This window comes from Methylobacter sp. Wu8 (genome assembly GCF_036440755.1).
Taxonomy (GTDB): Bacteria; Pseudomonadota; Gammaproteobacteria; order Methylococcales; family Methylomonadaceae; genus Methylobacter_A; species Methylobacter_A tundripaludum_A.
Map to the genome: position 1 here is coordinate 1 of NZ_JAZGVT010000049.1, position 57671 is coordinate 57671.

Sequence of the window (57671 nt, forward strand, 5' to 3'; positions counted from 1 at the left end):
TATATTAAATTGCTGTATAAAAATGCTACAATTTAACCCAAAGACAGGTTTTATCGCAGCTGAGTAGCGGTATCTATAGCTTGTACACAGAGTTATCCACAGAAATTGTGGAAAAGAACGCAGGTGTTTGATTGGTAAATTTTCTCGCTGAAGTGAGCAGAAAAAAATCAAAAGGTAGCTTTTCAACTCCGCTGATGGGGATGGCACTGTTGAAAACACAACTGAATAGCCAACGCTGATTCTATACCGATGACGGTGTTGGATTTTGACCGTAACTCCTAAAAGGCATTGAGTGTTTACGCATGAAAATTAATGATTTCAATCCGGTTAAAACCGGGTTACTAAAAGGCGTAAACCTGATCGAAGCCAGCGCCGGAACGGGGAAAACCTATGCCATAGCGATGCTGGTGTTGCGGTTTGTGGTCGAGCAGGATATTGCAATTGATAAATTGCTTGTGGTCACCTTTACCAAGGCGGCCACCGAAGAACTTAAAGACCGAGTGCGTTCCCGATTGGCCGAAGCCAGACGGGCTTTGGACGGTTCCGTTCGACAAGCCCATTCGACAGGCTTAGGACAGGCTCAGGACGGGAAGATTGAAAATATCGACCGCAATATTACCGAATGGCTGGATAGTCTGGATATAGCGCCGGAACTGATTAAGCTGCGCCTGACTACGGCCTTGTTGGATATAGATCAGGCCGGAATATTCACCATCCACGGTTTTTGTCAGCGCGTCTTACGGGAGCATGCGCTGGAGAGCGGGCAATTATTCGATGCCGAATTAACCGGCGATTTGGCGGAGATAAAACAGGCTTGTGCGGACGATTTCTGGCGTAAGCAGGTTTACCAGCGTTCGGCCTGGGAAGTTGCGGTACTAACAGCGGACTTTAATACTCCTGATGCGCTGCTTGTCAGTGTCGCCGCATTTCCCGGCAACGGCTTGGCAACCCATGCCCAACTTAGCGTTTATCCTGATTGCGAGAGCCTGGATGCCGCGTTAAAAGAGTTACAACGGCAGGCGGACTTGGCGAAAGATCAGCTGGATAAATGTGCAACCGTTTTGCGCAATAGTTTCGCCGATGACAAGTTCAAGGTCGGCTATACCGATACATTCGACTATTACTATGATTCGCTAAGTGCATGGCTGCACGGCGCTACCACACAGATTCCCGATGCCGAGGCCTTTGCGTTATTGACCGGAAACGGCTTGACCGATGCGCTGAACGGCAACAAATTCAGGACCAATAAGACCCAGTCCGGCGATCAGCGCAAAGCCGACTATCTGGCCGAATTAGCCGTAGATACCTCAGCTTTCGATGCGCTGGCGGTGGCGTTCAAACAAATCGCTTTGGTATTTCGTAAAACCCTGCTGGACAGCTTGCGCGAGGAGCTGGATAAACGTTTGCAGCAACTTAATGTGCTGTCTTTCGATGATTTAATCAGCCGTCTGGCTGAAGCCTTGCAAAGCGACAAAGGCGAATTGCTGACGGCTGAATTGCAACAGCGTTTTGAAGTCGCGCTGATCGATGAATTCCAGGATACGGATGACAGCCAGTGGCATATTTTTTCTTCATTATTTGCCGCTCCCAGCCAATATTTATATTTAATCGGCGACCCCAAGCAGGCGATCTACAAGTTTCGCGGCGCCGATATATATTCGTATCTGGATGCGCAAAAACACGCCGAGCATCAATTCACCTTAGGCCATAACTGGCGCTCACATCCGCATCTGGTCAAAGCGGTGAATGCATTGTTCCAAAGAGACAAGGCGTTTTTTCTGGACGGCCTCGAGTTTATCAACGTTGAGCCCGGCTTGTCGGCAGATAACGGCGAGTTGCATTATGAAGGGCGGGCGGCGATGCCGATGGTGCTGTGGCAGCTGCCGGAAAGCGACAGCAAAACGGGATACTGGACGGCGGGCAAGGCGGCCGATGAAATCAGGATAGCCGTTGTTAATGAAGTCGTCGAATTGTTGACCGACGGTTACAGGCTGCAACCTATGAACCGGATCTTGCTGCCCAAAGACATTGCGATACTGGTAAGAACCAATACCCAGGCCAGGGACTATCAGGCGGCATTGCGGCTTGCGGGCGTACCTTCCGTGCTCAACAGCACGGAGTCGGTTTTTGCCTCTCAGGAAGCGGCAGACTTATACCGCCTGTTACAGGCCGTAGCCTACCCCGGCGATAGCGGCCTGCTCAAACAGGCATTGACGCTGGACTGGTTTGGCCTAGATGGACAGACGCTGTACCAACTGATCAATAACGAGATCGAGCTGGATGTCTGGGTGTCGAGTTTCTTAAGCTATTTTCAGGACTGGCAGCAGAGCGGTTTGATGGCGATGATGCAGCATTTGCTGGCCCAGGAAAACATCAGGGCCAATGTCTCGAAAACGCTGATGGCGGAAAGACAACTGACTAACCTGCATCATCTGATCGAGCTGGTGCAACAGGCCGCTGTCGATGAACATCTCGGCATTAACAAAACCCTGGATTGGCTGCGTAGCGCGATTGCCAAAGCGGGCGGCGCGGAAGACCAGCAGTTGCGTCTTGAAAGCGACGATGACGCGGTCAAAATCGTCACCATGCACCGCTCAAAAGGACTGGAATATTCAATCGTATTTTGCCCTTATCTCTGGCAACGTAGCGACCGGTTGCACAGCGAACGGTTGTTGATCAGGTGCCATGAAAACGGCCAAACAGTCGTCGATTTGGGCTCGGAGGATTTCGAGCGTCGTCGCGAACTGGCCTTAAAGGAAGAACTGGCCGAAGATTTGCGGGTGTTTTACGTGGCGGTTACCCGTGCCAAGTATCGCTGTTATATTGCCTGGGCGGATGTGCGCTCGCAAGATAAACCGAACGATTCGGCGATGGCTTGGCTGCTTGAATTTGCGGAGGCGGATTTTTCCGGGCAACAGGCAAAGCTGAAAGCCTTTCAGGATCAAGCCGATTACCGGCTGCTGGAGGTGCCGGGCGACATAACAGGCAGTTACCAAAAAAACGTCTCAGATAGCCGGTTGCAGGCAAAAAAGCGCAAAAGGTCGCTGTATACGAACTGGCAGATGAGCAGTTATACGGCCTTGTCGGCATTAAGCCTGAGCGATGCGCCGGAGCTGCCGGAAGACAAGGCGAGAGAACAGGCGCTGACCGTGAGGATCGAGCCCGGCGCTGCAACACCGGAATTACCCAGAGGCGCGCATGTCGGGAATGTCGTACACGATTTGCTGGAAAACAATGCGTTCATCGATCTTGCCCAGCGTAAGGATATTTCCGTGCAACGGGACAAGGCTTGCCAGCGTTACGGCCTGAAACTGGAACGGCCCCAAATGCTGGACGAGCTGTTGCAAGCCGCGGTGACAACGTCGCTGTCCGAGGCGAATCCCGATTTTTGCCTGATGAATCTTGAAGAAAAGCTGTGTTTAAAGGAAATGCCGTTTTATTTGTCGATGCAAACGATGGACGCGGCCCAGATCAACCGGATCTTGCGCGATACCCCGGCTTTTCAGCCGTTGACGGCCAAGCAGATGTGCGGTTATCTGACCGGGTTTATCGATCTGGTCTGCGCGTTTCCAGGTTCCACGCTCCAGTATTATGTGATGGACTATAAAACCAACGGCCTGCCGGATTATAGCTCCGGCAGCTTAACTGATGCGATGCGCGAACATAATTACGGCCTGCAATACTGGATTTACACGGTCGTGCTGCACCGTTATCTGCAAACACGCTTACCGAATTATGATTATGAAACCCATTTCGGCGGCGTGCGCTATTTGTTCGTGCGCGGCATGCAACCGGATCAGCCTATGAGCGGCGTTTATCAAGACAAGCCTGATTTTGAGCGGGTTGAAGCCTTGGCGGCATTGTTTGGAGGAGAGCTGTGATAGACGATGACAGATCATTTAGTCGCCTGGATGCCGCTTTTGCCCGATTCCTTAGCCAGCGCACAAGCTTCGACCCCCAACAAAAACAGGCTTTCGAAACTATCGTGATGACGGCGTCTTACGAGCAAAACCAGGGCCACAGTTGTATCCGAATAGACGATAACGCACGGGCATTGCTGCTCGCTTCCGGGCTTGCAGAGACGGCTGCCGCCGGGCAAGCCGGTCCGCAGCCGCTGGTTATCGAGCAGGACCGCCTGTACCTGCACCGTTACTGGCATTACGAAAACCGGCTGGCGGTGCAGATCAAGGCGATGGCTCAAACCGGGCATTCTGTTGAAAAACTGGACGCGATGCTGGACCGTTATTTCGATGCGCTTGATCAAAACAAGGACCAGCGCGGGGCGGCAAAAATGGCCGCCTCGCAATCATTCAGCATCATTACCGGCGGACCGGGAACCGGCAAAACCTTTACCGTCGTTAAAATTCTGGCGTTGTTGCAGGAGCTGGCGGAACAGCCGCTGCATATTGCCCTGGCTGCGCCGACCGGAAAGGCCGCGATGCGTCTTCAGGAATCGATCGGCTTCAGCAAAGCGAAGCTGCCGTGTTCGGAGGCGATAAAAAATCATATCCCGGAAACGGTAACCACCCTGCATCGCCTGCTCGGCGCCATGCCGCCGTCGCCGTATTTCCGGCATGACGCCGATAAGCCGCTGGTCTACGATCTGGTCGTGGTTGACGAAGCATCGATGGTCGATCTGGCCTTGATGAGCAAGCTGCTCGACGCGTTAAAACCCGGAGCACGCTTGATCTTGTTGGGCGACAAGGATCAGCTGGCATCGGTCGAATCCGGCGCGGTGCTGGCCGATTTGGCTATAGCCGAGGCCTTGCAAGACAACGTTTATACCTTAACGAAATCGCACCGTTTCGGCGGCGCGATAAAAGAGCTGGCCGAGGCGGTCAACCGTCAGCAGGATGAACTCGCCTGGCAAATTTTAAGCGACGGAAACGACGCGGCGGTGCAATGTCTCGATGAAGACTTAATCGATTACGTCGCGGGGCAGCAAGCGGAGTATTTGCAGTTGATTAAGGCCAAGGCCGGATTCGAGCAGATTTATCAGGCATTCAGCCGTTTCCAGGTGCTGTGTTCCAACCGGCAGGGAAAAAACAGCGTGGCCGACATCAATTACCGGGTCGAACAAAAACTGGCCGAGCAACAGCGGATCGATTTGTCCGGTTTGTGGTATCCGGGGCGGCCGGTCATGGTCAGCCAAAACAACCCGGCGCTGCATCTTTATAACGGCGATATTGGCATTTGTATGCCGGACAATGTTGCAACAGGAAAATTGATGGTGTTTTTCCAGCGCGCCGACGGCAGCGTCAAAAAATACCTGCCCGCCCGCGTACCGCATTGCGAGACCGTTTTTGCGATGACGATACATAAAAGCCAGGGATCCGAGTTCGAGGAAGCGTTGATCGTCCTGCCCGATGCGGTCAACCCGGTGTTGACCAAGGAATTGCTGTACACCGCAATCACCCGGGCAAAGAAAACCATCAAACTGGTCGCCGATCAGGCGGTATTTGCCGCGACAGTCAGGCAGAAAATCCAGAGAACTACAGGCTTGGCCGATAAATTCAAAGTCTGAAATATAGGCTTAGCGTATCAGCAGGCCAGCGGAAAATGCGTATGAATGGTTTATTACAGATAAAGCCATGCGTCATGGAACTGGAACCATGCTCCGTTTGGCGGGCATTCAAGATCCCGTTCACCCCTTCGACAGGTTCAGGGCGAACGGGATCTTGAATGCTCAACTGCGTTTTTAGACTCAATCAGGTTTTAAACAAACCAACCAGCGTCTTCAATTGCTGCAAATCCTCGCCGGTTGCAGTCCGCCCGTAACGCAACCTGATAAATACCGCAGTGATCCGGTCTATGGCTTCCGCCCGCTCAGGCAATGTTATTTTCGCCCTTTCGGCGAAGTCTTTAGCCCCTTCGCCGGGATTTTTGACCAGCCCGTGTTTGGCGAGTTTGTTACAAAACCGGTTATAGATCAGCAAAACTTTGTCGGCGGTTTTCGGTTTTTGGTACAGCAGAAACCAGCAAAGCACGGCGGTGATCGATCCTATGACGGCGATCATCCAGTAAATCATGGCTTTGAGGTCATTAATGCCGAACGACGATAGGAAGCCGGACTGGCTTTTGTTGTCGTAATTGATGACCCAGCGTTGCCAGTTGTAATCGACGCTAGTCCACAGCTGACGGGTATGTTTCAGCCAGTTGTAAGCAGGCAGCGGCAGGTATTTGTCGGCTGTTGCGATACCGTAGGCGGTTTGCCGGGTTACATTAATCTCCGGTTCGATTCTTTCCGGCGCAATCGCGGCTGTCGGGTCGACCCGGACCCAGCCCCGGTTCTCCAGCCAGACTTCGGCCCAGGCATGGGCGTCGGCTTGTCTTATTTCCAGAAAACCGCCGACGGGGTTCAGCTCGCCGCCCTGATAGCCGGTAACGACGCGCGCCGGAATATGGGCGACGCGCATTAAATAAACGAAGGCGGACGCGTAATGGCTGCAAAATCCGTAACGGGTTTTAAATAAAAAGCTTTCAATCGGGTTTTCTTCGATCACCGGCGGGGTCAAGGTGTAATGGAAATCTTCAGCCCTGAAATGGTTCAGCAGCTGTTTTATAAAGTCGTCTGGAGGGCTGTCAAAGCCGTGCAAGCGGCTGACCAGCTGCTTGATCCTGTCCGAGGGGGCGCCGGGCAACTGCGTTGCGGCTCTATATTCGCCAGGGTTGATCGGACCGGTGTTGTAGTCGGTATAGGACGTCACTTGATATTCGGCGCGCTTGCCGGGGCTGTCTGACGTAATGAGCCGGTAGTCGGCATTCTGAATTAACGGCGGGGAAAAGCCTTTGGGCATATCCAGCGCAAAAATCCAGTTTTTATCCTGCGGCTCCATCAGCATCGTATATTGATAAGGTGCGCCGGTAACGGCTGGATTTTTAAGAGGTTTTAGGAAAGCCGTCGGGGTCCAGCGCTTGCCGTCGGTATAAGAAAGAACCGGGCCGCGCCAATAGCGTTGCCCCGGAGGCGGAATTGCGCCTGCGAATTTTACCCGGAACACCAGTTCGTAAGATTTGACCAGATTGCTGATCGAGCCGGGTTCCATAGTATCGCTCAAGCCTGACCGGGTTTGCCGGGGCTCGTTAAACAGCATCCATCTTGGCGCTTCAAGGCGGGGAAATAAAATAAACAGGGCCACCGCAATCGGTATCGCCTGGAGCGTGATAACCAGCGCTGTTTTTAATGACGCCGGCGTTTGCGCCTTGCAGCTGTTAATCGTGACCAGAGCCGCCAACAGCAGGCAGCAGACCAGCAGGATATAAGCCGCCATCAGTATGCTTTGCTCATATAAAAACTGCGAGGCCGCGACGATAAAAGCCAGATAGCTGATCAGGTAAAGATCGCGCTCTTTTCTAATCTCCAGTAATTTCAGTCCCAGCGCGGTAATAAACAAATTGGTGCCTGCATCGCGCCCGAATATGCCTTGATGCAGGCTATACAGCAGGGCGATTCCGCAGGCGACCAGCAAAAAAATAACCGCTGTTCCGGGCAGCAGGTTTGGCTTCCAGACCCCGGCAAGCCGCCAAGCCAGCAGCAGGCAAAAAAAGCCGAAAACGGCGGTCGGGATATGGTAAACATGCGGAAAAACGATCAGCCCGATTGCGGATAGCAAAAAGATTAAAACGTTTTTGTCGAGTTCCGTTTTCATCATCATCGAAACAGCGCCAGCGCTTCCAGACATTTTCGATAGTGCGCCGGGCCGTTATCGGGCGGCAGTTTTAATCCCGGCAAAGAAAAGCCGTAACTGATTCCGGCCTGCTCCGCATCGACTACCCAGCGGCACAGTTGGCTTAAGCGTTGTTCAACATCATGTCCGGGCGCCAGCTCGTAATCCAACCGGATTTGGGCCGAATCTTCGCCGCCGTATTGTTTGCTGAACGCGCCCAAGCCTTTGGCAAACGCTTTCCAGTGTATGTGCTTGATCGGGTCGCCGGGCTGGTATTGCTGCAAGCCGTAAAAGTCATCGCCGCTTTTGCGGCTGAATCCCTGCCGGTCTTGCGCCGACGGCGTTACCGGAAAAGGGATTTCAAGATGGGCCGGTTTTGGATAAACCAAGGCCTTGAGATTAAAACGGATCGGCGACCAAGTGCGGAACAAGCCTAGCGGAAACGTGCTGGAGACGGTGACCGTTCCCGCTTCGTGCCAGCCTCTTTGCCGGGTTATCGAATAAAGCGTGATATGCGCCGTGCTTTGCGGTTGCATTGTCAGGCTTTGACTGTCTTGCAGTTTAATATGTATCTGGCGGCGTTCCATATCGCCAGGGTTGTTGATATGGATCTCGAAGCCGGCGGCTTCTCCGGCAAACACGGCTTTACTCCGGCCTTTTTGCACAATCAGACCGGATAGTGATTTGTAGCTGTGCAGGATGGTGACGAAAAAAACGCTCGCCAGTAAGAAAGCCAGCATATAGGCCAGGTTATTGTTATAGACAAAGGCAATCAGCAACAGCAGGGCAATCAGTAACACAAAACCCAAACCCCGTTGCGTCGGCAGAATAAAGATGCGCCGGTGGTTTAAGGTGACAGGCTCGTCAACGGCTTTTTCGCCGGAAATAAACCGGCTGAGCCGGAAGCGTTCTTTCAGGTTCAAAGGACTGCGACGTTAGCCAGGATCGGCGCGACGATGGCTTCCGAATCGGTATTGCCCGCCCGCAGCCGATGCCCTGCGACGGCCGCCAGCACGGCTTGCAGGTCCTCCGGGATAACCGCATCGCGCCGGTCCATAAACGCCCAGGCTTTAGCCGCTGTCAGTAGCGCCAGCCCGGCTCTGGGCGACAAGCCGCAGTGATACTCGGACGACTTGCGGGTGAAACCAATGATGGCTTGGCAGTAATCAAGCAGGGCGGTCGACGCATGGACTTGGCTAACCGCCTGTTGTATTTGTTGTAATTGTTCCGGTGGCAGCTGTACAGGGAGCGATTCGTACAGATTGCGCCGGCTTTGTCCGGCAAGCAATTGTCTTTCCGCCTGATGATCGGGATAGCCTAGTTCGATGCGCATTAAAAACCGATCCAGTTGCGACTCAGGTAACGGAAACGTGCCTATCTGGTGGGAGGGGTTTTGCGTGGCGATTACAAAAAAAGGTTCAGGCAGCGGATAGGTTTTTCCTTCCACCGTCACCTGATGCTCTTCCATCGCTTCCAGCAGAGCGCTTTGCGCCTTGGGCGTGGCGCGGTTAATCTCGTCGGCCAACACCATCTGGTTAAAAACCGGGCCGGGATGAAATTTGAATGTGTGATTCCTGGCATCGAATACCGAAGCGCCGATGATGTCGGCGGGAAGAATGTCGCTGGTGAACTGTATCCGTTGGTAGTTTAAACCCAGCAGTTTGGCGAGGGTGTGCGCCAGCGTGGTTTTGCCGACGCCGGGAATATCTTCTATCAGCAAATGGCCGCGCGCCAGCAGGCAGCAGACGCTAAGCCGAACCTGCCGGGGTTTGCCGAGTATGACCTGATTGGCTGAATCTAAAAGCTGATCGATTGCATTTTGCATGAGGGGTGATAGGATGCTTGGGTTATTAATGAAATTCGGTTTTATTATAGAGCAAGATTAAAGCTCCACTAAGGCCGGACACAAAGAGGGATTTGCGATGAAAGAATATGAAGAAGTGCGCCACAGTTTAATCGACATGCTGGAAGAACTTGACGATCGGTTGGCTAAAATCACCCACGATGTCAAAGAGCCTTTAGACAAGGACTTTGAAGAGCAGGCGGCCCAAGCCGAGAATGACGAAGTTCTGGATAGCTTGGGCAATGCGGCCAGAACGGAAATAGAAATGGTCAAGGAGGCGATCGCCAGAATAGATCAAGGCGGGTACGGATCATGCCAGGTTTGCGGCGAACCGATCAATAAGGAACGCTTAAGAATCGTGCCTTACACCACGATGTGCATCAAGTGCGCCAGTCAGGCGCGCCGCTAAGGAATAAAAAATTTGGATATGTGACGCCAAAAAGCGTGAACAATCGATAAATCGCAGGGCATAAATGGCGGCCGACCGGTCGCCGATTGCCTCTACATCGCTAAAACTAAAGGCTCCAACGCAGTTTTGTGCAAATCTTTTTGTTTAATAAGCCCGCCACCCTTATAATTCAGCAAAACTACCAAGTTTTTTTCAAGCACTATTTATTCCACTATAACCCGAGACCTGTTTAACAATGAAAACAAAAATCGCCCTATTTTTAGGACTGTTATTTATCACCAACGTAAGCTTTGCTGATTTAAAGATCGGCTTTGTCAATATCCCCGCCGTTCTTGAAAAAGCTCCTCAAGCCGAAAAAGCCAAAAAACGTCTGGAACAAGAATTTTCGCCGCGCGATAAGCAATTAGTCGCCCAGCAAAAAGAAATCCAAAGCATGGATGAAAAAATGACCCGTGATGCAGCCGTGATGAGCGAAAAAGAACGCGGCAACATGGAAAAAGATATTCTGAACAAAAAAAGAGATGCAAAAAGAGCTCAACAAGAATTCAGCGAAGATTTTAATGTTCGCCGCAATGAAGAATTGGGCAAATTGCAAAGCCGCATTGTTGAAGTTATCCGCGGCATAGCCAAAGAGCAAAGCTTTGACTTATTGCTGACCGACGGCGTTATTTATGCCAACGAACAGATCGATGTCACGGCTCAAGTTCAGCAAAAACTAGCAGCGATGCCGAATTAATCGCTTTTTGCCGCCAGTTTCTCAACGGCTGACGGTTTGTTAGATTTCATCGTAAAGGCGGTCAGCCGGTCGCTTTTACGATATGCATACAGCCTCTTTCCCCTGTAGTTCACAGTTTTTCCCGCAAAGCGTCGGCATCCTTGCAGTCGAAGTATTTTTGAATTCGCCTTACCCCCGGTTCAGCCGGCGAACTTGCCGTACTTTCGATATACGGAGGACCCAGAGGCTTTGCAGATAATTAGAGCCTGAGCCCTTATTGAGGGATAATAAGGACATTCTTCGTCCATTTAGGGTAAGGAAAATATATGAATATCCGTTTTTCAAATGAAATCATTACCAGCATTCTACAACAATCCCTTGTTTACACCTGCTCTTGTCCGGCGCAAGTTTGTAAAGCGATTAACGAGCAGCGCGCTTTATTTAATTATCAAAAACAATGCCTGAATTTGACTGACACGGATAAAGCCGTACATCAAGCCATTGCCGATACAGTCGAAAAGACGCATGCCCAGTTGGAACAATGCCTTGAAGATGTATTGCGTTTGGAGGGGTGGGATATGGATACCTATCAAATGCCGGAAACGATGCAGAAAAGGCTGATCAGTGAATTTGAAGATTCATTGAAGTAAGCAGCTATTCACCAAAAATTATTGGCGCTCAGCAAGACGGCATGAACAAGCAACAACTGATCGAGAAGCTATCAATGGAGCCCCATATCGAGGGCGGATATTTTGCCAGAACCTATCGTTCCGAGTTGAAAACCGGCATATCTTCCGATGCAAAACCGAGATGCTTGCTGTCCTCTATTTTTTACATGCTGACCGACGACAGTCCGATAGGCCATCTGCATAAAAACAAGTCGGACATTATTCATTATTTTCACGGCGGTTCCCCGTTGACCTATTTCATCATCCATCCTGACGGCAATCTTGAAAGGGCGGTGCTAGGCAGTGACCTTGATAAGGGACAGCAACTGCAATTAATTGTTCGAGGCGGTTGCTGGAAGGCAACCGAGTTAGAGACGGGCGAATTCGGCTTAATCAGCGAAGCGGTAGCGCCCGGATTTGAATATGAGGATATGGAATTGGCGGAACAACGGACCATAAAAAATCAATTTCCGCATTTATGGGGACGAATTTCAAAATATGTGAGGTAAGGTAGCCAAAAAACACGCAGATCAAGATTCGCTGTAGTATTCTGTCGGCTCAAATCACTACCCATTAAAGGATGTCCAGATGAGAAACAAAGCGATTTTATCCATTCTGTTTTTATTCGCCTCAAACTCAGTGTTGGCCGAAGAAAGTTTACTTGAAGGAGTGGCGAAACAAGTGGCTAAAGATACCGCCACAGCCGTAGCGCCGGACGCTGTTGAAAAGGCCAAGGCTGTAAACCAAACGTTGGAAAATGCCCGGAAATTAAAAGAGAGCGTAGAAAACGCCCCTGATACACTCAAAGATCAAGCGAAAAAAGAGCTCAAGGACGCGGTTAAGCAGAAAGTCGAGCAAGCGACCCCGGAAGAAGCAAAAAAAGCCGCCGAAGCGGTAAAATCCGCTCAAAAATTGAAAAAACAGGTTGAGAATGCGCCTAAGTCCACTAAGGCGATCGAGAAAAAAATCGAGAAAAAAGCTAAACAAAAAGCCGCTGAAAAGGCATTGGATCTGTTGCGTTAATCTGAAATATTAGCCGTGTAGATTGGATCGGCAGCTCAACTTACACGGCTCCCCAGCCCATGCATTATCCCCAATGCCGGGCATCTGGAGTGAAGGCTTCGCCCGCTAATGCAAGCAGAGCTTGCACTCCAGCCAACGCTCCTTCACACATAGGAACCTCGAAAAACCTCGCATTTCGACAAGCTCAATACGAACGGTTCTAAGAAAACCAACCTGTTCCGTTCGTGCTGAGCTTGTCGAAGCATGAACGGAACAGGTTTTTCTAGGTTCCACATAAAATAAATTTAACGGTCTTGGCGTCACTCCCAGTTATTTTTCCCTATCCGCTTTTGCCGGTTTATCAGATTTATTATCAGCGAACGCAGCCGTTGCAACAGCATTGCACAGCCTTTCCTCACCTGCGGTGCATAAAGTTTTGCCTTTTGCCGCAGCAGCCCGCTTAGCCTGAAAAGCATCGGGCCTGCGCGGTGGACAGCGTCCTGCAAGCGGTAAACCAGCGGTCGTAGCGCGGCCGCCGCAGCATCCTTATCGATAAACTTCACCTTCCGATCCTTGACCTTACCGTGCCGGTGCAGCCAGTGCAGCAGGCCGCTGACATAGAGAATAAACAGCCCGATGCCGGAAAGAAACCAGATAAACCGGCCAGTTGCGCCGAAAGCCTCGCCGGTGTGCATCGGCCATATCCAGGTCGCAAAAGTCTGGCCCGGACTAAACCCGGACGGGTCGCGCACCTCCTTGACCTGACCGCTCCATCTATCCACCCAGACCGTAGTGTAGGGATGCCGCTGGTTGATTTCGCTGCCTTGGCGCAAATTGATGCGATAAATTCCGCTGTCGCCGGCAGGCGTGGTGACCCGCCTGAGTTCGGCGCGGGGAAACGGGCCGCGTGCGACAAATTCCGCCGATTCCAGCTTGACCGGGTGATTGTTCGGAGTCGCCGTGCTGACGATGTCGCGCCCCGTTTCGCCGTGTTCCATGCCGGATGAGCCGGTCAGCGTTTCCAGTATCGAGGGATAACTCAGATTAAAGCCGGTGAATGCCAGCAACAATAAGACCGATGCGCTAAGCAGCCCGATCAGGCGGTGCAGGTCGAACGCAAGCCGTATCATGCCCGCATTGTGGCGGACCTTTATCGCCAGGGATGGTGTGTATGCCGCAAGCCTGCCGGGAACAGGCGCGGCGATCGCATCCCAAATTCCCCGGATACCCGGCCACCACAAATAAACGCCGGTAGCGACGGAAACCATCAGCAATAAGCCCAAAACGCCCACCGCATTCCAGCCGAAACTGTCAAGATTAAGTTGGGTGTGCAGGCCCAGCAGCCAGGTGGTCGCCGTTTGCCCCCAGAACCGGCTGGCGACGACCTCGGCGGTGTACGGGTTCACCGACACCATCAGCGGCGCGTACAGCTCGAAAAAGGTTTCTCTGGGCTTGTCGTACCAGGCGGTAATCATGCCGTGAGGCGATCTGGGCATTTCCAGCGTCCAGGAGCCGTAGCGTTCGGGATGTGCCGCCTGCACTGCGGCCATGATTTTATCCAGCGACTGGCGCTTGCCCGACGGCTGCTCGATAACCAGCTGCGGGTTCAACAGCTGGTCCAGATCTTCGCGGTAAACGCTAATGCTGCCGGTCAGCCCCATCAACGCAAAAAAGAAGCCGCCGATTAAAGCCAGATAAAGATGAACCTTAAGCCAGGTTGCCCGGTTGAGCAGGCGTTGGATGGGGAATTGCATAGCGTTGTCAGGTGATGGATAAAGCGATAATTATCCCATACGGGATTATGCGGTGTTTATTTTTGTCTGCGTGCCAGGCAAAACCGACAATATTCAAAGTGGCGGCGGTTCATTGTTTAAAGCGCATTTTCCTGCGTCAGAAATACCAGACAGGCTTGAGCATTGATCATTTTACTTGTAAGCCTAGCCATCGATACCAATAGGATCACGCCAGTAGCGATGGTGGTTTTTTGGAAATGTAGAATAGCCGCTGTCGCCCCTTTGCTGTCGATCACCTCGTCTGATTAAACGACAGCAATTTGGTCTCAAGCAGACACCGGTTATCACGCATTTAAGACGATATACAGAAATGGAAAAGCCTTGTATATTATAGCGTTATGGTGGCGAAGCAGGTTTCGTGGTAGATATACAGAAGACTATATAATCACTTGTTAGGCGTTAATACAAAGGCACAATACACAGAATGGTATAATCTACCTGTTTATAGTCTCATCAGGAATTTATATGGGTATCCCAGAACAACTAAGCCTTTTCGCCGCTCCGCCTATCAGACAGCCCATCAAAAAACCTACAAAGAAACAAACTCCAGTTCAAAAAGCACGATCAGGAACTTTTACTGACAATATGAAGCTACCAGTTCATCGGTGGTTTCGATATTCAGCAGGTTTTTCAGCCGCTTGGGTGGAAGATGTTTTACAAACCAGCCATGCAACGGCAGTCCTTGACCCATTTGTCGGTTCTGGCACAGTTTGCGTTGCAGCCGATAAGCTCGGGATTTCATCGTATGGCGTTGAGTCTCATCCATTTGTATTTAGACTAGCTAGGGGTAAAATTGCTTGGGCGGAAGGCATTGACTCGTTTGAAATCGCAATAAATAACTTAGTAGAATCTGCCATGAAAGTGCGAGAGAGGGTAAGTGTAAATGATACGCCAGAGTTAATCACAAAATGCTACTCCGATGAAAATCTACATAAACTTTATAGCATTAAGGCAGCCTATTTTGAACTTTCATCTGGTTGGTCTGGGCCGATCAATGATTTAGTGTTTTTAGCTATCAATTCAATACTCCGAACAACCAGCTGCGTGGGCACCGCTCAATGGCAGTACGTGCTACCAAATAAAACAAAATCTCGTGTAACCAGTCCTTATGAGGCTTTGACTCTTCAAGCAAAAATGATGATGGATGATATGAGTTTTATGCAAAACAACTCAGAAATAAATCAAGCAATTTTGCTTCAAAGTGACGCACGAACCCTTTTAGGTGTTCCCGATAAATCCATTGATTTGGTAGTGACATCCCCGCCCTACGCAAACAATTATGACTATGCCGATGCTACTCGCCTAGAAATGACATTCTGGGGGGAAATTGCCTCGTGGGGTGATTTGCATGAAAGTGTAAGGCAATATTTAATCTGTTCTAGTTCGCAGCATGCCTCTAAAGACAAAATGAAGCTGGATCAGTTACTAAATGATCCTGATGTTATCCCAATTAAAGAAGAATTATCAAATGTATGTAACGAACTTGATGAAGTCAGGAAAACAAAAGGGGGGAATAAGGCTTACCATTTAATGCTTGCAGCCTATTTTGGTGATATGGCAAAAACATTCAAAGCCTTGCGTAGAGTAACTAAGGCTGGGGCAACAGTTTGTTTGGTAATCGGTGATTCAGCTCCTTACGGCGTTCATGCTCCGGTAGAGCGTTGGTTCGGTGAACTAGCTTTGGCTTATGGTTTTAAGTCATGGGAGTTTGAAAAAATTCGAGATAGAAACATCAAATGGAAAAATAGAAAACATGACGTTCTTCTGCATGAAGGTCGTCTTTGGATTAATGGGTAATTATGGCTAATTCACCATCTCATCGCTTCGGTCAAATCATTGGGGATTTGCTGGAAGAAATAATGACCCCGCAGCTTCAGTCATTCTGCAGTGAGCGCGGCTTATATTTAGATAAAAAAGGGGTTCGCGGAAATGCGAGGAGCGGAAAGAAAGTTGCATGGCTAGACAAATATGGCAATAGCCATGACCTAGATTTTGTGATTGAAAGGGGCGGCTGTGAAAATGTTCGTGGTCGGCCTTTGGCTTTTATCGAAGCAGCTTGGAGGCGTTATACAAAACACTCCCGCAATAAAGCACAAGAGATTCAAGGCGCAATATTGCCAATTGCTGAAAAGTACGATTGGGACAAGCCATTTTTAGGTGTTATTTTAGCTGGTGTATTTACAAGTGGTTCTTTGACCCAAATGAGGACATCGGGCTTTGAAGTTGCGTTGTTCCCCTATGAAAGTATTGTTTCAGCATTCGCATCTATTGGCATCGACGCTAAGTTTGACGAAGTTACGCCTGATGCAATTTTTCAGGATACTATTGATAAAATTGATACCATTTCGCCGCAAATTCGTACACAGTTGAAACAAAATCTGGTCAATAGCAATCAAGCCTTGCTTGACCTTTTTTTCGCTGAGCTACAAGCGACTCTTGATCGACAGATTGAGCAGATTATTCTAATACCTCTACACGGGCAACAGAGCGAATTTACAACTATCACAGATGCAATCACTTTCGTGACAAGCTATCGTGAAGATAAATTGCGCGAAGGAGGTTTCAGAAAGTACGAAATCATTGTTCGTTACAGCAACGGCGATAAAATTGATGCTTCTTTCCAAAACAAGGAAAAAGCAATCGCTTTCCTTCGTTACATTGAGCAAGGCGCAGTCACTTAAATTACACAAATAACGCCCATGCCTAACCCTGCGCTCAATCGGAGCACGGTTATCTAAGGTTCTATTTTTCAGCTTTCCGTGCCGCGCCCGGTTAGCGCTACGTTAGCGTGTTTTCTGAAAAGGGGTACAATGTCCGATATGAACAATATTTCTATTTCCGATATTCTTGAACTTCCGATACAAGAGCGTATTCGTCTTGTTGAGCTTATCTGGGACAGCGTTGCAGCGGTGCCTGAAGCCGTGGAGATTTCGCCTGAACTAAAGATTGAGCTCGAAGCGCGAATGGCGGAGTTTGAGGCAAACCCGGAGGCTGGTTATTCTTGGGAGCAGGTGAAATCCTGCCTTAAAGATGGCTCATGGCGTTCCGCCTAAAATTCTCTTCGCGAGCGTTGCGCGAAATTGGCGAAGCTCAAGAGTGGTATGAATTGCAAAGCCCCGGTCTCGGTGAAGAGTTCATCGCCGCAGTGGAGTTACAGCTAAAGCGGCTAGAGCAAGCGCCTCTGCTTTATGGCGAGGTAATTCCCAATGTGCGCCGAGCTCTCCTTCCGCGATTCCCTTACGGTTTGTTTTATGCGGTACGGGGCAATCTCATATATATTTTGGCTGTGTTACATGATGCTCGTAATCCGAGACGTTGGCCCAAAAACCGCTAAGGACCGTGCATAAATTAATTTAGGCAATTACCATGAAGAGCATGAAGAGCATGAAGACTTAAACCTTTCATGCCGCTTTATGTCCTTCATGGTTAAAAAATGAAAAATAAAACTTGCTCAAGTTATTTCATGCACGTTCCTAAGGATATGGTCGGCAATAATTTCCCGATATGGATCGAGTAAAAATTTTCCGTTCGCCCTGAGCTTGTCGAAGCCTGTCATGAGCTTGCTGAATAGGTGGGCGGAAAAATTTCATCCCGCCGCGTCAAGCCGCTCATGCTTCGACAAGGCCTTTAGTCCTGAGCGTAGTCGAAGGGTCAGCACGAACGGCTTGACGAGCGAAAATAGTGATTTCGGGAAGTTATTTTTAACCAAATCCTTAGGAGACCGCTTTACCAAAGCCGTCGAAGAAGCAACTGCCCGAGCGTTGACTTTTCCTCTATCCGGGATATTTAAAACTCCTCCCAATCGCCGTTAACAACCGCCACCCGTTGAGAATTTTGCTTGGTGACCGCGATACTTTCCCGCGCATGGTGGGCGTGATTGCCGTGGCTTTTTATGATGTCCAGGATGCCGTGCTCTTGATGGCCTCTATGACCGATCAATCGGATTCCCGGTACTTTGGTGCCGGCGGCTTTCGTCTCGTTTACCGCTTTCAGCCGATGGCGCGATTGCTCGTCTATCTTGAAACCGCCCACGGTAACAGCCAGATTTTGCGCCTGTCCTTCAAGCGATTCGGCAGCGGCGGCGGCTTGTTCAACCAGGGCGGCATTTTGTTGGGTGACATCGTCCAGTTGCGCGATGGCTTGATTGACTTGTTCAATACCGGCGTTTTGCTCAATCGAGGCGACGGTAATTTCAGACATGATGGCCGTAACGCCGCGAATAGAGCTGAGTATTTCCTGCATGGTTTGGCCCGCCTGAACGACCAGTTGGCTGCCGTCCGATACCTTCTCTACCGAATCGCCGACCAGCCTTTTAATGTCTTCCGCCGCCGAGGCCGCTCGTTGCGCAAGGTTGCGCACTTCGATAGCCACGACCGCAAAACCTCTGCCCTGTTCACCGGCTCGGGCGGCTTCTATCGCCGCGTTAAGAGCAAGAATATTGGTTTGAAAAGCAATGTCGTCGATTACTGAAATAATATCGCCGATTTTGTGCGAAGCTTCGTTGATGTCATCCATCGTAGCCGCAACCCGGCCGACAATAACGCCCCCTCGACCGGCTATCTCGGACGCGTCCGTTGCAAGCCGGTTGGCATGTTTTGCGTTTTTAGTATTCTGTTGCACGGCAGCGGTCAGTTGTTCCATGCTGGCGGCGGTTTCTTCCAAACTGGCGGCCTGCCGTTCGGTGCGCTGCGATAAATTATTGTTGCCCGAAGCAATCTCTTTAGACCCGGCATTAATATTGTCGGTGGCATGCCAGATTACGCCGATGATTTCTTTGAGTTTTTCCACCGTCGTATTGGAGTCCTCCTTGAGCCGCCCGAAAGTGCCTTGGTAGTCGTTGGTGATGGTTTCAGTCAGGTCGCCGCGGGATAAAGCCCCGAGTACGCGTGCAATCTCATTAAGCGCATTCTCGCTGGTTTCCAGGAGCCGGTTCATGTCTGTGCCCAGTTGAAGAATAAAGCCTTTCTTGTCCTGCAAGTCCAAGCGCTTGCTCAGGTCGCCCATTGCGGCGGCCTCGACAATGATCGACATGTCTTGTTCCATCGCTACCTCCGTGGTGCGATCCAGCCATTCGGCCACCGTGCCCACACGCAGCCCTTGTGCGTTAACCATCGGATTGGCTGTCACCACCATGGAGCGGTCGCCCAACAGTACGTCGGCTTTATGGGCGCCGGTTAAGGATGACAGCAGCTGGGCTTGGTGCGCGGGTTTTTTGTGCAGGTCGTCGATATTAGTGCCGATCAGATTGTCAATTGTGAAGTTCGGCAATTGTTCGTGTATATCCGCTTCGGTCTTGCTGAGAATATCGACCACCGATTTGTTGGCATAAATGATGTTGCGCTCATTGTCGGTGATCATAACGCCGGTACAAATGCTGTCCAGCGCAATCTTGACCCGCAGGTTCTCGTCTGAAATGCGTTTGATTTCAGCAACATCAAAACCCAGCTTGGTTTGCATTGCCTTGAGGGATTCCATCACCTTGCCAATCTCATCCCGGCGTTCAATCTCGATGATGTTATTGTAATTGCCTTGGGCAATCTGGCCGAAGTGGGCAATGGCTGTTTCCAGCGGCCGGACAATGACGCGAATCAGCGCCAAACCGAGCCCTATAACCAGCGTAATGCCCGCCGCAATCAGGCCGATGGATAGAGCTCGGATGGTTTGATGACGCAGCCGGGCGGCTCCGAACTCCTGTTTGGCTACATCCAGCTGCAATTGCGTCAACTGTTGGATGCCCTCTCCGACCGGCAGATAAAGACCGTCGATTCTATCCGCGACTCTACCGGCCAGCCCTATGTCATTGGCCCGCAATGCCGCAATGGCCGGTTTTAATCCATCCGCCACGAACCGCATCCTGTTCTCGGCAAAGCGATCCGCCAGTATTTTTTCCTGATCCGTTAACCGGCTAGCCCTAAAGTCATCCCAAAGCCGGGTGATTTGCTCGATGTTTTGTTCCACTTCGGCGGTATTTTTTTTGATCGTCTCCGGGGTCGGGCTATTGAGGCTTGCTGCAATGTTCAACCGATTGGTCAGCAGCAGTTTTTGAATCGCGGAAATCTGGCTGATCGGCAGGGTGCGATCCTCATACACATTACGCAGACCGTCTTCGGCCTTGCTCATGCCGAACAACCCTATACCGCCGACAACCGCCAGCAGTATAGACAGCAGGCCGATAATCGCTATCAGGCGGGATTTGATGTTTAAATCCTTGAATAATTTGAACGGCTGCAACAGTTGGGTTTTAACGACTTTGCCGTCCTGAATTTGAAGATTGCGGGCCTTGCCTGCACGAAATAACCGGTAAGCCGCATCTGCCGCCTTGACTTGCTCGCGGTCGGGTTTGCTGCGAACAGACATGTAACCGACCAGCCGGTTGTGTTCATAAATAGGTGCGGCATTGGCCAGCACCCAGTAATAATCGCCGTTTTTGCAGCGATTCTTGACGATGCCGGTCCACGGTCGGGCTGCTTTCATCGATGTCCACAAATCCGCGAACGCTTCGGGCGGCATGTCGGGATGGCGTACTACATTGTGCGGCGCACCGATCAGTTCTTCTCTGGAATATCCGCTGATATGAACAAAAGCATCGTTAACGTAGGTGATCATGCCTTTTAAATCGGTCTTGGAAACAATCGAATCACTGCCGGTAAGGATATGTTCCACATCGGTTACTTGCTTATCGGTTTTCATGAGCGGTTTTTCCGTTTAATGGCTGGTTAATTTGCGGCATGCGGGTTGCTTGTTTGTCCATGCGGAATAGACGTGATCCGGGCGATCAATAAAACATTTGTCCGCCCATAGCCTTGTTTTGATCCAGCACTGCAATCGCCGCTTCGCAGCTGATGATGTTTTCCTCGTTATTAAGAATATAACGGGCCAAGCGCTCGATGGCTTGCCAGTGAAGCGGCGAGCTGATGAATTGAAAGGCTTTGTTGAACAGCTCAGCCAATTTTTCCGGGTGCCGGCTTCGATCCGCGATAAAGATGTCCAGGTATTCGTTAACCTTTTCAAGATCGAAGCTGCCGCCGTAATTATGCAGGGCGTTGAGGTTAACCAGCCGGGCGTTAAACAGCTCGTCATCGCGTAGGGCGACATGTTTTGCTTCGGCCAAAGGGCCGACCAACAGGTTGATCATATCCGCTTCAAAGGCGGTCTGATAGGCGGTTTGATCGGAGAGAGATAAGTCATGAGCGTTTTCAAGCAGCGCGACCGGCAGGCTATGAATCAGGCGGCCTCCCTCTACGGCGGCGGCAAAGCGGTCATGAGTCAGTAAGCAGGTATTCAGGGGACTGTCTTGTTGGCGATCCAGGGCTTTGATGTTGATTTGAAAAAACACCGGGGGCAGTTGTTTTTGCTTATTGCAAAGATAAATCGCGGCTGCGTGACCGGCTTCATGGAAGGCGATTTGCTCGACCAAATCGTGGTCATTAATAATGAAAGATGTATCTATTTGGTAATTCCGTTTCATGATTCCACCTGTAGGCTAAAAAAGATGCGGCCAGGGCTGCTGACCGCACACAGAGGAAGAATAGCTGACTCTAGTCCCTTTAGGAGAGGGAGCGCATACAAGAGTTGCGTGCATTCTAGGGAATAAAAGCGGCCTTGAAAATGAGTCATATTGCCGCGCGACAATATGCCGCCACAAATGGCATGTTAAATGCTAAATATCTTGGTTTTTGCTGTAAAAACGCAGCGAAACGGCGTGGTTGCTGGGCTTGGGCAAACGGCTAAACGATGGGCGGGGGCATTTGACACAGAAAAATCAGGGCATATGACACAGTGCCGATCGAGAACCTGATAGGCTTAAAACGGAAAGCGTAGGGCATGAAAGCGGCTAACATAATTGCTCAGTTTTTTGGTGGTGGGTTAAATCTGTAATTTTGCATGAATATCCATGCCAAATTCGACCTTGTTAATCAGTAACCCGATGACAGTGTCATGCAGTGTTTCCAACTTCGAAAAGCAGATTGTTTTTCGTGTGAGTCGTTTAATCCAGGTTCTGAAATTCAAATTTTTACGTTCAATTTTTTGTGTGTTGCGCTTACCCCCTTCATAATTTGGTTGCTGCCACAATTCGGGCAGGTAATTTCTTGATAACATGTCATATTGGCTATTATATGAGCAAATTACACTTTTTTAACCCATTACTCATCCACGCTCTTTTCAAAATTATTAACCGCAATTTTGCCGCCCGACATGATCAGATCGGGATATTCCAGGATTTTGGGCGTTTCAACCGGATTTCCTTTCACGGCAATGATGTCCGCAGGCGCGCCCGCTTGCAGGGTTCCGAGCAACGGGATATTAAGCTGCCGTCCCGCTTTCGATGTTGCCGCGCGTAAGGCGTCCAGCGGCTGCATTCTTGCAACCGACATCATATAGATCAGCTCCTGCGCATCGATACCCCAGGGAATATCGGGATGCGCGATTTCAGCGCCGTATAAAAACTCGGCTCCCAGTCCGGCGAGCGTTTGCACATTGCGGACAACGCCGGGGCATTTAGATAAGGTATCGATCGTCGTGACGATTTTGACTTGCTGCGCGACCGCTTTTTTTAGCAGCGTTTCGGGGATGACCGCGCAAGGCACATGCGCCCATTCGTCGATATGGGCGTTAATCGCCAGTTCCGCTCCTTCGGATTCGCCGATATGAGCCGTCACTTTTCGCCCTAAGCGATGCGCTTCTTCGACGATGGCTTGCACGGTCCGTTCCGGCAACAAAGGCCATTGCCGATGCAATCCGGGCTTTTGGTGGCCTGATTCATGATGCGCCGACGGATGGCCGTGGCCATGTTCTGAATTCCAGGGCGCGCCCGCCTCCCCGCCCGGCTCCAACGCGACCTTGATCACTGCGGCGCCGTTTTCGACCAGGTTGCGAACGGTTTTCCGTGCGTCCTCTGCCGTCGCAACAGGAATCGCAATATCGGTTTCGCCAAGGCTGGGTATCGGGTAGCCGCCGGGAGCGGTGATAATCGGCCCGGAAGTCAGCACCCTCAGGCTGCCGTCGCCGCCGTAGGGTTGGTGCACCGGTCCGCCGACATCGCGCACGGTGGTGATGCCGTGTTTAAGAACGGTGTCGCCGGGAATATGGTGGTAGCCTATGTGCGCATGCAGCTCGATAAATCCGGGCAACAGCGTGGCGTCGCCCAAGTCGATTTCTTTCGCGGTAATGTGCCGGAACGATTCGCGGCTATCGATCCGGGCTATTTTGCCGTTTTCGATTAAGACCGATGTGTTCGTTTTAAAATCATTGCCGTCAAACACCCGCTCTGCGTGTACCAGAATGGCGTTTGTATCGGGCTTTTGCATGGAGGCTTGGCTTGCTACACAGCCATTGAGTGTGAACAGTAATACCGGCAGGCATTTATAGAACGGCTGCCTAAAGACGTGTATCGGCATGATTGAAAACCTTGGTTGAACAATGATAAGACAGCTTGGAATGTATGGCGCTGGGACCTGTTCCTATGCCGGACGGGACATGCTGTCCGTCCGGCATAGGAATACGGCAACATCCGTAAAACGGTCTGCGCCCGCTTGGAAACGAGGTAAAGCTGATGAGCAATTAATACGTGATTTCTATGCCGCCATAAAATGACACTGGCGCACCGGCGTTTAACATCGCATCCGTTGCCGTCGCGGTGTTCATAATATTGGTATTGGCAACGTATTTGGTATCCAGCAAGTTCCGGCCCTCGAGAAACACTTTATAATTTTTATTGGACCAACCGGTGCGCATGCCCAGCAAGCCGTATGAATCAATTTTATAAGTATTCGCGTAGTCTCCCCAGCGCTTCCCAACCACATCGAAAGTAGGGCCGATAAAATATCCGCTCGCATGGTGGTATATGGCCTCGCCTTTTAAGAAGTATTTGGGCGCAGCCGGTAACGCATTGTTGGCGTAAGTGCGGTCATTATCAAAGCTGAAATGGTTGATAGTGTATGTCAGCATGGGTTTGATCGTATGCGTACCCTTGCCGTCCAGGGCAAAGCTGCCGCCAATTAAACCTTCAACGCCTGCATGGATGGTATTATCAAAATTCGCCGCCTTGGCAGACCCGCCTGGAGGTGTAGTGGATAAAATTTCGTTGTTAAGCCATGAATAATACAGCGCCAAATCCCAGTTCACATCGTTTAAGTTGCCAAGTTTTTGATTGCCGCGCGTGCCTATTTCGACGGAAGTGCCTTCCATCGCCTTCAGATTGGTGGTGCTTAAACCTGCGGTAATGTTATCCGAAATATTGTAGTTAGTCGGCGGCGCGTACAAGCGGCTGACATTGCCGTAAAGGCTGGCGCTCTTGGTCAGGTTATACATCAAGCCTAAACTGGGATTAATACCGCTATAGTCATTGCTGGGGTTGCCGCCTTGAGCATAAACATTGGCGTTGGCGTCCTGAGGAATGGGTAATCTTGTATTATTGACTTCACGGTGTGCGAACACGCCTTGCAACGCGGGCGTCAACGTCCATTTATCGGTAATATGCCAATGATCCTGGGCAAAAATCTCGACATTATCGGCTTCCTTGGTTATTTGATTGGTCATAGGCCCGCGATTGCCGCCGACATTCGTGTAGTTGCCGCCTTTATCCGAGTTGGTGCCGTAATTCACGCCCAGCAATAAGTCATGGCTATCCAGGCGCAGGTTGTAGCGGGCTGTCGTACCCCAGTCCTGCTGGACGGAATCGACCAGCAGACTGAACCTGTCCGCGGTATCGCCGGGGAAAAAATGCACCGTATCCACGATCGGATGATAAAGATGCTGGTTTTCAAAAGAAAAACCGACATCGAGAGAACTTTTGTCATCAATGGTCCAGGTTGTTTTGTTGGCGACACGCTCGGTCTCGGTGTTCAACTGATAATTGCCGCCGATAGCCTGGGTGCTGGCTTGGTAGGGATTGGCGTCGAATTGAGCCCGAGTCAGCTGGCCCGGCAACTGCTGATTGTTTTTAATGTAGCTCACAAAGGTACGGTTAACGATGGAGTCGGATATTTTCCAGCCGAAGTTGCTGTATACGCCAAAGCGATCCTGTTTGTTATGGTCGCGGAAACCGTCCCATTCCTTTCCTTCAAGAGTCAACAGGCCGTCGAAGCTGTCATTGAAAACCTTGCTGACCGTGCCGCGTCCGAGGAACTGGCCAAAACTGCCGCCGCTGAGCGAGAGCCTCGCGGTAGGACTGTCATGGGCTGTGGGCGATGTGAAATCGATCGCGCCGCCCAAAGTGCTGGCGCCGTACTTAAACGCATTGCCTCCGCGCGCAACGGTTGCAAAACTCGAAGCCAGCGGATCGATCATGCGGTTGTGGTTGTTGCCGTCCGCGGCAGTAACCGGCAGGCCGTCTTGCAGCAACTTAACGCCGCTCCCGGCAAAGTTGTTGGCATCCAGATTCGAACCGCGGCTGGTGATAAACACTTCGTCGTTGCCGCTTTGGCTGGTCGCCCAAACGCCGGGCACATAGCGGAAAAAATCCGCTACGCTGGAAATGTTACGATCATGTAAATCATTGATGTCAACCACGCTGACGCCTCCTGGAGAAAGCGCAACTTCCGCACTGGCGGCGGCAAGCTTTTGCTCACTCTTATTCGTCACCACCATTGTTTTAAGCTCGGTGCTTGGCTGTTTTTTCGCTATTTTTTGCTTTGCTTCAGCTGTTTTTGGCTGCTCTTTCGCCATTGCGGCGGAACTCAGAAAAAAAGGAAGACATAATAAGGGGCCGCTTAACTGTAAAAGCGTAACAACCCGATTGGAGCGTAAGCACTTCATAATAATTCCAACTTAAGTAATGCTATTAACTAGCAGAAAATACAACTCAGCATTGGCTGAGCATTTTTTATTCAACATTCAAATCAATCTGTGCGATTGACCCGGCTGTTTAATCGGAAAAAGTTTATCCAATAACGGCAATCAGGCCGGGACTCATTCGTATGGCAAACGTAATGTTTTGTATGGCAAACGTAGCCGGACAAATTTATGCGCGATATGACCTATTTTTGATGCCGAAGTGCGGGATATGACCTATTTTTCTAAGCATTCCTGCGTTTTTTCACCGGATTTTGCAGGTTAAATCCCTAAAAATATTGAATAATGAAATCAAGGCGTGATTTGTGCTTGATGTTCTTGATCGTGTTTGCAACTTGATAGGAAAAAACCGAAGATGCCGCCGCTTAGTATCAGAAACGAAGAGCTGTCAACCGAATTCCTGCCGGGGGAGCAGTGCCTGCAACAGCTTTTACCCGATCACTTGGGAGTCGGCTATTCAAAGGCTTACCAGCTGGAACAGGACTTTAGTTATATAGAAACCCGTTACGCGCCGCGGAAAAACGTCGCCGTATTAAGCAATATCGAGCAGCAGGAACCGCGTTTGGTGGTAACGCTCGGTATAAAAGGCCGTTCCCGCTTCATCAACAACCACGGTTCCGAACTCTTGTTTAAGCAGGGCTACACGTCGATAACAACGTTCGGTTCAAGCATCGGGGAGCGTCAGTATGAAGCGGAGAAAGACATGTTTCAGCTGCGGTTTTCTATGGGTAAAAACTGGCTGGATCGGGTTTTCGGCAAGACCAAAACGGCAGGTTTGCTTAATCGCATGGACATGCGTTTGTTAAGCTGCCGGCCTATCTCGGCAGAAGGCGTTTTGGCCGTGCAGTTGTTAACGGCCTGCAATGTCGCCGATGAAGTTAAACCGGTTTTCAGGCGCGGACTGGCGATGACTGTCTTGGCCTCTGAATTGAACCATCTTTTCCAGGATGCGCCGCAACATTCTGCAAAGTTCTCGCAACAAGACCAGGCCAAGGCGATGCTGGCCCGCGATATTTTGTTTAATGAATTCAGGCATCCGCCTTCGGTAGCGGATCTTGCCAAGCGGGTCGGAACCAATCAGCTTAAGTTAAAGCAGTTGTTCCATCATTTTTTAAACAACACACCCTACGGCTTATTGCTGGAAATCAGGATGAACCACGCCTATCAGCTGCTGAAAACCGGGCAATGCCATGTCAGTGTTGCTGCCGACTTGGTCGGTTATCAGCATGCCAGCAACTTCAGCGCGGCATTCGCCAAGCATTTTGGCGTTTCCCCCAAGCAAATTGCCAAGCACCACTAATACTCAGTCATTCTTGTTTTGTCAGGTAAAAGTAAATCCGTTCGTCCTGAGCTTGTCGAAGGATGAGCGGATTTACGCTGAGTTGAACGATTTTTACTCGACAGATCAATACTGACTGAGCACTAGGGCTTGACGTTAAACCCAGCCCTTGCATCGGGAACGGCGCTGAAGGCTGTTTAGGATCGTGCATAAATTAATTTAGGCAATTACCATGAAGAGCATGAAGACTTAGGATCTGGTTACAAATAACTTCCCGAAATCACTATTTTCGGTCGTCAAGCCGTTCGTGCTGAGCCTGTCGAAGCATGATCGGCTTGACGCGGTAGATCGAAATTTTTCCGCCCCCCCCCATTCGACAAGCTCATGACAGGCTTCGACAAGCTCAGTGCGAACGGAAAAATTTCATCCGATCTATGTCGGGACGTTATTACTGACCATAGCCTTAAACCTTTCCTGCCGCTTCATGTCCTTCATGGTTAAAAAATGAAAAATAAAACTTGCTCAAGTTATTTCATACACGTTTCTTAGCTATGTGCTTATCAGTTGGAGCGAGTGGGAACCGTTCGTGCCGAGCCCTTCGGCTGCGCTCAGGAGAGTCTTATCGAAGCATGAGCGGTTTCCACGCCCCACCTATTTGGCTTGCTTCGCCTTACGCTTTTGCAGCCAGCGGATCACCCCGGTCACATACAAAACAGGACAAGCCAGCCCTGAAAGTAACACCAAAATCCGTCCCGTCCAACCGAAAGCATGGCCGCTATGCAACGGCCATTGCCAATCCAGAAAAATATCGCCGGCGCTGCCGCTGCCCCTGTCGTAAACTTTGAGTATCTCGCCGCTGTATTGGTCGACGGCGAAATCGCGATAGCCGGTAAACCGGCTTATTTCGGTGACGTCTTTTTTCATTACCATATAGACATCCTCCCGGTTTTTCGGCGCATTGAGCATCCATAACTTACCGGCGGGAGAACGTTTCTGCACAATGGCTTCCACTGTCGAGAAACTTACCGGCTGCCGGCCCGCTTGCGGCGGACTGCTGTGAATCTCGGCAGGAATAGTGCTGAAGGCATTGGGCCTGTCGGTCGTCGATAACAACTTGACCAGTACGTTGACCTGATCCGGCAGATTAAAATAAATCCCGGAAAACAACACCGGCAGCAGCACGACTGCCGAATAAAAACCGACGGTTTTATGCAGGTCGAAGTTAAAACGCACGGCGCCGGCATGGCGCTTGAAGGTTAAGGCTTGCTTGAATTTGCCGGTCAGCGGCCACCAGACGATCAGGCCTGTCAACAGCGAAATAACCGATAACACCGCCAAAATGCCGTTGAGCACGCCGCCGATTTTTTTGCCCAATAACAAGCACCAGTGCAGTTGCATCAGGAAACTGACCAAAGGCCGTCCCCAGTACCGATCCTTGGGATGCCAGAGCTGCAAGCCCTTGACCTGAGTCGTGTAAGGATCGACGAAGATGTAATAGCCGTCGCCGTTGTTCGCTTGGCTTTCAGCCCTGACAAAGTACAGGAATTTATAGGCGACATCGGGCTTGCGGGGATAATACACCTTGAAAAAACGGCTGCCTTGCGGTTTGGCCGTTTCCGCCGCCGCAACGATGTCGTCCAGGCTGTGCACTTGTTTCTGGTTTTCCGGCGGCACGGAAACAATAGCCAGCTCGGGGTTTAAAACTTCCTGCATTTCCTGATAAAACACCAGAATGCCGCCGGTCAAGCCGACGACGGCCAATATCGCCCCGGCAATCAAGCCGAGATATAAATGCACATCCAGCCACAGTTTGCGGCGGGCTTTGAGTTTGGCCAGATGGGTATCGGCTTTCGCTGTCGTCATTGGGTTAAGCACCGGAAAATCGTCAAGAGGTTGTTGCATGAATTTATTTCTCCAAGGAACAGACATAAATTAATTTACGCAATGACCATGAAGAGCATGAAGGACATGAAGACTTCAATCCTTCATGCCTTTCATGTTCTTCATGGTTTAAAAATAAAACTTGCTCAAGTTATTTCATGCACATTCCTAAGGTGACTACTGACAATGCAGTATGCACAGCAATACCGAGAGTAATCTTCCCGGCATTGCTTTAAAACATACCAGCTATACCGGTTAAAACTCGACCTTCACCGATCCCATAAAAGACCGCGGCGTACCCCAGGTAGCCCGGGTTTGACCGGGCCCGGCAAAACCATCGTGAACATATTCCTTATCCAGCAGGTTGGTGACGTTCAATTGCAGCGTTACTTTGGATTTGGCGACATTCCGCGTATAGCTCGCCAGTAAATCGACCACACCGAAACCGGCAAAATTGAAGTCGTTTTTATCGAGGCTTGCTTTTTTGGCGCTAACCAGTTCCACGCCGGCGCCTACCTTGAATCCACGCAGGTAATCTTTCTGGAAGTCGTAAGTCGACCATAATGTGGAAGTATGTTCGGGAATGCCCCGTAAGCGGCTGCCGACCGGTATAGCGTTCGGGTTGTTTTCTTTGAGCACCTCGGTTTCGGTATAGGCGTAAGTGGCGATGCCTTTCCATCCCGGTAAGATTTCGCCTTTAATATCCATCTCCACGCCCCGGCTCTGCGCTTCGCCGGCAGCAATGCTAAAAGTCGGATTGGCAGGATCTGTCGTGGGAATATTTTGCTTGGTCAAGTTGTAGTAAGAAATAGTGGTGCTTAAACGATCATCGAAAAATGAGGTTTTAAAGCCCCCTTCCCACTGTTGCGCGGTTTGCGGCGGCAAAAAGGTATTGCCCACCCCCATGCCGTTGGTGGTTCCAAAGTTTTCCACGTAGTTGCCGTAAAGACTCAGCCATTTTATCGGTTGCCAAAGCACGCCCACCTGTGGCGTCACCGCATCGGCTTTTTGCGCGACCTGCTTGGCAATCACGTCGTATTGCTCAACATCCTGATAACGGAAACCGCCCATGACATGGACGTCATAAGGCAGCTTGATTTGATCCTGTACATAGATGCCGTACAAATCCGTTTCAGTATGAAAGGATTGGGCGGCGCGCGTCGTTGGATTGACGGGCGGATTGCCGATATGGACAGGGTTGTAAATATCGATTCTGCTCGCGGCGGTGCTGCTGTAACCGACGGAGTTCATATCTTGAAGGTAATAATCGCCCCCGATTAACAGCGTATGTTTCAACCCCCAGGTGTCGAAATGGCCGGTCAAATTGGTCGTCGTAAAATAGCTGTTGTTGGTAAAAAAATCGCTGGTGAGCAATGTTCTGTTCAATGTCCGTTTATCGGCCAGCAGTGTTCCGGGCGTCATAACCATCCTATCCCTGTCCAACAGCTGAATATTAAGCTGCTCGGTTAAGGTCCAGTCGTCATTGAACTTATGCGAAAGATTTAAGCCGATCAGTTTGTCTTCCACATGATTGCGATTGTCTTCCATCAAGTTTCTTTCACGCGGAATATCCGCTAAACGCGGATTGATCCAGGTGCCGTCAGCTCTGGTTCCATCGGTGATCAACGGTCTGGCGTGAAGATCGTAAACGTTGCTTTCTTTGCGATACTCCAGCTCTAACAGCGCGGTCGTTTGCGGACTGATATTCCATTGCAGAACCGGTGCGACGAACACTTTGTCGTAGTCCACGTTCTCCCGGAATGAGCCGCTGTTTTCATACGCGACATTCATCCGATACAACAGGTTCTTGTTACCGGCTATCGGCCCTGTTGCATCGATACTGGTACGGTATAAATCGAAAGAGCCGAATTGTTGCTGAACCGAATAATAGTCTGTCTCCAAAGGCTTTTTAGTGACTATATTAACCATGCCACCGGGTTCGACTCGTCCATAGAGCATAGCTGCCGGCCCCTTGAGCACCTCTATGCTTTGTACGTTCGCCATGTTCCGTGTGCCTTCGGGGCCTGACGCATCAATACGGAAACCATTGCGGAAAAGGTTGTAGTTAAAAAATCCACGGATGGTCGGTTGATCGGTAAGGCCTCCGGCGGCTTGGCCGGTAGTGACGCCGCTGACATATTTCAACGCCTGATCCATCTTAATGGCTTGCTGGTCATCGAGCACCGCTTTCGGCAACACTTGAATATTCAGCGGCGTTTCCATGATCGGCGTGTCGGTTTTGGTGGCGAAGCTGGAATTGGGAGCCGCGTAGTCTTTATTATAAGGGTCGTTAGGATCATAGCGCCTTTCACTCTTAACCGTTACGGCAGATAAGGTTGTAGAACCGGGGGCTTTAGAAACCGGAATTTTTTCAAGCGCCACCGATTCGGTGTCGGTAAAACGATAAGTAACACCGGTGTTAGACAGTAATTTCTCCAAGGCTTGCTGCGGCGTATAGCTTCCCGATACGCCCGGCGTTTTTATGTCGCGCGCTACATCGGCGCTAAAGAAAGTTTTAATGCCGGTGTTTTCGGAAAATTGCAGCAGTGCGGAAGAAAGGGATTGGGCCGGTATATTAAAATTCTGCTTCTGCCCGGTTTCGGCGATTGCAGAACTTGCCTGCATAATGGCCAGTAACATTAGGACGGCGGAATTTCTGGTAAATTTCATGAATACTCCTTATTAGTTATTGTTGAAGTCTTGATAAGACGACAGCGCACTGTAAGAGTATCTATTCGGTTTTGATTTTTTTTTGACTGAAATACATGGCGCGACGAAATGCAAGATAAGCCGCACTTGCGCTATTTTTTACTTTGCAGAAAGCAACACCAGTTTTTCGGTGATTTTGGTGATGCTAATCGGCAAGCTTTGTTCGATGGTAAGCAGCGCGACATTGGTATCGTCGGTCGCAAACACGCCGGTTACCGGCAAGGCTTTGATGGCGTCGTTCATGACCATAATTTTGCCGGAACGGTAGCGGTTGAGTTCTTCTATCACTTCAGCCAGCGGCCTGTCCTGAAAAATCATACGTTGATTTTTCCAAGCCTGACCGCGTTGTAAATTAGCGGTTGTAACGGCGCTCAGGGCGTCATCGGAAAAAGCCACCTGCCGGCCTTCGGGCAAGCTTTCTAAGACTTTTCCGTTTTCCGCCGTGACTCTGACGGAGTGTTGGTAAACGGTGACAGTCACGTCTTTCCGCCGGGTTTTAATATTAAATTCAGTACCCAAAGCGCGGACTTGGCCTGAATGGGTTTGCACCTCAAAAGGACGCTTGGCGTCAGGGGCAACCACAAAATAGGCTTCGCCGTCATGCAGGGTGATTTGCCGGCGCTGTGCCGAATAATCGATGGAAACGGCGGTGTCGGTATTCATTATTATTTCCGAACCATCCGCCAGCGTGACGTTACGTTGCTTGCCGGGAGCCGTTGTATAGTCCGCAAAATAAAATCCGGCCTGGGTATACATCAACGATGCCATCAGCAACAGCGAGGCGGCGATGCCCAGAGGCCGGACAAATCGTAAACCAGGCTTACTTGGATTGGATGTTTTAAAGGCGATAATCCGGTCGCTTGCTGCACCGGTAATATCCGCTTCAGTCAGGCTGTCGAGCCCCAGCCAAAATGCGTTGATTTCCTGCCAGGCCATTTTGTTTTCAGGCCGTTCGTTCAGCCAAACTTCAAACTCGCGCCGCTGCTGTTCCGTTACCAGATCCGAACTCAACTGCGCCTGCCAATAGGCGGCTTGCGTTGCCGTTTTGTTTTGTCGGTTAGATTCGGGCATGGTGAAACTCAAAAGGTTATTAGGCTGAGACGTTTGTGCGCGTCTTTATATCTCTATGCGAGCGATGTTTATTCCGCAACCTTGTGGCCGACGGGTGAATCAAGCTCCCGCATTCTGCGCCGGCAATGTTCCATGGCTTTAACAATGTGTTTAAGCACGGTACTCTCGGAAATACCGAGTTCATCCATTATTACAGAATAGGGCTGGTGTTTGAACTTATGCATGATAAAAACTTCCCGGCACCGTGGCGGCAGCTCGGACACCGCTTGCCGCAGGTGCGCTATTTGTTCCTGGGTGTAAAGCTGATGCTCAATCGACGGCGTCGGGTCCGCTTGGTAAGCCAATTCGGATTCGTCAGCATGTCGCGCTACTCTGCGGTTACTGCTGCGAAGATGGTCTATCGCAAGATTGCTGACGATCTTATACAAAAAAGCACGGGGGTTTTTGAGGTCGTTTTTGATGTCTGAATGTATCAATCGTAAAAAAGCATCCTGCAAAATATCGGACGCCGCTTCCGAGCAACGGGTCTGACGCACCAGATAACCATGTAATTCTTCCCGGTGCTCCTGAATCAATTCTGCGACGGCGTAATGAGTGAGTTTGTGCATGAAACAAATGAGTCCTTTTTGTTTAAAAAGCGCACTGTTTCAGCAATTAACCTGCCGGTCATTGCAACCGCTTGTTAAAGCAAGAACTTACCTTATGCTTGAAGCCGACACGAGGAGCTTGTTAAGAAAAAACTGCGGCATATCACACACTCGCGCATGTCATATGCCGTGTTTTGCATTCGAGATATAGCGCACAAACGATGTGCTCTATAGGGGCGTTCGCGGTTCAGGCCTGAACCGTATTCTACTTCTTATCCAGCTTATCCTTGGCCGCAGCGGTTTCAGCCTGGAGTTTTTCCATGGCCGCCTTCAATCGGGCTTGTTCGTCATTTGCGGCATTGGCGATCAGTGCATTGTCGGCGTTGGCCTCTTTTATCACGCAGCCGTTATAGGCATTGGCTTTTTGCTGCCAGTCATTGATTGCCTTGACGCTTTGGTTGTAAGTCTCAACGCTGCTTGGGTCAATAACCGGAACCACGGGCTCGCTGCCGCAGCCGCTCGGCGACCAGACTCCGTTCGCGATAGTTCCCGCCATGCCTGTAGAGGCAGTCAGCATCATTGCCGCGGTAAAAAATAGTCGTTTTATCATTTCCACTCCTTAAGTTATTTTTAATTGATCGGGGCTTTGCTCAGCAACAAGCAGAATGCCAGTGTATCTGGAGTTCATGTCCTCTGCAATTGCTCGCCGTGTGTCTTTTTTGCGGACTTCGCCCGCCGCTTTTGCCGCCAGCGGATCACACCGGTAACGAATAACAGCGGGCAGGCAATAGCGGTACGTCACCGGCGACACGTTATGCGGCTGCACCGTGTAAATCCCGGAAAACAGCACGGGCGGCGCGGAGCGTGGGAGTCAAGTTTTTTATTGCCGGTCTAATAGGCCATTGGCGGCATTGCTTTAAACCATCAATGCTCCGGCGGCATTGAATAGATTGGGAGAGTTGTGTGATATGCCTTAGTGTGCGGCATATCGCACAGTTTTGCCGGAGGTTACATTCATATTTTTCATAAGACGAGCGAATTTTTCAAAAGGCGCGTCGGCAAGGCATAGGACGAGGCAACATGCCTCGTTCAGCTTAGATTTTGCAATTCAAATTAAGTTTAACCCAACTGAATGATCTGATTTAGCCGGTCACATGCTTGCACAAATAGACTATCCGGCAACGATTTAAGCGGGTGTGCTTTGGCTTTGCGCAAACGCCAATCGAATGATTTGGGTTGGTGACAGAGAACATAGCTGGTCTGTTCGGCCTTGCGACCGGAAGCCTTGCCCATTGCCACCGCGAATGGATTATCGACATTGTATTCTGCTGTCGTCATGGGTAATCTAATGACCTGCGAGGTCTTTTCGTTAAAGATGCGCGGCGAAAGCACCAGAAACGGATGGACATCACGCATTTCTTGCCCGACTTGCGGGTTGCAATCCAGATAATGTCTTGGCGATCCGGCGCCCAAGGGCGCAGTTTTTTGGGCGTTACCAACGCTCTGCTCCAATGGTTTGACTGGTCGTCATAACTTCTCCGCCGTGACGCGCAGGATCGAAATCGTCCACTCGCTGTTCCAGTGAGGGGGGAGCGTCGTCAATAGGCGTAATCACTACATGATTGTTTTCGACAGAAATACGAACACGCTGATCGACATGCAAATGTGCTTCTCGAGCAATTGCGGCAGGTAATCGGACGCCCAGATTATTACCCCACTGTTTGATGTCAAGAATTGCTTCAGTCATAATAGCCTCCTAAAATTGTTTAAACTTAAGTTTAAACATGGCTGGCTGCCCGGTCGATTTGATCGGACAGTAGCGCTGAGGTTCCATGATCGAAGTGAACTATATTCCGCACTGCCGCCATTGCGGATTTAAAAAATACTGAAGCCTAGATTTATAGGCGGTTGCTTATGTACTTATTTTCAGCAAACGTGACCGAGTGAGGTATAAATTTGATCCCAGTTTGGGATTTTCTGCAAGTCGTCAACAGCCTATTTTTTAGGGGAGGAGCGACCTTGATTAGCCGAACCCGCCTCAATAGTTGCGCCTAAAATTGTGTCATTTCTAACGTTTTATTGGAATTGTAAAGTTGACCGAATCGTTAGCGTTGCCTCCCTACCGGGCTACCTTAAAAAATGAGCGAACTGCTGGAGTGTAGGATGTGGTGAACGCAGTGAACCGCATCAATCGAGGACGGCGCGAGGTGCGGTTCATTCCTCACCGCACCCTACGGCCTGGCGGTTTCTCGCCGGCAAACCGCCAGTCACCAACAGTAGGCGCTTTAGGCGACGCACAATATCCAATACAATCGGGCATAAAAAATCCCCGCTTGGAAGAGTCCAAACGGGGATCGGATTAGATCATCCCGATTATGGCGGATTGCTAGCGCGAATCCGTCCTACAGCTCTAACGTTTCTACAAGGCATGAACTTCATAGCTACATTTAATCTGTGCTAAACGTTTCGGACGGGGCAACATGCCCCGTCCGGCGCTGACAGCAACCCGCATGGCTTGGATTACATTCAATACTCGATTTTAATAGCCCCCATAAACGTGCGCGGCGCGCCGTATGAACTTAGCCCGCTTGATTGAGTACTGGCGGTGTAGGTTTTATCGAGCAGGTTATCGACATTAAGCTGGGTGGTGAGACGCGACGCCCCGACTTTCCATAGTTTACTAACCATCAAATTGGCTGTTACATAACCGGGGGCTTGGGCCGTTTCATCATAACCGATTTCACGCTGGCCTACTGCCTGCATGCCCGCGCCCACTTTTAACCCATGTAAAACCGGTTGTTGAAACTCGTAGGTTGTCCATAAGCTGCCGCTATTGACTGGCGCATTATGCAGGCGCATTCCTTCGGTGCCGGCGCCAATGCTGTCTTTAAGCGTTTTGGCGAAAGGCGTGTAAGCGTAGGCGCCGATCACATTCCAGCCCGGCAGGATTTCGCCGGTAAAATCCGTCTCAATCCCCCGGCTTTCAGCTTCGCCTATCGCTCGCATCGTCCTCGCATCCACCATCACGGGTAGATTTTGCTTTGTCAGGTCGAAATAAGCGACAGTGCCGCTAAACCGGCCACCGAACAGTTCGGTCTTGATGCCGGTTTCCCACTGTTCCGCGGTTTGCGGCGGCAGAGGAGCGGTATTTGCCCAGAAATTGTTCGGCGCGCCGAAGTTTTCAGTATAGCTGCCGTATAAAGACAGCTCAGGGATAGGCTGCCAAACAATACCGCCGCGCGGCGAAACCTTATCATAACTGGAATCTTGAACCGGCCCGGCGCTGCTGGTGCCAGATGACTCGGCATTGTCGTAGCGCAAGCCTGCCAAGAGATGAACGTTATAAGGCAACTCGACTTGATCCTGCGCATAAAGGCCAAACCAAGGCAATGAGAAATTCCCGGTTTCAATAGTGCCTGGCAAAATCGCCGGAGGACCCGATTGGTGGACAGGATTAAATAGATTGCTTGAATCGCGAGTAGCCAGGGTAAAACCCGCCCACGTCGAACGGTAATCCGAACGATAGTAATCGCCGCCTACCAATAAGGTATGCTTGGCAAAGCCTGTATTAAATTTCCCAGTCAATTCCAGTGCGTTGAAAAAGTTATGCTGATAATCGTCGCCGTCTATGTTTTGAGCAAAGAAAGCACGGAAAATATTGCCGTTCGGCAAGAATGTCCTGCCGGGACCGCCGGCGGGAGCCAAACGGCCCGTCATTGTTAAAACGTGATTGGTGAAGTTGAAGCGATGGCGTAATTTCCAGGCATCGTTAAACGCATGCTCGGTATTTAAAGACACCATCACGTACTCGTCTTCCTGGAGATTCCACGGATCGCCCAAATTCCGCTCGCGCGGGATATTGGCCGGGCGGTTGCCGACTATAGGCACCATGCCGCGCCCGTTTTCCTTTATATCGCTGTACTCAACTTTCAAAGTCGACGAAGTTTTGTCGGATATATTCCAGCGCAAGCTAGGCGCGACAAAAAGGCGTTCCTCGCTGCCGAATTCCTGAAAAGTGTTGTTGGATTGATAGCCGAGATTAAACCGGTAGGCGAGGTCTTTATTGGCTGTTAAAGGCCCCGTGGCATCGACATTGGTGCGGTACAGATCGAAAGAACCGAATTGTTGGTTCAAGCTGTAATAGGGCGTATCCAGGGGTTGCTTGGTGACAAAGTTAACCAGTCCGCCGGGCTCGGTTCGGCCGTAGAGAATCGAGCCCGGCCCTTTTAGCACCTCGACCCGCTCCACATTGGCAAGGTCCTCGGTATGCGCCCATTGGCTCTGGTTCAAATAGCCGTCCCGATAAACGTTGTAATTACCGAAACCGCGCAAGAAAAACGTCCCGGAACCGCCTACGCCGCTAACCGCGCCGCTGACGTTTCTCAGCGCTTGGTCGACGGTGATAACCTGCTGGTCTTTCATGACTTGCTGCGGCACTACTTTCACCGACATCGGCGTTTGCATAATCGGCGTATCGGTTTTGGTCGCGGTAACGGCATTGGTTATTTTATAGTCCTTGTTATCGGGCGCATTCACGTCTTTGGCGGCATATCCGGTCACCTTCACCGGCGCTAGCACCTTCGTATCTGCTTTATTCTGCATATCCTTGGCTTTGGGCTGTAAGGTAATAGTGCCTTCTCCGGTCGTGATGCTTCGTAGCGGCGAATCGCCCAGCAGAATTTCAATCGCCTCCGCTGCGGTGTAATCGCCTTGTAGGGCATGACTTTTAAAATTTTCGGCGATGTCGGTGCTGTACATCAATTGTTGCCGGCTTTGTTTGCCGAAAGTCATCAGTGCCTGGTTTAGCGATTGGGCGGGAATATCGAAATGAAGTTTACCGTTGACAGCTTCGCCATGGGCGGCCTGGGTAACCATCGTCATCAGTAGTGCGGCCTTGACGGCATGGCGCAGGGCAAGGGTGTTGCGATGTTTGGGGATGGACATGAATTCTCCTGGTTTCGGTCTTCGTTATAAGGCAGCTTTTGGGCTGATATTAAAAAGACGGAAACTTTGCAAAAAACCACATCCGAAAGCTAATCCGATTAGCGCAGCACCACCAAATACGGCGTAATGCCGACTGTTTGCAATTCCGGCACGGCGGATTTGAGGCCGGCCAGGGCCTGATCCAGCGCATCCAGGCGAAACAGGCCGCTGACCCGTTTATCGGCCAGATCGTCATTCAGCAACAGCACCCGTCCCGGCCGGTATCGGTTGATTTGGGCAACGGCTTCGCGCAAGGGCAGGCCGTCGAATTGCAGATAGCCTTCGCGCCACAGCGCCATGTTTGCCGATGGGCTTGCGGTCGGTACGGCGATGTGGTCGGCGCCGATCAGCGCGGTTTGCCCGGCGTGCAGGCGTTCGCGGTGTTGACCGTCCTCGATTTCGACGATACCTTCGACTAATTCGACTTTGGTTTGAGACGGCCTAAGCTGAACGTTGAACGCCGTGCCGACTGCCCGTACTGAACGGCCTTCCGCGGTTACTACAAAAGGCTGGTGCTCGCGTTTGGCGACTTCGAAAAAAGCTTCGCCCTGCAATAGTTCCACGCGGCGCACCGAATCGTCGAAATGGATCGCCAACGCGCTGTCGGTATTAAGAGTGACGCGCGAACCGTCGGCCAAGATCACGCTGCGTTGCTCGCCTTTGCCGGTCGAATAATCGGCCTGCATCAGGGACGGCGGGTAGCATACCGTCATCGCCAATACTGCACTGCAAGCGACCGCCAACGACAGCAGGCGACGGCGAAAACGCGGTTGTGCGGCATGGGGGGATCGCGTTTTGCGGTAACGTTCCTTGTCTACCAGCTTAAGCAGGGACAGTCTAAGGTTAAGCCGTTCGTGGTGAGCTTGTCGAACCATGAACGGCTTAACCGTCCTCCCTTCGACAAGCTCAGGGCGAACGGTTAAGCCTGGCAAGTTGCCCCGCTTTAAACGGGAAGCACGTTCCTGCAACAGAGGTTCGGAACCGGGTATCGTTCGGCCGCGCAGCCCCTCCATGCCTTGCCATAAGGCTTGCGCTTGCCGCCAAGCCCGGTCATGGGCCGGATCGGCGGCGCGCCAAGCTGTCAGTTGCTGTTGCTGTACCGGTGAAAACTCCCCAGAGTGCAGTTTGCTCAGCCAAGCGCAGGCTTGTTTCAGCAGATGCTCTGATTCGATTGACATGGCTAGTTCCTGATTGAACAAGTGGGGGAATGCATTATAGACGAGGCGTACAGTCTAAACCACATGGGCGGTTAGCTGTTATCCAGGGTTTTGGCGCAATGGATTAAGGCCCGTTTGATGTTGTCTTCCACAGTACGGATAGAGATATTAAGGGTTTCGGCAATTTCCCTCTGCTTCAGGCCTTCAAAGCGATTCAGGTAGAAGATGCGTTGGCAGAGCGGCGACAATGCCGCCAAGGTATCGATCAGTCTGTCCAGTTCCTGTTCGCCCAGGGCAACGGTTTCGGCACAGCGGTGATCTTCCGCTTCCGGCGGCTCATCGTCGTGCCATTCGGCGCTGACCGCTACACGCACGGCCTGGCTGCGATAGTGGTCGACCAATAAATTCAGCGCGATTCGGAACAGGTAGGCTTTAAGATTGCCGATGCTGACGAGGTCGTCGGTTCGACACAAACGCATAAAAGCTTCCTGGCAGATGTCGGCCGAGGTTTCCCGGCAGCGCACACGGGCGAACAACACGGCTTCCAGCTCGCCTTGGCAATTGACGTAAAGTTCGTGGAGTGCTTGATTGGGCTGGAATGACATGTTGCGCGGTTTTTGTGTTTTTGTATAAACGCATGATAGACGTGTGAACCGGAAACATATCAGCAATATTAGTGCCTCATCATTGAAAGTTTTGATGAATCAATAGGCTGCGGCGGAAGTAGAGGTTTAAGCGGTTTATCGATCTGATTAAGCTGTGTTATATGACGCAGTGACTGGGGCATATGACACAGCAAGAATGCTGTTCCAGCCATAACGGCTAATAGGGTGGATCGCTCATATAATCCCTAAGCAAGCTATTGACCAATACCTGATATTTGATGTGTTTTTCACTCGCTTGTTTTTTTAAATCCGTTTCCCAATAAAATTTTTTCACAGTTCCCGTTCGCGCTGTTTAATCTTGGCGGCGATATGATTTAGCCCGCCGCTTTTGCTGCCAGCGAATCAGCCCGGTAACGAATAACAGCGGGCAGGCAAGTCCGGTCAAAAACACCAAAATACGGCCGGTCATGCCGAACGCCTGCCCGGAATGCAGCGGCCACTGCCACTGCGTGAACACCTCGCCCGCCGTGCCGATGGTCGGATCGTCTAAGTCCAGTATTTTGCCGCTGTAACGATCCATCACCAGGCAACGCCGCTGCAACAGGCTGCCGGGCGCATCGACGCCATTCTGGCATACCGTATAGGTTTTGGTCGGTTCGGGCGCGCCGTAAATAGAGTGCGGCCGGCCGGCCGGGTAGCGTTGCAGGGCTATGGCGACGGCCTCGTCCATGCCGATGGCCTGGGTACTGCCGACCGGCGGCGTCGAACGGAACCAGTAGCGGTACGTCACCGGCGAGAACAGTTCCAGCACCGGCACTACGTTATGCGGCAGCACCATGTAAATCCCGGAAAACAGCACGGGCAGCAGCACCAGCGCCGTATAAAACCCTGCGGTCTTATGCAGGTCGTAGTGCAGGCGCTCGGCACTGGCTTTGCGCTTGACAGTCAAAGCCTGCCGCCAACGTCCGGTCAGCGGCCACCAGACTATCAAGCCGGTCAGCACCGAGATCATCAATAACGCGCCGGACAGACCTACCACGACGGTGCTGACGTCATGCGACTTAATCAGTAGTGCGTAATGCAGTTTGAATATAAAGTCGATAAAGGTTTGGGGAATAACACTGTCCGAGCGTTCGAGCAGCCGCTTGCCGGTTACCTGCGCCGTATAAGGATCGACGGCCACCTGCCACATTTCATGCACTCCGTCCGCCGCAGTAACGGCGTATCTGAGTTTGAAAGCGGCTTGCTCATTGCGCGGATAGGTGGCGAACGTATGCTTGGCCTGCGTCGGCATAACCTTGCGCCCGGCCTCGAAAACAGCCGCCAAAGGCCGGTAAGCAGCGGAATGTTCCGGCGGCTTGACGATTAACAGCTCGCTGTTCAGCCATTCATCGATTTCTTCATGAAACACCAGAATGCTGCCGGTGACGCCGTAAATAGAAAGCAATAATCCCAAGCTCAAACCCAGCCATAGATGCACCACCAGCCAGTTTTTGCGCCGGGTTTTCAGGCGGGATAGTCTCAGGTTTGGCGATTGTTGTTTGGTTACCGAATCGGCAGGATTTACATTGGATTTCATCGTTTATTTTGTCGAATTGAATGTCGATACCGGGTTGCTGAAAGTACACAACTATGCCGGACGGAGTTACAAACTCCGTCCGGCATGGAGAAGCCATTCACCCTATTTAGCTTTAAAACTCCACACGGATCGACCCCATGAAAGTACGTGGCGCACCGGGCTGTGCTAAAAATCCGCCAAAAGCGGAAGTTTCATAAATAGTTTTATCCAATAGATTGTTGACATTAAGTTGCGTAGTAACAGTAGAATGGCCTACTTTCCAGGCATAGCCGAGAAGCGCATCAACCCGTACATACCCCGGCATCTGCCAAGTATTAGCATTATTGCCTTCACGTTGCCCTATCAGATAAGTGCCGGCCCCGAAACTTAAACCGCGCAAGAATGGCTCTTGAACAGCGTATTTAGCCCAAAAGCTGCCTGAGTTTCTGGGGACATTCCAAAATCGGTGTCCTTGATCGCCTCGATTATCCTTGGTAATTTCAGTATCGGTATAGGCATAGCTTGCGATCAGATTTAAGCCGTCCGTGACTTGTCCTGAAACATCCACCTCCATGCCTCGGCTGCGGGCTTCTCCGGTTTGAACGGAGAATCTGGGATTCGTTGGATCGGCGGTGGCGACGTTTTGTTTGGTCAAGTCATAAAAAGCGACCGTTGTCAGCAATTTTTTATCGAGTAATTCCGTTTTGAAGCCAACTTCGTGTTGCTGTGCTGTTTCAGAATCGAGCGGTTTTCCGCTTGATGCCAACGCGGTATTCGCACCGCCGAGCGATTCCACATAATTGCCATACAGGGCGAGCCAAGGCCAAGGTTGATACACTAGACCCACGCGTGGACTGAAAGCGTCGTTTTGAACTTCGGTCTCCCTGTTGCGCGCGGCTTCGATGGAAGTCGAAGCGGAGCCGCTGCTTCGCGTTGCCCAGTCATAACGTCCGCCGCCCATGATATGCAGCTTATCGAAGAAGGTGATTTGATCCTGAAAGTAAGTGCCGTACCAATATTGGGTCAGCGTACTAAAACTATTAAAATTTTTCGCCGTTGGTAACGGAACCTGGCCATAGACCGGATTAAAAATATCAACCACAGGCCTATGGGTTGCTGGTGCCGGAGTGCTTGCGAAACCTTCACCATCACGCTTTTCCCAAAAATAATCGAATCCCGCTAAAGCCTGATGCTGTGTGCCCAAGAATTTAAATTTACCGGTGAGGTCTATGCTGGTCGCATAAGTGTCGGTAACGTCAATCGGTGTGGTAGTCGTGCTGCGAATGGCAGTGCGTTTATTTACAGGGTTCACCGGTCCGTTGAAAAACGACTGATTGTTACTCTGATAATCAAGGTTGTAATAATGAAAGCGATGTTGTATTTTCCAATCATCGTTGAATTGATGCGCCCAATCGAAGCCAATGATTAACTTATCCATTACAGAAAATTCATTATCCGATCCAAAGCCCAGATAGCGGTTGACGGGAATATTAGCGGGCCGATTGCCTACAACAGGAAGACCGGTGTAATTGACGCGTGTGTCGTACTGATACTCCAAATTCAAATTGACCTCTGTACGGTCGCTAGGCTTCCAACTCAGTGATGGCGCGAAAAAAAACCGCTCCTGATCCATCGTGTCGATGAATAAATTATTGTTTTGATAAGCTAAATTAAGGCGATAGAGTAGCGAACGGTCTTTATTGATGGGGCCGGTCGCATCCGCCGTAGTACGGTACAGATCGTAAGAGCCGAACTGCTGCTCCAACGAGTAATAAGGGGTATCCAGTGGTTTCTTGGTCACAACATTGATCATTCCGCCGGGTTCAATCCGTCCATACATGGCGGCGGCAGGCCCTTTTACGGCTTCGAGTTGTTCCAAGTTAGCCACCTCGTGCTGCGCGCGCCTTATCCGTAAGCCATTGCGATAGACGGTGGTCGAACCGTCAGAGACGAAGCCGCGCATCTGGAAGCCTTCATACATGGGATCAGTTGCCCAGAAAATGCCGCTGACGTTCTTCACCGCATCTTTTATCCGAATCGCCTGTTGATCTTTAAATACCTGTTTCGGAACCACCTGAATCGACATTGGCGTTTCCATAATAGGCGTGTCAGTTTTAGTTGCCGTGCTGGCGTTGGAGCGGTTGTAATTGGGATTGTAAGGATCGTTGTCGGCATAGCCGGTTTTTCCGGTCACCGTCACCGCTTTTAACGTGAGAGCATTGGACTGGTTTTGTCTGGTTGGCGCTTCTAAGGTAATGGTTTTGTCATTACTGAATCGATACTTAAGCCCGGTGCCGCCCAGCAGTTTTTCCAGCGCTTGCGTCGGTGTATAAGCGCCGTTAAGGGCAGGCGCTTGCAGTTTATCGGCCACATCGCCTTCATAAAGCACTTGCAGCCGGGTCTCCGCGGAAAAACGGGTTAATGCGCTGGCCAAGGATTGCGCCGGGATGTTGAATTGCAGGATTTTCTCAGCTGCGACATCACCGGCATAGGCGTGTTGTCCCGCTCCAAACAGCACAAGAGGTATCATCAATCCGGCTGTCTTGATCAATTGTTGTCCGCGTTTAATACAAACCCGGCGTGTAGGTAGTGTCATTAGGTAGATCCTCCTTAAGTCATAAAAGTGTTATCTTCATGACCTACGACGAAGCGGAAAGGATTTACCCTTAGTCGTGGAGGAAAAAAATTGATGGCCATTAAGCCGTTCGCCGCGAGCTTGTCGAACATGCACGCATTAACTTCACGGGGCAATCGCTCAGGTCGGACAGGTAATACTGATGGTCTGCATGTTGTTTAACGCATCCACGCAGCTTTATTATTTGTTATACTGCAAACACTTTGAAATGCGCCGGAGTCAATGATGGCAACAATTACATTTGATGCTCATAAATTTGTTCGCAAATTACAAGAGGCCGGCTTTGACCAAAAGCAAGCGGAAGGATTGACAGAGGCAATGCGCGCGGCCATTGAAGAATCGGAGCTGGTCACTAAAAAGGACTTACAAATTGAACTTGCACCCATCAAAGCCGATCTTAATTTACTCAAATGGATGATGGGGGCTCTTATCGCCCTCGCCATCGCCAATTTCTCCAAGCAATTTTTATGAGTGAACCGGCGGAAGCTGCCCAGCATCGGTTAATAAAGCAAAACCAGTTGATTCGGCAAGTTCACCGAACTGGCTTTTAAAGTAGTCTTGATGCCGTCAACCACGGCGCCGGGGTCTGCGGTATCAAACACGCCGCTGACGATCCGCTCCTTCAGCTTCGGGTTGATCAGCACGATTTGCCCGCTCCGGTAGCGATTCACTTCCTTAATCACCCGCGATAGTGGCTGCCGTTTAAAAATCAGTTGTCCGCGCCGCCAGGCGAGCGTTTCCAGAATGTCGGAGTCCATCACCGGCCCGACGCGGCCTTGTTGGCAGTCTACTTGCTGATTGATATGGACTAAAGCCGGGGCATCGGCTTTGCCCGCCGACACTTCTACCGTGCCTTCGCTTACGATCACCCGCATATCGTCATCGGCCTTTTTAACGCTGAAGGCGGTGCCGACCGCGCGGGCGTTGGCCACGCCGTTGCTGACTATAAAAGGGCGGCTTTTATCCGGGGACACCTGAAAAAAGGCCTCGCCGCGCAACAGCTCGATGCGCCGTTGCTTATCTGAAAGATTCACGGCGAGCGCGGTATCGGTGTTTAAAGTCAGCCGCGATCCGTCATCGAGTACGACGGTCAGTTGCTTGCCCGGCGCAGTGTAATAATCGCTTTGCCAATTCTGGTAATGCACCGGCAACCGATAGCTCAACAGAACAGCCAAAACCAGCGCAGATAATGCGATAGCTCGCCGGGCGTAAGGCTGCTTGCCGGGTAAAGGTTGGTGCGCCGGCGCGGGCTGTTCGGCTGCGAGTCTGGCATGAACCCGTTTGCCGGGGGCTTCAAGCTGTTGCCAAAGCAGCCGCATCTTGTCGTAAGCTTTTGCATGTTCCTGGCTTTCCCTGTACCAGTTTTTGAATTGCTCCTGTTCCGCAGCCGTCACATCGTCCGCGTGCAACCGCGCAAACCATGCAGTAGCCTGGTCTGAAACGGATTGTCTGTGTGATGAAGGTCGGGTGCTGGGCATGGTGGTTATTTTACTACAGAGTATCCAAGGGACAGAAAAGTCCGGTTGTTAGCGGCTTACCAATAAGACGTTCGACAGCGCCGCTTCCCTTACAAGGCGACATCGTTATGCGAGCGGTATTAATCAAACTGTTTCCGAATCAGCTCCAATGCCTTGCGCATATGGCTCTCTACGGTGCGTGGGGAGATAGCAAGCTCGTCACTGATCTCGGTATAACTTTTGCCTTCCACGCGACTCATCAGAAAAACCGCGCGGCATTTCGGCGGCAGGTCGTAAATGATTTGTTCAAGAAACTCCAGTTGTTGGTGGTCGGACAATGCGGCATCCGGCTCGGGTTGCAGGCAGATAAAGTCTTCCGTAACCGGCCCCGCATCACGTTTATTCTGCCGGGTTTGACTGCGAAGATAATCGAGGGCAAGATTATTGGCGATACGAAACAGGTAGGCGCGCATATTTTCGATATTGCCTGCATCGGGATGATGCGCAATACGCAAATAAGTTTCCTGTGTCAAATCGGCTGCGGTCTCGGCACAACGCACTTTATAAGTCAAAAACTGCATCAAGTCCTTTTGATGCAACAGGAAAAGCGCTGACATCCCGTGTTCCGGCAGCAGATTCATCGATGATACAGTTCCGTATGTCCGGCATTAAGTTTGAGGAGTTAAGGATATGGTCAGTAATAACTTCCCGACATGGATCGGATGAAATTTTTCCGTTCGCCCTGAGCTTGTCGAAGGGTGGGCGGAAAAATTTCGACCCACCGCGTCAAGCCGATCATGCTTCGACAGGCTCAGCACGAACGGCTTGACGACCGAAAATAGTGATTTCGGGAAGTTATTTGTAACCAGATCCTAAGTAAACGAATTACCGGCAAACTAAAAGCAAATATAATGCCACTTGAACTGATTTTTCTTTAGCCTCCCGCTAATCATGCAACCGGCTTGATATTTATGCCTTCGGTTCGAAGACTGGTTATTCCGCTTTAAGTATGAAAAATAGGTTATATGACACACTATAATAAGTCATATGGCTTTATCCGGCCGAATGGACGCTGACCTAATTGCCTGACTGTTTCAACAAAGCAAGAATCAACCGGAAAATTGCAGGCCTTATGCGGCGAACACACCGGAAACGAATAACGCCGGACAAGTCAGGCGGGATAAGTTGCTAATAATTAATCATCTTTGTATTATCTATCGCAAGCCAACCGGCGAAGCCATTGCCTTAGCCTCTTATAAAACTGAACTGACCGTTTGGCTGAAAAAATCACCCTTATATAACCGGAGACAAGCCCGTGGCATTACAAACCATCCCTCGCCACATCAGTGCGGAAGAGTATTTGCAAGGCGAATTACTATCGGACATAAAACACCAGCTGATCGACGGCGAGGTTTATGCGATGGCAGGCGCCAGCGAGAACCACAACTTGCTGGCGGGTAACATCTTCAGTGAATTAAAGAACCACCTGAAAGGCACGCCTTGCCGAACCTTTATGGCCGACATGAAAGTCAGGGTTGCCGAAGACTTTTTCTATCCCGATGTCATGGTGGTCTGCGCCGAAGACAACGAAGACGAATACTACAAAAAGTCGCCGGTTATCATCGTTGAGGTATTGTCAAAAACCACCCGCAAATTCGATCAAACCAGAAAACGCATACGCTGCCAAACCATACCCACACTGCAAGAATACGTGCTTATCGAGCAGGACAAAGGCGAAATACAAGTATTCAGCCGCAGCCAAAACTGGCAATCGTCTTATTACTATCTGGGCGATTCGATCACCTTTCACTCGTTAGGGATTACTATCTCTGTTGAGGATATTTACTATCAGGTCAACAACGAAGACGTGCTGGCCTTCAGTGAACAAAAAACAGTACTCCCCTAAACAGAGGCGAGTTGGGTCGACAAAAAGACCGCGATCCAAGTTACGCTGCTTTTAACTTATGCGCCCTGCGTTTTTGCAGCCAACGGATTACGCCGGTAATGAACAGTGCCGGACAAGCCAAACCCGATAAAAACACCAGAATCCGCCCCGTCATGCCGAACGCCTGCCCGGAATGCAACGGCCATTGCCACTGAGTAAACACTTCGCCTGCCGTGCCGATCGTCGGATCATCCAAATCCAGTATTTTGCCGCTGTATCTATCCATCACCACGCAACGCCGCTGCAACAGGCTACCGGGCGCATCGACGCCATTCTGGCATACGGTATAGGTTTGGGTCGGTTCGGGAGCACCGTAAATAAAGTGCGGTCGGCCGGCCGGATAGCGTTGCCTGGCGATAGCGACCGCTTGATCCATGCCTATGGCCTGGGTATTGCCGGTCGGTGGCGTGGAATGAAACCAATAACGGTAAGTCACCGGCGAAAACAATTCCAGCACCGGCACTACGTTATGCGGCAACACCATGTAAATCCCGGAAACAGCACCGGTAACATTACCAACGCGGTGTAAGAACCGAAGACTTTGTGCAGATCGTAATTGCAGCGGATGCCGCCGGATTTAGGCTTGACAGTCAAAGCCTGCCGCCAGCGCCCGGTCAGCGGCCACCAAACTATCAAGCCGGTCAGCACCGAGATCATCAATAACGCGCCGGACAGCCCTACCGCCACCGTACTGACATCATGCGACTTAATCAGTAGCGCGTAATGCAATTTGAACACGAAGTCGATCAATGTATTGGGAACAGAAAGGCTCGCGGGTTGATGATGGTTTCCGGGTTGGGAACTTGCGACAGCCGCAAAAAAGATTCCTGCATGATGTCGTCAACATCCTGTTCCCTGGGCCAGCGTCCGCGAATAAAGGCGTTGACTTCGTGGGCATGTTTCAGGAACAGGTCATGCAGGAAACTGGGTTTGGATTCGGACATCGGTTGCGCAAGACAGAAGTGGCGTCAGTGCATTTAAGCAATATCCATGCCCGCTTATGTTTCTTTCAGTATCAATAGTTTGATGCGTCCGGCCAAAAAAATGCGTCATATGCCGCAACTAAATAAGGCATATAACGCAGTTTTTTTGGATTTTACCGCGGTGACTATTACCCGGTTTTTATCATCTGCAACCGCCGCGCACGGCGCTTTTGCAGCCAGCGAACGATGCCCGTGACATAGAGTATGGCGGGAATAAAGCCGCTTACAAAAACCAGCAACCGCCCCGCCATGCCGGCTATTTCGCCATTGTGCAAAGGATGAAGCCAGTTCATGAACGTATCGCCGATGCGCTCCAGTCTTGGATTTCTTGTTGATAATACCGCACCGCTGTATTGATCGACCCAGACCGTGGTTTTTGGGAAGCGGAAACTGGGCTCGCCTTGCTGGTACAGCATGATTCTATACGCCCCCTCCTGCCCATCGGGTGTTTCTATCCAGCGTAAAACGGCCTCGGGATAAAGAGATTCGGCTGTTGCGGCGGCCTGATCCAGACTGATCCTGGAATATCCGGCTTGATACGGCGAACGATTGGCCTCGGCACGGTACAACGGCGACAGATGATTAATCAGCGGTTTAAATACGGCGGGCAATTCCAAAATCGCGCCGCTGACCAATAACAGCAATAGAACCGGAAAGCTGTAAACGCCTTGGGTTTTGTGCAGGTCGAAAATGAACCGGGCCCTGCTTGCGCCGCGCTTAATCGACAATGCCTGACGCAATTTGCCTGTTGCAGGCCACCACAAATAGATGCCGCTAAGCAAAGGTATCAGCAACAGCAATCCGATAATGCCCATCAGCGTTTTGCCGGTACCGTCCAGCAGTAACGCATAATGAAGATCAAACAGCCAGGTCATCGCAAATTCGCCCCAAAAACGGCTACTGACGACTTCGGAAGTATAGGGATTAACCCAAACGATCAGCGGCGCAAAAGACAGGCCGGTTTTTTCGGCAGGTTTATAGTAACGCGCCATTAACATGGCTTGGTTATGGCGCGGCATTTCCAGCCGCCAGGAAGCGTTGCGTTCAGGATGAGCTTGGCGAATAGCCTGAAAGACGGCTTCATACGATTGCGCTTGTTGCCGGGCCTGAGTCGTCGATACGTGCAGCGCCGGATTGAGTATTTCATCCAGTTCGACATAAAAAACCAGCAGGCTGCCGGTAAGACCCGCGAGGACAAATACCAAACCGGTACTCAAGCCCAAGTAAAGATGGAATGCCAGCCACACCTTGCGCCATTTTGTACGGCGCGTGGAATGGTTCGTTAAATGTGTTCCGGCAGGCATGCGTCAGCTACAGATCGTATTTGACATTGATCGCGCCATAAAACGCACGGCCGTCGCCGGGCGAATGCATGGTTTGATTGACCGTGGTGTTATACCAGACATATTCCCAATAGGTATCCGCGAGGTTTTTTACCTGGAACTGCAAATCGACGATTTTGTTGACCTGATAACCCAAATCCAGGTTTAACAGCGCATATTCGCCGAATTTGCCTTTTGCATTCGCCTCATCGGTGTAATAACTGCTTTGCCCGGTCGTCCACAGCGACGATTTCAGCTTGGGCGTTATCTGATAATCGATACCGCCGGAAAACAGGTAGTTTGGGGTGTTGAAAATTTGCGTACCCGTCAGCGCTGGATTGCTGGGCGGCTGGGCTACGATGGCTTCTTGCAGGGAATAAGTCGTCCATACGCTGACCGATTCAACCGGTTTGATTTTAACCTGCACATCGACGCCTTGGCGGTCCGTCGCGCCAATCAGCGTTGAGTCGTTATTCGCGCTATTCAGAACCCGGCTCGATTCATTAGTGGCCGTTTGCTGCCAATAAGCAACGCGCCCTTCGGCCCAATCGACCGGTTCCAATTTAAGGCCGACTTCCCAGCCCTCGTTAATCGATGGAGCGACATCAATCGGATTCGGATTGGTTTTAAACGTAGCGGTACCCACTGCAACCTGGAAAGTGCGGCCCCAATTGCCGTAGAGGCTGTAACCTTCTATCGGCGTAATAACCGCGCCCATTTTAGGCTGCCAGATGGCGCCGTAATCGTTAACCGCATAGGATTGATTATTAAGCTTGTTGGTATAGTCGCCGCCAACCGTATCGGCGCGAAACCCCGGCGTCAGTTTCAGCCATTTGAACGGCTTAATCATGGCTTGCAAATAGCCGCCATAAACATTGAAACTAAAATCCTGGTCCCGGACTTGCGATGTTCTGATCCGGTTTAAATTCCTGTAGCGCCGGCTTTTATTGTCTTGCTGTTGAATATCGAAGCCGGTCTCTAACGAGAAATCATTCAGCCAGGAAATTGTCGGCCGGTATGTCAACGACGTCGTGCCGCCATACTGGACTTCATTAGTCAGCCGCTCCTGCTGGGATTCGGCGGCGCTATACCGGACCCAGCGTTGATCATCGAATACATTGGCGTAACTTTTCGTGGACCAGAATAAATCGTCGGTTACATTCACCTCCAAATGCCCGCTGATTTGTCCGACTTGCCGGGTGCCGCCGTCAGTCGCGTTATGCGGCATCGATTGGGTTGGATTGGCCCGAGCTTGCGCCAAGGTCAAATATCCGGGTTCTTCAGCATCCGCATCGCTCCATCGGGCAATCAAGCCGACTTTGTACTTTTCGCTTTCGGGCGTGTAGAACCATTTACCGGAGAAACCGTTTTTTTCCGAAGAGGCATGGTCGCGATAGCCGTTGGTTGCCCGGTATGACACGCTGTAGTTTTGCGAGAAACCGCCGGTTTCGTAGCCCAGACCGGTTTGAACGTCATGGGTGTCGAAACTGCCGTAACTTACCCGGCCCTTAGCGTAATTGCCGCCTTGCCGGGTGAATATGTTGGCGTTACCGGCGATAGCATGCAGGCCGTAGCGCGGGTCGTTGGTGCCGCGAACCACTTCAATCGACTCGATTTCCAACGGAAACAGCGCATCGATGAAAGGCATGTTGCCGTCGTTGGTATTGCTCGGGATGCCGTCAATCAACAGCTTAACGCCATTAATATTGCCTTCGCCATTGAAGCCGCGAAAAGAAAACTTCCCTGTCGTGGTGCCTTGGTTGAACTGGGTAATCTGCACGCCCGGCATCCGGTGGAATAAATCGTAGCTGGTCAGCACGTTTTGGTTTTCGATTTTATCGGCATTCATAATATCGACCGAACTCAGAATATCCCGGCTTTGCAATGTTCCTGAAGGCGTCGAAGGCACCGTCATCTGCCCCAATTCAAAGACGGAATTGTCAACCGGCGGTTTTTTTGCCGCTACGACAGGAGCGGCATCCGGCTTTTTAACCGATTTATTGGGCTCCAGCGTCACGGTGTTCGGTCCGGTGCGGCGAAAGCCGATGCCCGTTCCTGTCAATATCTGCTGCAAGGCCGCATCGGCGCTATAGTGTCCCTGCACGCCCGGCGAAGAAAGGCTTTTGACCATCTCCGCATTGTAGGCGAACTGGATTCCGGCCTGTTCGGCAAAGGCGCTCAGCGCGGAATAAAGCGGCTGCTTGGCTATGCTATAGTTGCGGCTCCCTGCTTTGACAGCGCCTGCCGCGGTTGACGTGCTCGCCTCATTGGCCTGAATCATCATCGGCGCGGTTAATGTAACCAAGCCTATATGCAGGACGATGCGGGCGCGTTTGCTGCCTTTCCCTGACGCTAAAGCCGGTGTTCCTGTGTTCTTCATGGTTTTTCCTCGTAGTTGTTAGGTGCTTATTTATGACTACGAATGGGACGATGAAGAACCGCATAAAAACAGCTGCGGCAAATTGTCGCAGCGTCGCCGGGCTTACCGTGCGCGCCCTAAGAAAGCGCTGATTTAACCCTTCGACAAGCTCAGGATGATCGATAAGCTTTTGATTTCGTTCGTGGTGAGCTTGCGAAATCAATTTATTCAGCGCTTCCCTAAAAACATAGCGGGATCGTAATACTGGACGGATCGATGATCAGGACTGCAAAAACACAAAAGGCCCTACCCGCCGGATCTTGATCGGCAGCGTATCCTTCAGCGTGTCCAGCCAGACATCGATGTTGTTGAGGTCGATAGCGACGTTGATTTCTTTATCGGCCAGGGTATCGCCCAGCAGGGTTACCTGCCCGCGATGGTAGCGGTTGATTTCGGCGACGACTTGCTTCAGGGTGACGAAGTTCATGATCAATCGGCCTCTGCGCCAGGCTTCGGCAGCCGATACGTCGGCCGCCAATACCCCGCTCAAACTTTGCGCATCGAAAGTCGCACGCTGGCCGGGATGCAGGGTAATGAACGTTCCTTGCTTCTTCGTCTGTTCGGTGCGAACCTTGCCCTCCAGAAGCGTCACTGCTCCTGCCGAGTCGTCATAACGGACAATAAAGCGGGTACCGAGCGCTTCGGTAACGGTGTTGCCGGCCTGCACCCGGAACGGCCGGCTGCTGTCGTGAGCCACCTCGAATTCCGCTTCCCCCCGAAACAGGACGACGCGCCTTTCGTTATCGCGCCAACTTACATCGAACGCGGTATCGGTATTCAGATGGGCGACGCTACCGTCCTCAAGACGGATCGAGGTTCGCTCGCCGATATGGGTGCTGTAATCGGCCCAGAATCCGTTCAGATAATCAGGGAACATGCCCAGAGTGGCCGTCAGCAACAGCGATGCGGCCACGGCCAGGCCCACGCTCCAGCGTAGAGAATGAGCGGTTTTAGCCGTCTTGCCCGGCTTCCTGCGCCGCTGCCTGTCGGCTATCACCGGCGCATCCATCATTCGCCAGAGATTCTCGATCTGACGGTAACTGTGGTCATGCGCCGGGCTCTGCTTGCGCCATGCTTCAAAACGGGCGCGCTCAACCGTACTGATGTCTCCCGAGGTCAAGCGGACATGCCAGGCGACGGCCTCTTGCTCCAGACGCTCGCTAGTTTTCGCTGCGGAATCATTCATCGATACGGCTCAAAAAAATGGGGGATTGTTTATCACTATAACGAATGCGCCAGCCTTGAACCACATTATTCATCTTCCCCATCGGCCACTTGACGGCAATGGTTCAGGGCTCGCACGACATGCTTTTCCACCAGGCTTTTGGAAATGCCCAATTGCCGGGCGATTTCGGCATGGCTGTAGCCTTCGATCCGGCTCAGGTAAAGCACTTCGGCGCATTGGTCCGGCAATTCCCCAAGCGCGTTTTGCACCCGCTTGAGCCGGTCGCGGTCTACGACCGTCCGATAAGGGCTCGGCGCTTTGTCGATCTCTGTTTCATTGCCGCAAAACCGGTTCAGCAATTCGGCATGTCGGCGTTGGCTGCGCAGATGATCAATCGACAGGTTTGAGGCCACCCGAAACAGCCACGCACGCACGCCGCCTTCGCTGACTACGGACGCCTGCATTTGCGGAAGGCGAAGATAAACTTCCTGGGCCAGATCCGCCGCGGCTTCCGGGCATTGCACCCGCCGGGTCAGAAACTGGTGTAGCTGCGAACTCGCGTCCAAAAAAATCCGATTGAGATCGTCCGCCGGAAATGGCGCTGATGAATCGGGGGGCAAGGTCTCCTCATAAAAATCCATATTTGCCGCGGTTTCCGTCTCTTGAGTGGAATGTTCCTGAGATTTACGATGAAGCCGGTCCTCGGCCATAGTGGATGCCGTTTTAAAGAGTAAGGCGCGCGGGTTATGCAGCGATTCGAGATTGGGGTATTGCGACGACAGGTGCAAAAACGATTCCTGCACGATGCCGGCGACATCGTGCTCCATAGGCCAGCGCCCGCTGATAAAGGCGCTGACCTCATGAGCATGTTGCAGGAAGAGCTCGTGCAGGAAGCTGTGCTTGGGTTCAGACATCGCGTTATGAGGAACTGGATCAAAATAAGAATAGAAACAGAACCTTCAAGCAATACACATGCCAGTTAATTAAACATAAATAACAACAGGTTGGGAGTCGCAGCAAAAAGAATGCGTCATATGCCGCAGTCGAATAAGGCATATGACGCAGTTCTGGATTTATGCTTGATACCGCGAAAAAGCATCCGCATAAACCTAAAGAAAATCAGTTCAGCCTTCCAAAATCCCGTTCGCCCCGAGCCTGTCGAAGGGTTCAACGCGAACTGTTTCCGTATGCTCAATAGAACACGGATGCCAAAAGCAGGCGACACGGATAGGACTGATTTACACAGATTTTTAGTTTGTTTGCGCTTTTAGATCAGTGTTCTATTGAGCATACGCTGAACAGTTACGAATTTTTTTAAGTAAGGCCATAACGACATAAAAGCTATAAGGCTTGCGAACCCGGCATCAAACAACAAGTTGTGGACATGTCCATCAATGGCAGTGGCATCCGTGATACAGCACGAGTTCTCAAGATCAACAAAAATACAGTGATTAGCACGTTAAAAAAAAGCGAGCAGCATTGTCCAAGTAAATCCCAACTTTCAGGCCTTAAATCCAAAAGGAAATCTAGCTGTGGGAGTGGAATTGGCTTGTGATGAGGCTGAAATGGATGAACAGTGGTCATTTGTAGGCAACAAGTCCAATCAGCGTTGGCTATGGTATGCCGTTGATCATGAGACGAACACAGTGCCGGCTTATGTGTTTGGCAAACGCAAGGATGTCGTGTTCAAAAAGCTGAAAGCATTACTTGAGCCCTTTGGCATCAGCCGTTATTACACCGATGATTGGGGCGCTTATGAGCGTCAACTTGAAAGTGATAAGCATGAAGTGGGTAAGCGCAATACACAAAAAATTGAACGTAAAAATTTGAATTTCAGAACCTGGATTAAACGACTCACTTACAGATTTAACCCACTACCCGCTGAGGTTCCATGATCGAAGTGAGCTAAATTTGATCCATTTTCCAAGTTCAGCTTTCTGCAAGTCGTCAACAGCCTATTTTTTAGGGTAGGGGCGACCTTGATTAGCCGAACCCGCCTCAATAGTTGCGCCTAAAATTGTGTCATTTCACGCAGTCAATGTGCCATATGCCGTATTCCGGCAATCAGTGACCAATAAGTCCCATTAAATATCAACACACTAATTATTGGCTCGGTTATTGCTGGCTTATTGAGTCTATCGAAAAGGAATGTTCCAATCCGTCAGCCAAGCTATCGCCATGACCAGCCTTACACTCACTATCAATGATTTGTTTTTAAATCATCGGCAATCGTTAATTCAAACTATCTACCGCATCGTCGGTTGCCCGCAGACAGCGGAAGATTTGGCGCACGAAGCCTACTTAAAAATGCTGCAAGCCTCAAAAAATCAGGAAATAAGCTATCCACATCCTTTTCTTTATCAAATTGCCCGCAATCTGGCGCTGGATCATCTCCGCAAGGAAAAGATACGTCAGCGTAGCGATAGTACTCCAAAAGACGGCGAAGATACCGGCAAGCTGCTGGAATCTATTCCTTCAACTGTCCCCACACCCGAGCAGCAAACCGCCGACCGGCAGAAAGTCTCACTGATGCTTGACGCGCTGAACGGCTTATCGGAACGCCGCCGTCAAATCCTGATACTGCATAAATTTCATCACTGGACATACGAACGCATTGCCCGGCATTACGGCATTTCCCGCAGTGCGGTGGAAAAAAACGTGCATGTTGCTCTTGCGCACTTACTGTCCGCACAAGAGGAATCTCCGTTTTAAAGTGTGGATTTGTGTTTTACGCACGTCTAGTAATGATAGAATTCTGCAAAATCATCTAAGTTGTACACCCTATGTTTTTACACGCCGAACCGAAATCGCCCTCCACCTTGGGTACAACGCAAGATCAGGCATTAGCTTGGTTTGCCCGTTTGCAGGACAGTAAAACCAGTCAACGCGATCGGGCTGAATTTGCCGATTGGCTGGCCGCCAGTCCGGCGCATCAAGCCGCTTACGATAAGGTCGCTCGGTTGTGGCAATCGCAGGCGCTGAATGTTGCGTTGAGTCAATACGCGGCGATTCCATTGCCGCAAAAACAGCAAAAATCACCCCCGCAACGCTGGGCCGCCGCAGCCTGCATAGTATTGGCGAGCGGCTGGCTGCTACTTGGATCGGGTTTGATAGAACGCTGGCAAGCCGATGCAGTGACCGCTACCGGCGAGCAACGCCGCATAGTGTTGGCCGACGGTTCGGCGGTCACGTTGAACACCGATACTGCGCTGGCGTTTAACACCATCGGCGAGCGGCGCGGCGTAAAAATACTCAGCGGTGAAGCCTATTTTGAAGTGCAGCCCGACAAAACCCGGCCATTTATCGTCGAGACGGAACAAGGCACGGTGCGGGTAGTCGGCACTCGTTTTAGCGTCAAAACCGGCGGCGCTACTCAGGTTGATGTCGAAAGCGGCATTGTCGTCTGCGCCGGGCTGCGGGGCGATAGTCGCCAACTCACCGCCGGACAGCATACCAGCATCGCCGGCCAAGGCGTTGCCGGAATCACTCCGGTCGACACTGGCCGGGCTTTCGCCTGGCTTAACGGCCGGTTGATCTTTCAGGATCAACCGTTGGCAGAGGTGATCGCCGAACTCGATCGCTACCACCCCGGTGCTATAGTCATCACTGACGCCAAACTCGGCCAAACCCGCGTCACCGGTAACTACAAGCTGGAAGATATCGCGGCCATTGTTCGCGCCTTGGCCGGTATTGCCGGAGCGCAAGTGATTAACCTGTCGCCGTATTTGACTGTGTTGAAAGGCTAAATTTTCATCGACACCACTGTATCGCCCAGCATATTAAACTCAGGATCGCTAGTCAGCAACACGGCTTGTTCCTTAATCGCGTTTAACTTCCTGTTTGTGCTCATCTATCAGCTCATTCGCCAAAGAAACATCCCGTTTCAAAGAACCTCGAAAATTAGCCACAGAATTGCTTGGCAATGGATACAACAGTTCCAGATGATCATCAGCATCGCTTATCTCAACAATATGACCTGATTTTATGCCGTTCCTGGACATAGATTTTTAATCCAGCGCCGCCAA

At 51.0% G+C, this 57671-nt stretch carries 45 protein-coding genes and 2 pseudogenes (1 of these 47 running past the window's edge); 16 read left to right on the plus strand and 31 right to left on the minus strand.

Annotated elements, in window-relative coordinates:
• Nucleotides 1–302: 302 nt before the first annotated feature.
• Together recB and recD are read left to right on the plus strand one after the other, a co-directional pair.
• Entirely contained in the window at nucleotides 303–3881 is a 3579-nt protein-coding gene (gene recB / locus V3O24_RS05305) for an exodeoxyribonuclease V subunit beta (protein WP_331306496.1), read from the plus strand.
• The gene (gene recD, locus V3O24_RS05310; protein WP_331306497.1) at nucleotides 3878–5524 is read left to right on the plus strand and encodes an exodeoxyribonuclease V subunit alpha; all 1647 of its coding nucleotides are present in this window, start codon (nucleotides 3878–3880) and stop codon (nucleotides 5522–5524) included. The genes recB and recD overlap by 4 nt, the downstream gene beginning before the upstream one ends.
• Nucleotides 5525–5708: 184 nt before the next feature.
• On the opposite strand, the gene V3O24_RS05315 is transcribed toward recD, so the two are convergent.
• The 3 genes from V3O24_RS05315 to V3O24_RS05325 are packed head-to-tail and all read right to left on the minus strand — an operon-like array spanning nucleotide 5709 to nucleotide 9492.
• The gene (locus V3O24_RS05315) at nucleotides 5709–7682 is read right to left on the minus strand and encodes a DUF3488 and transglutaminase-like domain-containing protein (protein WP_331306498.1); all 1974 of its coding nucleotides are present in this window, start codon (nucleotides 7680–7682) and stop codon (nucleotides 5709–5711) included.
• Nucleotides 7652–8590, minus strand: a complete 939-nt coding sequence (locus V3O24_RS05320; protein WP_331306499.1) for a DUF58 domain-containing protein — start codon at nucleotides 8588–8590, stop codon at nucleotides 7652–7654. Before V3O24_RS05320 ends, V3O24_RS05315 begins: the two co-directional genes overlap by 31 nt.
• Nucleotides 8587–9492 carry a MoxR family ATPase gene (locus V3O24_RS05325; RefSeq protein ID WP_331306500.1) on the minus strand — a complete coding sequence of 302 codons (906 nt, stop codon included), beginning with the start codon at nucleotides 9490–9492 and terminating at the stop codon, nucleotides 8587–8589. Before V3O24_RS05325 ends, V3O24_RS05320 begins: the two co-directional genes overlap by 4 nt.
• A 97-nt stretch (nucleotides 9493–9589) precedes the next feature.
• Here V3O24_RS05325 and V3O24_RS05330 point away from each other — a divergent pair, with 97 nt between their 5' ends.
• From V3O24_RS05330 to V3O24_RS05350, 5 genes are all read left to right on the plus strand, one after another.
• Nucleotides 9590–9919, plus strand: a complete 330-nt coding sequence (locus V3O24_RS05330) for a TraR/DksA family transcriptional regulator (RefSeq protein WP_104425494.1) — start codon at nucleotides 9590–9592, stop codon at nucleotides 9917–9919.
• 235 nt (nucleotides 9920–10154) lie between these two features.
• Nucleotides 10155–10655 (plus strand): OmpH family outer membrane protein, encoded by a 501-nt coding sequence (locus V3O24_RS05335; RefSeq protein WP_104425495.1) that lies wholly within the window; start codon nucleotides 10155–10157, stop codon nucleotides 10653–10655.
• Between the two features lie 305 nt (nucleotides 10656–10960).
• Nucleotides 10961–11284, plus strand: coding sequence for a hypothetical protein (locus V3O24_RS05340; protein WP_104425496.1), 324 nt, complete (start codon nucleotides 10961–10963; stop codon nucleotides 11282–11284).
• 41 nt (nucleotides 11285–11325) lie between these two features.
• Entirely contained in the window at nucleotides 11326–11811 is a 486-nt protein-coding gene (locus V3O24_RS05345; RefSeq protein WP_331306501.1) for a cupin domain-containing protein, read from the plus strand.
• A 130-nt stretch (nucleotides 11812–11941) separates the two neighbouring features.
• Nucleotides 11942–12325 carry a hypothetical protein gene (locus V3O24_RS05350; RefSeq protein WP_331306502.1) on the plus strand — a complete coding sequence of 128 codons (384 nt, stop codon included), beginning with the start codon at nucleotides 11942–11944 and terminating at the stop codon, nucleotides 12323–12325.
• A gap of 299 nt (nucleotides 12326–12624) precedes the next feature.
• Here the strand turns inward: V3O24_RS05350 and V3O24_RS05355 are convergent, their stop codons facing one another.
• A complete protein-coding gene (locus V3O24_RS05355) occupies nucleotides 12625–14058 on the minus strand; it encodes a PepSY-associated TM helix domain-containing protein (RefSeq protein WP_331306503.1) in 1434 nt (477 codons plus the stop codon).
• A 504-nt stretch (nucleotides 14059–14562) separates the two neighbouring features.
• Here V3O24_RS05355 and V3O24_RS05360 point away from each other — a divergent pair.
• From V3O24_RS05360 to V3O24_RS05370, 3 genes are all read left to right on the plus strand, one after another.
• Complete coding sequence (locus tag V3O24_RS05360; protein WP_331306504.1) at nucleotides 14563–15894, plus strand: DNA methyltransferase; 1332 nt, start codon at nucleotides 14563–14565, stop codon at nucleotides 15892–15894.
• A 2-nt stretch (nucleotides 15895–15896) separates the two neighbouring features.
• Nucleotides 15897–16778 (plus strand): hypothetical protein, encoded by an 882-nt coding sequence (locus V3O24_RS05365; protein WP_331306505.1) that lies wholly within the window; start codon nucleotides 15897–15899, stop codon nucleotides 16776–16778.
• 129 nt (nucleotides 16779–16907) lie between these two features.
• A complete protein-coding gene (locus V3O24_RS05370; protein WP_219820914.1) occupies nucleotides 16908–17150 on the plus strand; it encodes an addiction module protein in 243 nt (80 codons plus the stop codon).
• 733 nt (nucleotides 17151–17883) lie between these two features.
• Here the strand turns inward: V3O24_RS05370 and V3O24_RS05375 are convergent.
• The 5 genes and pseudogenes from V3O24_RS05375 to V3O24_RS05395 all read right to left on the minus strand — a co-directional run bounded on the left by V3O24_RS05375 (nucleotide 17884) and on the right by V3O24_RS05395 (nucleotide 25764).
• Nucleotides 17884–20787 carry a methyl-accepting chemotaxis protein gene (locus V3O24_RS05375; RefSeq protein ID WP_331306506.1) on the minus strand — a complete coding sequence of 968 codons (2904 nt, stop codon included), beginning with the start codon at nucleotides 20785–20787 and terminating at the stop codon, nucleotides 17884–17886.
• Between the two features lie 85 nt (nucleotides 20788–20872).
• Nucleotides 20873–21565, minus strand: a complete 693-nt coding sequence (locus V3O24_RS05380) for a hypothetical protein (protein ID WP_331306507.1) — start codon at nucleotides 21563–21565, stop codon at nucleotides 20873–20875.
• Between the two features lie 398 nt (nucleotides 21566–21963).
• A pseudogene (locus V3O24_RS05385) lies at nucleotides 21964–22143 on the minus strand (IS1 family transposase); the annotation flags it as partial.
• Nucleotides 22144–22241: 98 nt separating this feature from the next.
• Nucleotides 22242–23495: an amidohydrolase family protein gene (locus V3O24_RS05390; protein ID WP_331306508.1), complete on the minus strand. Its 1254-nt coding sequence runs from the start codon at nucleotides 23493–23495 to the stop codon at nucleotides 22242–22244.
• Nucleotides 23496–23658: 163 nt separating this feature from the next.
• Complete coding sequence (locus tag V3O24_RS05395) at nucleotides 23659–25764, minus strand: TonB-dependent receptor (RefSeq protein ID WP_331306509.1); 2106 nt, start codon at nucleotides 25762–25764, stop codon at nucleotides 23659–23661.
• Between the two features lie 481 nt (nucleotides 25765–26245).
• Here V3O24_RS05395 and V3O24_RS05400 point away from each other — a divergent pair, with 481 nt between their 5' ends.
• Nucleotides 26246–27190, plus strand: coding sequence for an AraC family transcriptional regulator (locus V3O24_RS05400; protein WP_104425220.1), 945 nt, complete (start codon nucleotides 26246–26248; stop codon nucleotides 27188–27190).
• 630 nt (nucleotides 27191–27820) lie between these two features.
• Here V3O24_RS05400 and V3O24_RS05405 read toward each other — a convergent pair.
• The 13 genes from V3O24_RS05405 to V3O24_RS05465 form a co-directional block, all read right to left on the minus strand.
• Nucleotides 27821–29071: a PepSY-associated TM helix domain-containing protein gene (locus V3O24_RS05405; protein WP_331306510.1), complete on the minus strand. Its 1251-nt coding sequence runs from the start codon at nucleotides 29069–29071 to the stop codon at nucleotides 27821–27823.
• 234 nt (nucleotides 29072–29305) lie between these two features.
• Nucleotides 29306–31720, minus strand: coding sequence for a TonB-dependent receptor (locus V3O24_RS05410; protein WP_331306511.1), 2415 nt, complete (start codon nucleotides 31718–31720; stop codon nucleotides 29306–29308).
• 138 nt (nucleotides 31721–31858) lie between these two features.
• Nucleotides 31859–32830, minus strand: a complete 972-nt coding sequence (locus V3O24_RS05415) for a FecR family protein (RefSeq protein ID WP_331306512.1) — start codon at nucleotides 32828–32830, stop codon at nucleotides 31859–31861.
• A 68-nt stretch (nucleotides 32831–32898) separates the two neighbouring features.
• A complete protein-coding gene (locus V3O24_RS05420; RefSeq protein ID WP_331306513.1) occupies nucleotides 32899–33438 on the minus strand; it encodes an RNA polymerase sigma factor in 540 nt (179 codons plus the stop codon).
• A gap of 244 nt (nucleotides 33439–33682) precedes the next feature.
• A complete protein-coding gene (locus V3O24_RS05425; RefSeq protein ID WP_331306514.1) occupies nucleotides 33683–34027 on the minus strand; it encodes a hypothetical protein in 345 nt (114 codons plus the stop codon).
• A gap of 9 nt (nucleotides 34028–34036) precedes the next feature.
• Nucleotides 34037–34243 carry a hypothetical protein gene (locus V3O24_RS05430; RefSeq protein WP_331306515.1) on the minus strand — a complete coding sequence of 69 codons (207 nt, stop codon included), beginning with the start codon at nucleotides 34241–34243 and terminating at the stop codon, nucleotides 34037–34039.
• Nucleotides 34244–34536: 293 nt separating this feature from the next.
• Nucleotides 34537–34929, minus strand: coding sequence for a type II toxin-antitoxin system PemK/MazF family toxin (locus V3O24_RS05435; RefSeq protein WP_331306516.1), 393 nt, complete (start codon nucleotides 34927–34929; stop codon nucleotides 34537–34539).
• A complete protein-coding gene (locus tag V3O24_RS05440; RefSeq protein ID WP_331306517.1) occupies nucleotides 34910–35164 on the minus strand; it encodes an AbrB/MazE/SpoVT family DNA-binding domain-containing protein in 255 nt (84 codons plus the stop codon). The genes V3O24_RS05435 and V3O24_RS05440 overlap by 20 nt, the downstream gene beginning before the upstream one ends.
• A 779-nt stretch (nucleotides 35165–35943) precedes the next feature.
• Entirely contained in the window at nucleotides 35944–38361 is a 2418-nt protein-coding gene (locus V3O24_RS05445) for a TonB-dependent receptor (RefSeq protein ID WP_331306518.1), read from the minus strand.
• A 98-nt stretch (nucleotides 38362–38459) separates the two neighbouring features.
• The gene (locus V3O24_RS05450) at nucleotides 38460–39578 is read right to left on the minus strand and encodes a FecR family protein (RefSeq protein ID WP_331306519.1); all 1119 of its coding nucleotides are present in this window, start codon (nucleotides 39576–39578) and stop codon (nucleotides 38460–38462) included.
• Nucleotides 39579–39649: 71 nt separating this feature from the next.
• Complete coding sequence (locus V3O24_RS05455; protein ID WP_331306520.1) at nucleotides 39650–40162, minus strand: RNA polymerase sigma factor; 513 nt, start codon at nucleotides 40160–40162, stop codon at nucleotides 39650–39652.
• Between the two features lie 352 nt (nucleotides 40163–40514).
• Nucleotides 40515–41741 (minus strand): PepSY-associated TM helix domain-containing protein, encoded by a 1227-nt coding sequence (locus tag V3O24_RS05460; RefSeq protein ID WP_331306521.1) that lies wholly within the window; start codon nucleotides 41739–41741, stop codon nucleotides 40515–40517.
• 112 nt (nucleotides 41742–41853) lie between these two features.
• Entirely contained in the window at nucleotides 41854–44316 is a 2463-nt protein-coding gene (locus V3O24_RS05465) for a TonB-dependent receptor (RefSeq protein ID WP_331306522.1), read from the minus strand.
• Between the two features lie 264 nt (nucleotides 44317–44580).
• Here V3O24_RS05465 and V3O24_RS05470 point away from each other — a divergent pair, with 264 nt between their 5' ends.
• Nucleotides 44581–44826 (plus strand): coiled-coil domain-containing protein, encoded by a 246-nt coding sequence (locus V3O24_RS05470; RefSeq protein ID WP_104425240.1) that lies wholly within the window; start codon nucleotides 44581–44583, stop codon nucleotides 44824–44826.
• Nucleotides 44827–44855: 29 nt separating this feature from the next.
• Here V3O24_RS05470 and V3O24_RS05475 read toward each other — a convergent pair whose 3' ends face one another.
• Both V3O24_RS05475 and V3O24_RS05480 read right to left on the minus strand, forming a co-directional pair.
• Nucleotides 44856–45833, minus strand: a complete 978-nt coding sequence (locus tag V3O24_RS05475) for a FecR family protein (RefSeq protein ID WP_331306523.1) — start codon at nucleotides 45831–45833, stop codon at nucleotides 44856–44858.
• A gap of 119 nt (nucleotides 45834–45952) precedes the next feature.
• Nucleotides 45953–46429 carry an RNA polymerase sigma factor gene (locus V3O24_RS05480; RefSeq protein WP_258076717.1) on the minus strand — a complete coding sequence of 159 codons (477 nt, stop codon included), beginning with the start codon at nucleotides 46427–46429 and terminating at the stop codon, nucleotides 45953–45955.
• 698 nt (nucleotides 46430–47127) lie between these two features.
• On the opposite strand from V3O24_RS05480, the gene V3O24_RS05485 reads away from it, so the two are divergent.
• On the plus strand, nucleotides 47128–47718 hold the full coding sequence (locus tag V3O24_RS05485; protein WP_104425230.1) for a Uma2 family endonuclease: 591 nt from the start codon (nucleotides 47128–47130) through the stop codon (nucleotides 47716–47718).
• Nucleotides 47719–47758: 40 nt separating this feature from the next.
• On the opposite strand, the pseudogene V3O24_RS05490 reads toward V3O24_RS05485, so the two are convergent.
• The 6 genes and pseudogenes from V3O24_RS05490 to V3O24_RS05515 form a co-directional block, all read right to left on the minus strand.
• Nucleotides 47759–48519 (minus strand): annotated as a pseudogene (locus tag V3O24_RS05490) (PepSY-associated TM helix domain-containing protein); the annotation flags it as partial.
• Nucleotides 48504–48701: a hypothetical protein gene (locus tag V3O24_RS05495; protein ID WP_331306524.1), complete on the minus strand. Its 198-nt coding sequence runs from the start codon at nucleotides 48699–48701 to the stop codon at nucleotides 48504–48506. The pseudogene V3O24_RS05490 and the gene V3O24_RS05495, both read right to left, overlap by 16 nt.
• A 167-nt stretch (nucleotides 48702–48868) precedes the next feature.
• The gene (locus tag V3O24_RS05500) at nucleotides 48869–50044 is read right to left on the minus strand and encodes a PepSY-associated TM helix domain-containing protein (RefSeq protein ID WP_331306525.1); all 1176 of its coding nucleotides are present in this window, start codon (nucleotides 50042–50044) and stop codon (nucleotides 48869–48871) included.
• 7 nt (nucleotides 50045–50051) lie between these two features.
• Entirely contained in the window at nucleotides 50052–52442 is a 2391-nt protein-coding gene (locus V3O24_RS05505; protein ID WP_331306526.1) for a TonB-dependent receptor, read from the minus strand.
• 259 nt (nucleotides 52443–52701) lie between these two features.
• A complete protein-coding gene (locus V3O24_RS05510) occupies nucleotides 52702–53667 on the minus strand; it encodes a FecR family protein (RefSeq protein ID WP_331306527.1) in 966 nt (321 codons plus the stop codon).
• 65 nt (nucleotides 53668–53732) lie between these two features.
• The gene (locus tag V3O24_RS05515; protein ID WP_331306528.1) at nucleotides 53733–54560 is read right to left on the minus strand and encodes an RNA polymerase sigma factor; all 828 of its coding nucleotides are present in this window, start codon (nucleotides 54558–54560) and stop codon (nucleotides 53733–53735) included.
• A gap of 651 nt (nucleotides 54561–55211) precedes the next feature.
• On the opposite strand from V3O24_RS05515, the gene V3O24_RS05520 reads away from it, so the two are divergent.
• The 3 genes from V3O24_RS05520 to V3O24_RS05530 all read left to right on the plus strand — a co-directional run bounded on the left by V3O24_RS05520 (nucleotide 55212) and on the right by V3O24_RS05530 (nucleotide 57392).
• Entirely contained in the window at nucleotides 55212–55541 is a 330-nt protein-coding gene (locus V3O24_RS05520) for an IS1 family transposase (protein WP_331306529.1), read from the plus strand.
• Nucleotides 55542–55794: 253 nt separating this feature from the next.
• Nucleotides 55795–56358, plus strand: coding sequence for a sigma-70 family RNA polymerase sigma factor (locus tag V3O24_RS05525; RefSeq protein ID WP_331306530.1), 564 nt, complete (start codon nucleotides 55795–55797; stop codon nucleotides 56356–56358).
• Between the two features lie 71 nt (nucleotides 56359–56429).
• Nucleotides 56430–57392 carry a FecR family protein gene (locus tag V3O24_RS05530; protein ID WP_331306531.1) on the plus strand — a complete coding sequence of 321 codons (963 nt, stop codon included), beginning with the start codon at nucleotides 56430–56432 and terminating at the stop codon, nucleotides 57390–57392.
• A gap of 261 nt (nucleotides 57393–57653) precedes the next feature.
• Here V3O24_RS05530 and V3O24_RS05535 read toward each other — a convergent pair whose 3' ends face one another.
• Nucleotides 57654–57671: the 3' end of a helix-turn-helix domain-containing protein gene (locus tag V3O24_RS05535; RefSeq protein WP_331306532.1), read on the minus strand. 318 nt of this gene lie beyond the right edge of the window; only the last 18 of its 336 coding nucleotides appear in the window; its start codon lies beyond the right edge, outside the window — the gene reads right to left on this strand; its stop codon occupies nucleotides 57654–57656.

What these genes read in the sequence shown, in the direction of transcription:
- recB (WP_331306496.1), top strand. Translation starts at nt 303, where the DNA reads ATGAAAATTAATGATTTCAATCCGGTTAAAACCGGGTTACTAAAAGGC.
- V3O24_RS05315 (WP_331306498.1), bottom strand. Translation starts at nt 7,682, where the DNA reads ATGTCTGGAAGCGCTGGCGCTGTTTCGATGATGATGAAAACGGAACTC.
- V3O24_RS05325 (WP_331306500.1), bottom strand. Translation starts at nt 9,492, where the DNA reads ATGCAAAATGCAATCGATCAGCTTTTAGATTCAGCCAATCAGGTCATA.
- V3O24_RS05330 (WP_104425494.1), top strand. Translation starts at nt 9,590, where the DNA reads ATGAAAGAATATGAAGAAGTGCGCCACAGTTTAATCGACATGCTGGAA.
- V3O24_RS05335 (WP_104425495.1), top strand. Translation starts at nt 10,155, where the DNA reads ATGAAAACAAAAATCGCCCTATTTTTAGGACTGTTATTTATCACCAAC.
- V3O24_RS05340 (WP_104425496.1), top strand. Translation starts at nt 10,961, where the DNA reads ATGAATATCCGTTTTTCAAATGAAATCATTACCAGCATTCTACAACAA.
- V3O24_RS05345 (WP_331306501.1), top strand. Translation starts at nt 11,326, where the DNA reads ATGAACAAGCAACAACTGATCGAGAAGCTATCAATGGAGCCCCATATC.
- V3O24_RS05355 (WP_331306503.1), bottom strand. Translation starts at nt 14,058, where the DNA reads ATGCAATTCCCCATCCAACGCCTGCTCAACCGGGCAACCTGGCTTAAG.
- V3O24_RS05360 (WP_331306504.1), top strand. Translation starts at nt 14,563, where the DNA reads ATGGGTATCCCAGAACAACTAAGCCTTTTCGCCGCTCCGCCTATCAGA.
- V3O24_RS05365 (WP_331306505.1), top strand. Translation starts at nt 15,897, where the DNA reads ATGGCTAATTCACCATCTCATCGCTTCGGTCAAATCATTGGGGATTTG.
- V3O24_RS05370 (WP_219820914.1), top strand. Translation starts at nt 16,908, where the DNA reads ATGTCCGATATGAACAATATTTCTATTTCCGATATTCTTGAACTTCCG.
- V3O24_RS05375 (WP_331306506.1), bottom strand. Translation starts at nt 20,787, where the DNA reads ATGAAAACCGATAAGCAAGTAACCGATGTGGAACATATCCTTACCGGC.
- V3O24_RS05380 (WP_331306507.1), bottom strand. Translation starts at nt 21,565, where the DNA reads ATGAAACGGAATTACCAAATAGATACATCTTTCATTATTAATGACCAC.
- V3O24_RS05390 (WP_331306508.1), bottom strand. Translation starts at nt 23,495, where the DNA reads ATGCCGATACACGTCTTTAGGCAGCCGTTCTATAAATGCCTGCCGGTA.
- V3O24_RS05395 (WP_331306509.1), bottom strand. Translation starts at nt 25,764, where the DNA reads ATGGCGAAAGAGCAGCCAAAAACAGCTGAAGCAAAGCAAAAAATAGCG.
- V3O24_RS05400 (WP_104425220.1), top strand. Translation starts at nt 26,246, where the DNA reads ATGCCGCCGCTTAGTATCAGAAACGAAGAGCTGTCAACCGAATTCCTG.
- V3O24_RS05405 (WP_331306510.1), bottom strand. Translation starts at nt 29,071, where the DNA reads ATGCAACAACCTCTTGACGATTTTCCGGTGCTTAACCCAATGACGACA.
- V3O24_RS05410 (WP_331306511.1), bottom strand. Translation starts at nt 31,720, where the DNA reads ATGAAATTTACCAGAAATTCCGCCGTCCTAATGTTACTGGCCATTATG.
- V3O24_RS05415 (WP_331306512.1), bottom strand. Translation starts at nt 32,830, where the DNA reads ATGCCCGAATCTAACCGACAAAACAAAACGGCAACGCAAGCCGCCTAT.
- V3O24_RS05420 (WP_331306513.1), bottom strand. Translation starts at nt 33,438, where the DNA reads ATGCACAAACTCACTCATTACGCCGTCGCAGAATTGATTCAGGAGCAC.
- V3O24_RS05425 (WP_331306514.1), bottom strand. Translation starts at nt 34,027, where the DNA reads ATGATAAAACGACTATTTTTTACCGCGGCAATGATGCTGACTGCCTCT.
- V3O24_RS05440 (WP_331306517.1), bottom strand. Translation starts at nt 35,164, where the DNA reads ATGACTGAAGCAATTCTTGACATCAAACAGTGGGGTAATAATCTGGGC.
- V3O24_RS05445 (WP_331306518.1), bottom strand. Translation starts at nt 38,361, where the DNA reads ATGTCCATCCCCAAACATCGCAACACCCTTGCCCTGCGCCATGCCGTC.
- V3O24_RS05450 (WP_331306519.1), bottom strand. Translation starts at nt 39,578, where the DNA reads ATGTCAATCGAATCAGAGCATCTGCTGAAACAAGCCTGCGCTTGGCTG.
- V3O24_RS05455 (WP_331306520.1), bottom strand. Translation starts at nt 40,162, where the DNA reads ATGTCATTCCAGCCCAATCAAGCACTCCACGAACTTTACGTCAATTGC.
- V3O24_RS05460 (WP_331306521.1), bottom strand. Translation starts at nt 41,741, where the DNA reads ATGAAATCCAATGTAAATCCTGCCGATTCGGTAACCAAACAACAATCG.
- V3O24_RS05465 (WP_331306522.1), bottom strand. Translation starts at nt 44,316, where the DNA reads ATGACACTACCTACACGCCGGGTTTGTATTAAACGCGGACAACAATTG.
- V3O24_RS05470 (WP_104425240.1), top strand. Translation starts at nt 44,581, where the DNA reads ATGGCAACAATTACATTTGATGCTCATAAATTTGTTCGCAAATTACAA.
- V3O24_RS05475 (WP_331306523.1), bottom strand. Translation starts at nt 45,833, where the DNA reads ATGCCCAGCACCCGACCTTCATCACACAGACAATCCGTTTCAGACCAG.
- V3O24_RS05480 (WP_258076717.1), bottom strand. Translation starts at nt 46,429, where the DNA reads ATGTCAGCGCTTTTCCTGTTGCATCAAAAGGACTTGATGCAGTTTTTG.
- V3O24_RS05495 (WP_331306524.1), bottom strand. Translation starts at nt 48,701, where the DNA reads ATGTCCGAATCCAAACCCAGTTTCCTGCATGACCTGTTCCTGAAACAT.
- V3O24_RS05500 (WP_331306525.1), bottom strand. Translation starts at nt 50,044, where the DNA reads ATGCCTGCCGGAACACATTTAACGAACCATTCCACGCGCCGTACAAAA.
- V3O24_RS05505 (WP_331306526.1), bottom strand. Translation starts at nt 52,442, where the DNA reads ATGAAGAACACAGGAACACCGGCTTTAGCGTCAGGGAAAGGCAGCAAA.
- V3O24_RS05510 (WP_331306527.1), bottom strand. Translation starts at nt 53,667, where the DNA reads ATGAATGATTCCGCAGCGAAAACTAGCGAGCGTCTGGAGCAAGAGGCC.
- V3O24_RS05515 (WP_331306528.1), bottom strand. Translation starts at nt 54,560, where the DNA reads ATGTCTGAACCCAAGCACAGCTTCCTGCACGAGCTCTTCCTGCAACAT.
- V3O24_RS05520 (WP_331306529.1), top strand. Translation starts at nt 55,212, where the DNA reads ATGGATGAACAGTGGTCATTTGTAGGCAACAAGTCCAATCAGCGTTGG.
- V3O24_RS05525 (WP_331306530.1), top strand. Translation starts at nt 55,795, where the DNA reads ATGTTCCAATCCGTCAGCCAAGCTATCGCCATGACCAGCCTTACACTC.
- V3O24_RS05530 (WP_331306531.1), top strand. Translation starts at nt 56,430, where the DNA reads ATGTTTTTACACGCCGAACCGAAATCGCCCTCCACCTTGGGTACAACG.